This window comes from Acetobacter sp. UBA5411 (assembly GCF_002409645.1).
Lineage (GTDB): Bacteria > Pseudomonadota > Alphaproteobacteria > Acetobacterales > Acetobacteraceae > Acetobacter.
The window spans coordinates 1-46689 of the sequence record NZ_DHNR01000004.1 but is presented as its reverse complement, the minus strand read 5'-3'; the positions used below and the strand labels follow the sequence as shown (position 1 = coordinate 46689).

Annotated in this window: 46 protein-coding genes and 1 pseudogene; 34 read left to right on the top strand and 13 right to left on the bottom strand. The window is 58.8% G+C overall.

Annotated elements, in window-relative coordinates:
* The 3 genes from B3759_RS00875 to B3759_RS00865 form a co-directional block, all read right to left on the bottom strand.
* Positions 1-732 (bottom strand): hypothetical protein (locus B3759_RS00875; protein ID WP_291362755.1); only part of this gene is annotated, 732 nt, incomplete at its 3' end.
* A gap of 280 nt (positions 733-1012) precedes the next feature.
* Positions 1013-1324 (bottom strand): CcdB family protein, encoded by a 312-nt coding sequence (locus B3759_RS00870; protein WP_291362753.1) that lies wholly within the window; start codon positions 1322-1324, stop codon positions 1013-1015.
* 4 nt (positions 1325-1328) lie between these two features.
* Complete coding sequence (locus B3759_RS00865; protein ID WP_291362751.1) at positions 1329-1598, bottom strand: type II toxin-antitoxin system CcdA family antitoxin; 270 nt, start codon at positions 1596-1598, stop codon at positions 1329-1331.
* A 173-nt stretch (positions 1599-1771) separates the two neighbouring features.
* Here B3759_RS00865 and B3759_RS00860 point away from each other — a divergent pair, with 173 nt between their 5' ends.
* The 12 genes from B3759_RS00860 to B3759_RS00805 all read left to right on the top strand — a co-directional run bounded on the left by B3759_RS00860 (position 1772) and on the right by B3759_RS00805 (position 13674).
* Complete coding sequence (locus B3759_RS00860) at positions 1772-3772, top strand: conjugal transfer protein TraG (RefSeq protein ID WP_291362749.1); 2001 nt, start codon at positions 1772-1774, stop codon at positions 3770-3772.
* 7 nt (positions 3773-3779) lie between these two features.
* A complete protein-coding gene (locus B3759_RS00855; protein WP_291362747.1) occupies positions 3780-4211 on the top strand; it encodes a CopG family transcriptional regulator in 432 nt (143 codons plus the stop codon).
* A gap of 147 nt (positions 4212-4358) precedes the next feature.
* Positions 4359-5336: a P-type conjugative transfer ATPase TrbB gene (trbB, locus tag B3759_RS00850; protein ID WP_291362745.1), complete on the top strand. Its 978-nt coding sequence runs from the start codon at positions 4359-4361 to the stop codon at positions 5334-5336.
* The gene (locus B3759_RS00845) at positions 5333-5665 is read left to right on the top strand and encodes a TrbC/VirB2 family protein (RefSeq protein ID WP_217420338.1); all 333 of its coding nucleotides are present in this window, start codon (positions 5333-5335) and stop codon (positions 5663-5665) included. The genes trbB and B3759_RS00845 overlap by 4 nt, the downstream gene beginning before the upstream one ends.
* A complete protein-coding gene (locus B3759_RS00840; protein WP_110912912.1) occupies positions 5665-5940 on the top strand; it encodes a VirB3 family type IV secretion system protein in 276 nt (91 codons plus the stop codon). The genes B3759_RS00845 and B3759_RS00840 overlap by 1 nt, the downstream gene beginning before the upstream one ends.
* Before the next feature lie 12 nt (positions 5941-5952).
* Complete coding sequence (gene trbE / locus B3759_RS00835) at positions 5953-8385, top strand: conjugal transfer protein TrbE (RefSeq protein WP_291362739.1); 2433 nt, start codon at positions 5953-5955, stop codon at positions 8383-8385.
* Positions 8382-9164 (top strand): P-type conjugative transfer protein TrbJ, encoded by a 783-nt coding sequence (trbJ, locus tag B3759_RS00830; RefSeq protein WP_291362737.1) that lies wholly within the window; start codon positions 8382-8384, stop codon positions 9162-9164. Before trbE ends, trbJ begins: the two co-directional genes overlap by 4 nt.
* A gap of 5 nt (positions 9165-9169) precedes the next feature.
* On the top strand, positions 9170-10573 hold the full coding sequence (gene trbL / locus B3759_RS00825; RefSeq protein WP_291362735.1) for a P-type conjugative transfer protein TrbL: 1404 nt from the start codon (positions 9170-9172) through the stop codon (positions 10571-10573).
* Complete coding sequence (trbF, locus tag B3759_RS00820; protein WP_217420343.1) at positions 10573-11256, top strand: conjugal transfer protein TrbF; 684 nt, start codon at positions 10573-10575, stop codon at positions 11254-11256. The genes trbL and trbF overlap by 1 nt, the downstream gene beginning before the upstream one ends.
* Positions 11253-12254: a P-type conjugative transfer protein TrbG gene (gene trbG / locus B3759_RS00815; RefSeq protein WP_291362733.1), complete on the top strand. Its 1002-nt coding sequence runs from the start codon at positions 11253-11255 to the stop codon at positions 12252-12254. Before trbF ends, trbG begins: the two co-directional genes overlap by 4 nt.
* Positions 12251-13444 (top strand): TrbI/VirB10 family protein, encoded by a 1194-nt coding sequence (locus B3759_RS00810; protein ID WP_408736428.1) that lies wholly within the window; start codon positions 12251-12253, stop codon positions 13442-13444. Before trbG ends, B3759_RS00810 begins: the two co-directional genes overlap by 4 nt.
* Positions 13441-13674, top strand: coding sequence for a DUF2274 domain-containing protein (locus tag B3759_RS00805; RefSeq protein ID WP_114726217.1), 234 nt, complete (start codon positions 13441-13443; stop codon positions 13672-13674). The genes B3759_RS00810 and B3759_RS00805 overlap by 4 nt, the downstream gene beginning before the upstream one ends.
* A 2-nt stretch (positions 13675-13676) precedes the next feature.
* On the opposite strand, the gene B3759_RS00800 is transcribed toward B3759_RS00805, so the two are convergent.
* The 5 genes from B3759_RS00800 to B3759_RS00780 form a co-directional block, all read right to left on the bottom strand.
* Positions 13677-14591, bottom strand: coding sequence for a LysR family transcriptional regulator (locus B3759_RS00800; RefSeq protein ID WP_291362729.1), 915 nt, complete (start codon positions 14589-14591; stop codon positions 13677-13679).
* A 6-nt stretch (positions 14592-14597) separates the two neighbouring features.
* Complete coding sequence (locus B3759_RS16860) at positions 14598-15062, bottom strand: alcohol dehydrogenase catalytic domain-containing protein (protein ID WP_408736427.1); 465 nt, start codon at positions 15060-15062, stop codon at positions 14598-14600.
* 59 nt (positions 15063-15121) lie between these two features.
* Positions 15122-16336 carry a multidrug effflux MFS transporter gene (locus tag B3759_RS00790; RefSeq protein WP_291362727.1) on the bottom strand — a complete coding sequence of 405 codons (1215 nt, stop codon included), beginning with the start codon at positions 16334-16336 and terminating at the stop codon, positions 15122-15124.
* Between the two features lie 34 nt (positions 16337-16370).
* Positions 16371-17138 carry an SDR family NAD(P)-dependent oxidoreductase gene (locus tag B3759_RS00785; RefSeq protein WP_217420331.1) on the bottom strand — a complete coding sequence of 256 codons (768 nt, stop codon included), beginning with the start codon at positions 17136-17138 and terminating at the stop codon, positions 16371-16373.
* A gap of 148 nt (positions 17139-17286) precedes the next feature.
* Positions 17287-18204, bottom strand: coding sequence for a LysR family transcriptional regulator (locus B3759_RS00780; RefSeq protein WP_291362723.1), 918 nt, complete (start codon positions 18202-18204; stop codon positions 17287-17289).
* Positions 18205-18696: 492 nt separating this feature from the next.
* On the opposite strand from B3759_RS00780, the gene B3759_RS00775 reads away from it, so the two are divergent.
* The 7 genes and pseudogenes from B3759_RS00775 to B3759_RS16935 all read left to right on the top strand — a co-directional run.
* Positions 18697-19041, top strand: a complete 345-nt coding sequence (locus B3759_RS00775) for a carboxymuconolactone decarboxylase family protein (protein WP_233066143.1) — start codon at positions 18697-18699, stop codon at positions 19039-19041.
* A gap of 20 nt (positions 19042-19061) precedes the next feature.
* Complete coding sequence (locus B3759_RS00770) at positions 19062-20069, top strand: aldo/keto reductase (protein WP_291362720.1); 1008 nt, start codon at positions 19062-19064, stop codon at positions 20067-20069.
* A 16-nt stretch (positions 20070-20085) separates the two neighbouring features.
* Positions 20086-21138, top strand: coding sequence for an NAD(P)-dependent alcohol dehydrogenase (locus tag B3759_RS00765; RefSeq protein ID WP_233066147.1), 1053 nt, complete (start codon positions 20086-20088; stop codon positions 21136-21138).
* Positions 21139-21217: 79 nt separating this feature from the next.
* Entirely contained in the window at positions 21218-22222 is a 1005-nt protein-coding gene (locus B3759_RS00760) for a carboxymuconolactone decarboxylase family protein (protein ID WP_291362716.1), read from the top strand.
* The gene (locus tag B3759_RS00755) at positions 22182-22412 is read left to right on the top strand and encodes a cupin domain-containing protein (protein WP_291362714.1); all 231 of its coding nucleotides are present in this window, start codon (positions 22182-22184) and stop codon (positions 22410-22412) included. The genes B3759_RS00760 and B3759_RS00755 overlap by 41 nt, the downstream gene beginning before the upstream one ends.
* A 604-nt stretch (positions 22413-23016) precedes the next feature.
* A complete protein-coding gene (locus B3759_RS16855; protein WP_408736429.1) occupies positions 23017-23280 on the top strand; it encodes a transposase in 264 nt (87 codons plus the stop codon).
* A gap of 13 nt (positions 23281-23293) precedes the next feature.
* Positions 23294-23470 (top strand): annotated as a pseudogene (locus B3759_RS16935) (IS481 family transposase); the annotation flags it as partial.
* A 149-nt stretch (positions 23471-23619) separates the two neighbouring features.
* On the opposite strand, the gene B3759_RS00745 reads toward B3759_RS16935, so the two are convergent.
* Positions 23620-25062 carry a nucleobase:cation symporter-2 family protein gene (locus tag B3759_RS00745; protein ID WP_291362712.1) on the bottom strand — a complete coding sequence of 481 codons (1443 nt, stop codon included), beginning with the start codon at positions 25060-25062 and terminating at the stop codon, positions 23620-23622.
* Between the two features lie 60 nt (positions 25063-25122).
* Entirely contained in the window at positions 25123-26538 is a 1416-nt protein-coding gene (locus B3759_RS00740; RefSeq protein WP_291362710.1) for a flavin-containing monooxygenase, read from the bottom strand.
* 155 nt (positions 26539-26693) lie between these two features.
* Here B3759_RS00740 and B3759_RS00735 point away from each other — a divergent pair, with 155 nt between their 5' ends.
* Positions 26694-27596 carry a LysR family transcriptional regulator gene (locus B3759_RS00735; protein ID WP_291362708.1) on the top strand — a complete coding sequence of 301 codons (903 nt, stop codon included), beginning with the start codon at positions 26694-26696 and terminating at the stop codon, positions 27594-27596.
* Here B3759_RS00735 and hpxZ read toward each other — a convergent pair.
* The 3 genes from hpxZ to B3759_RS00720 all read right to left on the bottom strand — a co-directional run bounded on the left by hpxZ (position 27591) and on the right by B3759_RS00720 (position 30018).
* Positions 27591-27998 (bottom strand): oxalurate catabolism protein HpxZ, encoded by a 408-nt coding sequence (hpxZ, locus tag B3759_RS00730; RefSeq protein ID WP_291362707.1) that lies wholly within the window; start codon positions 27996-27998, stop codon positions 27591-27593. The two genes, B3759_RS00735 and hpxZ, sit on opposite strands and share 6 nt — an antisense overlap.
* 11 nt (positions 27999-28009) lie before the next feature.
* Positions 28010-29485: an OprD family outer membrane porin gene (locus tag B3759_RS00725; RefSeq protein ID WP_291362705.1), complete on the bottom strand. Its 1476-nt coding sequence runs from the start codon at positions 29483-29485 to the stop codon at positions 28010-28012.
* 326 nt (positions 29486-29811) lie between these two features.
* The gene (locus B3759_RS00720; protein WP_291362703.1) at positions 29812-30018 is read right to left on the bottom strand and encodes a hypothetical protein; all 207 of its coding nucleotides are present in this window, start codon (positions 30016-30018) and stop codon (positions 29812-29814) included.
* A 154-nt stretch (positions 30019-30172) separates the two neighbouring features.
* Here B3759_RS00720 and B3759_RS00715 point away from each other — a divergent pair, with 154 nt between their 5' ends.
* The 14 genes from B3759_RS00715 to B3759_RS00650 all read left to right on the top strand — a co-directional run.
* Positions 30173-31351: a pyridoxal-phosphate-dependent aminotransferase family protein gene (locus tag B3759_RS00715; RefSeq protein WP_291362757.1), complete on the top strand. Its 1179-nt coding sequence runs from the start codon at positions 30173-30175 to the stop codon at positions 31349-31351.
* 47 nt (positions 31352-31398) lie between these two features.
* The gene (locus B3759_RS00710; RefSeq protein WP_018307827.1) at positions 31399-31587 is read left to right on the top strand and encodes a DUF4089 domain-containing protein; all 189 of its coding nucleotides are present in this window, start codon (positions 31399-31401) and stop codon (positions 31585-31587) included.
* Positions 31584-32960: an AtzE family amidohydrolase gene (locus tag B3759_RS00705; RefSeq protein WP_291362699.1), complete on the top strand. Its 1377-nt coding sequence runs from the start codon at positions 31584-31586 to the stop codon at positions 32958-32960. Before B3759_RS00710 ends, B3759_RS00705 begins: the two co-directional genes overlap by 4 nt.
* Positions 32961-33434: 474 nt before the next feature.
* Positions 33435-34418, top strand: a complete 984-nt coding sequence (locus B3759_RS00700; RefSeq protein ID WP_291362698.1) for an ABC transporter substrate-binding protein — start codon at positions 33435-33437, stop codon at positions 34416-34418.
* Positions 34419-34439: 21 nt separating this feature from the next.
* The gene (locus B3759_RS00695; protein WP_291362696.1) at positions 34440-35405 is read left to right on the top strand and encodes an ABC transporter permease; all 966 of its coding nucleotides are present in this window, start codon (positions 34440-34442) and stop codon (positions 35403-35405) included.
* Complete coding sequence (locus B3759_RS00690; RefSeq protein ID WP_291362694.1) at positions 35402-36316, top strand: ABC transporter ATP-binding protein; 915 nt, start codon at positions 35402-35404, stop codon at positions 36314-36316. The genes B3759_RS00695 and B3759_RS00690 overlap by 4 nt, the downstream gene beginning before the upstream one ends.
* 11 nt (positions 36317-36327) lie before the next feature.
* On the top strand, positions 36328-36807 hold the full coding sequence (gene nikR, locus B3759_RS00685; RefSeq protein ID WP_291362692.1) for a nickel-responsive transcriptional regulator NikR: 480 nt from the start codon (positions 36328-36330) through the stop codon (positions 36805-36807).
* Positions 36808-36846: 39 nt separating this feature from the next.
* Positions 36847-37650 (top strand): urea amidolyase associated protein UAAP1, encoded by an 804-nt coding sequence (locus B3759_RS00680; protein ID WP_291362690.1) that lies wholly within the window; start codon positions 36847-36849, stop codon positions 37648-37650.
* 16 nt (positions 37651-37666) lie between these two features.
* Positions 37667-38311 carry an urea amidolyase associated protein UAAP2 gene (locus B3759_RS00675; protein WP_173574673.1) on the top strand — a complete coding sequence of 215 codons (645 nt, stop codon included), beginning with the start codon at positions 37667-37669 and terminating at the stop codon, positions 38309-38311.
* An 18-nt stretch (positions 38312-38329) separates the two neighbouring features.
* Positions 38330-41869, top strand: a complete 3540-nt coding sequence (gene uca, locus B3759_RS00670; protein ID WP_291362687.1) for an urea carboxylase — start codon at positions 38330-38332, stop codon at positions 41867-41869.
* Positions 41870-41910: 41 nt separating this feature from the next.
* Entirely contained in the window at positions 41911-43713 is a 1803-nt protein-coding gene (gene atzF, locus B3759_RS00665; RefSeq protein ID WP_291362685.1) for an allophanate hydrolase, read from the top strand.
* A 256-nt stretch (positions 43714-43969) separates the two neighbouring features.
* Positions 43970-44344, top strand: a complete 375-nt coding sequence (locus B3759_RS00660) for a hypothetical protein (RefSeq protein ID WP_291362683.1) — start codon at positions 43970-43972, stop codon at positions 44342-44344.
* Between the two features lie 301 nt (positions 44345-44645).
* Positions 44646-46049 (top strand): PLP-dependent aminotransferase family protein, encoded by a 1404-nt coding sequence (locus B3759_RS00655; RefSeq protein WP_291362681.1) that lies wholly within the window; start codon positions 44646-44648, stop codon positions 46047-46049.
* Between the two features lie 339 nt (positions 46050-46388).
* A partial coding sequence (locus B3759_RS00650; protein ID WP_291362679.1) for an MSMEG_0572/Sll0783 family nitrogen starvation response protein occupies positions 46389-46689 on the top strand: 301 nt, incomplete at its 3' end.

Below are 46689 nucleotides of genomic sequence, written 5' to 3'. Positions count from 1 at the left end.
TAGAAATTCCGCCCGCATCCTGTCAATGTCGACATAGAGATCGTCGACCTTATTCCATTCGTTTAGGCCGTCCATCAGTTCCTGATCGGCGTAGACAGCGTCCCTAACGGCTTCGGATCCGATGCTAGCCAGTTGCCCGTTGACCACTGGATCAGCCTTGATCCGGATTCGCCCTCCGCCTGAAATCCAGAGGCTCCTATCCGCGAATACTACGAAGGCTTTATAATCCCCTGAAGCCTCCTCGTTTCCAAATAGGATGAATTGACTGTCTGGCATCGTTCCCCGGTTCTCCGCATACTCGCTTCCCCGAATCTCGAAGGCCTCAATCAGTTCCTGAAGAACGTCGCGAGCATGGATCTTGAGATACTCGTTCGTTTCGAAGTTATAGTCGTCATCGAATCTGCCCGAAGTACGAGTACTGTGTGCTAGTGTCGCATGCCAGCCTTTTTCACTACGAGTAAGGTACAGGCCGTTGATTTGCTGCCGAAAGAGGTCTATAATTTCGGTTGTAACCGTGTGAGTGCCTGCGTAAGCTAGGTACCAAGGCGTGCTTCGATATTCCGTAAAGAAGTCGAACCTTCCCCTAGAGAACACCGGAATCTGGTAGCTGATCGGGAACTTGATTAGCTTCCTAGTCGAGTTGAAGCTCTGAGTGTTGTCATCCCGAGATAGCCTGCCATCGGATACGGCTACGAGCCGCTTATCAGCCTTGACGAGGAGGCAACTGGTCATATGACTCCTGTTTGCTAGCAAAGCTGCACACTGCAGCAACACTGTACCGCTGTTGCCAGCGGCTATGGAGCAGTTGGCTGAGCTTACACTGAGCGCATCGCGATGCAAGCTTTAGTCGCCGTTTAATCTCAGCCGCCATGCTTGATGCGCTAGAAAACTGACCGTCCACTGGCGGCAAAACGCGACCGGGAACGTAACCTTGAGCTACGCTTGCTTTGGGGACATCATCAATCCTGTATAGACGGTCGAAGTAAGGGCGACAGCGGAAGTTGCGTGCCCCTCACGCTCTGCTGACCAACTCGTCCAGCGCCCTGATGATCGCATCCTGATCGCGTTCGGGCAGGACGCCGACGATGGCTTCCAGCCGGGAGGTGGGGACCGTCGCCAGGTCGAATGGGTTGGCGAAGACGTCCTCTCCCTCGACATGCAGATACGGCGTCAGTGGGTAATCCGGCGGCGCGGTGCCGGAGCGTCTGACGAGCGGCATGACGACCCGGCCCACGCTGCGCTCCAGGCGGCTGCTCTGGATCTGCACGACGAACGGGATGTCCCGGTTTCGGCCGGGGTTCCGGTAGATTGCGAATTGCGGCATCGGATCAGAGCGTCGAGAATTCGTCGCTCAGGAAACCGTGCCGCGCGTGCAGATCGTTCACTGCGTCGATCACGCCGTCGAGCTTGCGCTGTTCGTCCTCGCGTTGCTGGCGTGCGGATTGCAGGTAGTCGCCCAGCAGGGTCTCGACCGTCGCCGAAAGATTGGGCGTCACTTCCCGGACCTGCGCCAGCAGATCGGTGTTGAGCGACAGATTGACCGGGCGGCGGGGCGCGCTCCGGTCATAGGAAATTCCGAGGCTGGTGCGGCTGGGCATGATCCGACTCCTTATGCGCATGTCCTGCGCATAAGATGAGGATGCCGACGCCAGACCGCAACGCGCAAGTATTTTTTCGCTCCTGCCCGCTCTGGTACGATGGGTGCCGGATCATGCTTGCACCTTGGAAAATCCCGGTTCTTCGCTGTCTCCCATAACGAGGGGAGGGACCGATGGACCAGCCGGGAACACGTATCCAGTGGGGACAGGCGCTGCTGGTCCTGTTCATGATCGTGCTGTCCTGGTGGACGGCCACTCAATGGACGGCCTGGGAACTCGCGTTCCAACCGGAACTCGGTCAACCGTGGTTCACGGTTCTGCATCGTTGGCCGGTCTACGCGCCGCCGCTTTTTTTCTGGTGGTGGTACGAGTTCGACGCCTACGCGCCGGCGGTGTTCGCGCGCGGCGCTTGGATCGCGGGTTCGGGCGGGGTGCTGGCCTTCGCAGCCGCCGTGGCGCTGTCCGTCCGCCGCGCCCGCGAGGCGAAGCGCGCCGCGACCTATGGGTCCGCTCGCTGGGCCGAGGACGCGGAAATCCGCGCGGCGGGGCTGCTGGGCGAGGATGGGGTGGTGCTGGGAAAATACCGCCGGGCCTATCTCCGGCACGATGGTCCCGAGCACGTCCTGACCTTCGCGCCCACCCGCACCGGCAAGGGGGTGGGGATGGTGATCCCTACGCTCCTGACCTGGCCGGGTTCAGCCATCATCCATGACATCAAGGGCGAGAATTGGCAGATTACCGCCGGTTTCCGTAATCGCTTCGGGCGGGTGCTGCTGTTCGATCCGACCCATCCGTCCTCGTCGGCCTACAATCCGCTGCTGGAGGTCCGGCGCGGGGCGTCGGAAGTTCGTGACGTGCAGAACATCGCCGACATCCTGGTCGATCCTGAGGGTTCGCTGGAACGGCGCAACCACTGGGAGAAGACCTCCCATGCCCTGCTGGTCGGGGCGATCCTGCATGTGCTCTACGCCGAGGACGACAAGACCCTCGCCGGGGTGGCGAAATTCCTCTCCGACCCGAAGCGGTCGATCGAGGCAACCCTGTCCGCCATGATGCGGACATCGCATCTCGGGAAGGCAGGGCCTCACCCCGTCGTGGCGTCTGCTGCGCGGGAACTGCTGAACAAGTCGGACAACGAGCGCTCCGGCGTGCTGTCCACTGCCATGTCGTTTCTCGGTCTCTACCGTGATCCCGTGGTAGCCACCGTGACCAGTCGCTGCGAATGGCGGATCGGCGATCTGCTGGAGGGCGACCAGCCTGTTTCGCTGTATTTCGTCATCCCGCCTTCGGATATCAGCCGCACCAAGCCGCTGATCCGCCTGATCCTCAACCAGATCGGGCGGCGGCTGACGGAAGATCTGTCTGGCCGGGAGGGACGGCGTCGCCTGCTGCTGATGCTCGATGAGTTTCCAGCCCTGGGCAGGCTCGACTTCTTCGAGAGCGCGCTGGCGTTTATGGCGGGCTACGGGATCAAGGCGTTCCTGATCGCGCAGTCCCTCAACCAGATCGACAAGGCGTACGGTCAGAACAACAGTATTCTCGACAACTGCCATGTCCGAGTATCCTTCGCTACGAACGATGAACGCACCGCGAAGCGGGTGTCCGATGGTTTGGGCGTGGCGACCGAGATCCGATCGCAGAAGAACTACGCCGGGCACCGGCTGTCGCCTTGGCTCGGGCATCTCATGGTTTCACGGCAGGAAAGCGCGCGGCCCCTGATGACGGTGGGCGAGGTCCAGCAACTCCCGGCACGGGAGGAAGTGGTCATGGTGGCGGGCTGTCCGCCCATCCGGGCGCTCAAGGCGCGGTATTTCCGGGACCGCCGATTTGTCGAACGTGTCCTCCCACCGCCTGATCCGGCGCAGTTGCCACGGCCCATCAGGCCCGATGACTGGAGTGACCGCCCATCTCCTGCCCCGCCTTCGCCGGAGCAGACGACGTCATCGGTAGCGCCCGACAAACCCGATGATGCCGATAGTGATGAATCCCTCGGCACGGGGCGGAAATGGTCGCGCGAGCATGACCCGGCGGATGCCGACAAGTGCAGGGCGCGCACCGCACCTGACCTGTTTGGTGAGAACCTGCCACCGGATCCGGAAGCACGGGACCGTGCTGACCTGACGCGGATCGCCCGGCAGGCCGGGCTCGACCGTGGCAACGATCTCGGGCTGTGAGGGCGTGATGAGGACATCCCCGAAGAAGGCGCGGCTGTCGGTCTATCTGGAACCGAAGCTGCTGGATGCCCTGACCGCGCACGCCGCGCGACGCGATTTGTCCCTCTCCCTGATGGCGGAGGCCGCCATTGCATCCTTCCTGTCGCCCGATGCTGATGAGCGGCGGGAAGCGGCGATGAGTCGCAGGCTGGACCGTCTCGACCGGCAGGTCGCCCGCATGGAGCGCGATCTCGGGATCAGCCTTGAGACGCTGGCTCTTTTCATCCGCTACTGGATGACGGTCAGTCCGCCCTTGCCGGAACCGGCCGCATCGGCAGCGCGGGCGCAGGGGGCGGAGCGCTACGAGGCGTTCGTGGCCGCCCTTGGGCGGCGACGCAGTCGGGGGCCATTTTTCCGGCATGAGATCCCGGAGGATGTGCCTCCCACATCGGAATCCTGATCCCGCGATCCGCAAGTAAAAACCGCATCCGTTACGATCCTGTACGATCGCAGGAAAATGCTGTTGAAAACGGCAGAAAACAGCACTCTCTAATGATCCCCGTCGTCGTCCGGAAAAGCCGGATGACCCAAACGGACGGGGATTCCCATGGCGGTTACACCGATTGAAAATGGTGCCCGACAGCGCGGCATGTCCATGCTGCGCACGGCGATGGGACCGGCGATCGCGGGGCACCTTGCCGACCCCGCCGTGGTCGAGGTCATGCTCAACCCCGACGGGCGGCTGTGGGTCGACCGTCTGTCCGAGGGCCTGTCCGACACGGGCGACGTCATCATACCCGCCGATGCCAAGCGCATCGTGCGCCTGGTCGCGCACCATGTCGGGGCGGAGGTGCATGAAACAGCACCGCGCGTATCCGCAGAACTGCCGACCGGTGAGCGGTTCGAGGGATTGCTGCCGCCTGTGGTGACGGCTCCGAGCTTCGCCATCCGCAAGCCCGCCGTTGCCGTGTTCACTCTCGATGACTATGTCGCCGCCGGGATCATGAAAGAGGGGCAGGCGGTATATCTCCTTCTCGCTGTTGCGGAACGGAAAAACATCCTGGTCGCCGGCGGCACGTCGACGGGCAAGACCACGCTGGTCAATGCCCTGCTGGCGGAGGTGGCAAAAACCGACGACCGGGTCGTGCTGATCGAGGATACGCGCGAACTGCAATGTCGCGCGCTGAACCTCGTGTCTCTGCGCACAAGGGACGGCATCGTCACGCTGTCCGAACTGGTGCGCTCGGCTCTGCGCCTGCGACCTGATCGCATCCCTATCGGCGAGGTGCGCGGTCCCGAGGCACTCGACCTGCTCAAGGCGTGGGGCACGGGCCATCCTGGCGGCATCGGCACGCTGCATGCCGGCACCGCCATCGGCGCCCTGCATCGCATGGAACAACTGATTCAGGAAATCGTCGTCACCGTACCCCGCGCGCTGATCGCCGAGACGATCGACGTGATCGCTGTCCTCTCCGGGCGGGGCACGCAGCGCCGGTTGTCCGAACTCGCCACCGTGGACGGGATTGATCCCGGCACTGGTGCCTATCGCATTCATTCAATCGATACCGATGGAGATTACAAATGAACCTCACGCTGTTCCGTGTGCGTCGGCACGCGCCTGCCATCTCCACCATGCTGCTGCTTTCCATCGCATGGTGCTCATCGGCCCTGGCGTCGGGCTCCGACATGCCGTGGGAGGAGCCGCTCAACCAGATTCTGGAATCCGTGCAGGGACCGGTCGCCAAGATCATCTCGGTGATCATCATCACGGTCACGGGTCTGACCCTGGCTTTCGGGGAAACATCCGGCGGGTTCCGCCGCCTGATCCAGATCGTCTTCGGCCTGTCCATCGCTTTTGCGGCGTCCAGCTTCTTCCTGTCGTTCTTCTCCTTCTCCGGCGGGGCGCTGATCTGATGGCGGGATACGACGATGACGCGGTGCCGGGCTTTCATGTCCCGGTGCATCGCTCCCTAACCGATCCGATCCTGTTGGGTGGCGCACCCCGTGCCGTGGCCATCGCCAATGGCACGCTGGCGGCGGCCATAACACTCGGCCTGCGTCTCTGGCTGATCGGGGCCGCCTTCTGGATCGTCGGCCACGGGCTGGCGCTCTGGGGCGCGAAACGCGATCCGCTGTTCATCGAGGTCGGGCGGCGGCATCTCCGCTATCCTGCCTGGCTGCGGGCATAGGGGAGATCGGCCATGATGTCCCTTGGCGAGTACCGTAATCGCAGTGCCCTTCTATCTGATTTCCTGCCCTGGGCCGCGCTGGTCGAAAAGGATGTGGTCCTGAACAAGGACGGCAGTTTCCAGCGCACGGCGCGCATCCGTGGCCCTGATCTGGACAGTGCGACCCCTGCCGAACTGGTCGGCGTAACCGGGCGGTTGAACAATGCGCTCCGTCGCCTTGGCTCAGGTTGGGCGGTGTTCGTGGAAGCGCAGCGCGTCCCGGCGACGCTTTATCCCGACAGCGACTTCCCGGATGCCGCTTCGCACATGGTCGATCTCGAACGCCGGGAGCAGTTCGAGGATGAGGGGGCGCATTTCGAGAGCCGGTATTTCCTCACCCTAGTCTGGCTGCCACCGGCGGAATCTTCCGACCGGGCAGCGCGGTTCCTGTTCGAGGGCAGGGAGCGTCAGGGGCCGGACCCGCATGGTTTGCTCCATGCGTTCGTCGACCGCACGGATCGGATGCTGGCCTTGCTGGATGGTTTCATGCCCGAGGCCGCATGGCTCGATGACGGCGAGACGCTGACCTACCTGCACAGTACCATTTCGGCGCGGAACCAGCGCGTTAGGGTGCCGGAAATCCCGATGCACCTCGATGCGCTGCTGGTGGACCAGCCCCTCTCGGGCGGGCTGGAACCCAAACTCGGCGATGCGTATCTGAAAACTCTGACCATTACTGGTTTTCCGAGCCAGACCTTTCCCGGAATCCTCGACGATCTGAACCGGCTGGCGATGCCCTATCGCTGGTCTACCCGCGCGATCCTGCTCGACAAGACCGATGCCACGAAGGTTTTGACCAAGATCCGCCGCCAGTGGTTTGCAAAACGCAAGAGTATTGCGGCCATTGTCCGGGAGGTGATGACCAACGAGGCGTCCGTTCTGGTCGATAACGACGCCGCCAACAAGGCGGCGGATGCGGACCTTGCCTTGCAGTCCCTCGGTGCTGATGACGTCGGACAGGCCTACATCACCGCCACGGTAACGGTCTGGGATGGTTCCGCCTCCATCGCGGCCGAGAAGCTCCGGCTAGTCGAAAAGATCATCCAGGGCCGCGACTTCACTTGCATGGCGGAGAGCCTCAACGCGGTGGAGGCGTGGCTCGGCTCCTTGCCCGGTCATGTCTACGCCAATGTCCGCCAGCCACCGGTTTCAACCCTGAATCTGGCGCATATGATTCCTCTGTCCGCCGTGTGGGCTGGGCCGGAACAGGATGGCCATTTCCGTGCTTCCCCCCTTTTCTACGGCAAGACGGCGGGCGCCACGCCATTCCGGTTCAGCCTTCACGTCGGGGATGTCGGTCACACGCTGATCGCAGGACCGACCGGGGCAGGTAAATCCGTGCTGCTGGCACTGATGGCGCTCCAGTTCCGCCGCTATCCGGGATCTCAGGTCTTCGCCTTCGATTTCGGCGGCTCGATGCGGGCGGCGACGCTCGGCATGGGCGGAGACTGGCACGATCTCGGGGGCGGACTGACCGACGAGGATGATGGGCAGCCCGCCGTGTCACTCCAGCCGCTGGCAAAGATCGACGATGCCGACGAGCGCAAATGGGCCTCAGAATGGCTGGGGCAGATTCTCGTGGGTGAGGGCGTGACACTGACGCCGGACGTGAAATCCCATCTCTGGTCTTCTCTCAACTCCCTCGCGTCATCGCCCGCCCATGAGCGGACCCTGTCCGGACTGGTAGCGCTTCTCCAGTCCAACGCCCTGAAGCAGGCGCTGGTGACCTATTGTCTGGGCGGTCCCTATGGCCGCCTGCTCGATGCTGACGCCGAACGTCTTGGCGACGCGGACGTCGTCGTGTTCGAGACTGAGGGGCTGATCGGCTCCGGCGCGGCGTCTTCCGTGCTGTCCTATCTCTTCCACCGCATCGAGGGCCGTCTGGACGGCCGCCCGACCCAGCTGGTGATCGACGAGGGCTGGCTGGTCCTGGATGACGGGGATTTCGCCGGCCAGTTGCGCGAGTGGCTGAAAACCCTGCGCAAGAAGAATGCGTCGGTGATTTTCGCCACGCAATCCCTGTCCGATATCGCCAATTCCCGTATCGCGCCGGCCGTGGTGGAAAGTTGCCCGACGCGGATCTTCCTGCCGAACGAGCGGGCGATCGAACCACAGATAGCCACGATTTATCGGGATTTCGGGCTGAATGACCGGCAGACCGCCATCATCGCCCGTGCCGCGTCGAAGCGGGAGTATTATTGCCAGACCCAGCGCGGCAACCGTCTGTTCGAACTGGGGCTGGGACCGGTGGCGCTCGCCCTGTGCGCGGCATCCGGGAAGGACGATCACAAGCTGATCGATGCAGTGCTGGCGGAACACGGACGTGCCGGATTCCTCACGGCATGGTTCGACGCACGCAGCGTGGCATGGGCTGCGGACCTTCTGCGGGAAGGAGACGTGCCATGACGGAAAAACTCTTCCGGATTCATGCAATACTTTTCCGTCGTATGGGACTGTTCGCATCCGTCACGGCGCTGGCCGTCGGTGCTTGCATCAGTTCGGTGCAATCCGCCCATGCGCAATGGGCGGTCTATGACGGGGCTGCGCATGTCCAGACCGTGCTGATCGCGGCGCGGGAATTGCAGCAGATCGACAACCAGATCACGTCGCTCGCCAATCAGGCCCAGATGCTGGTCAATCAGGCGAAGAACCTTGCCCTGTTGCCCCTGTCGACATTGTCGACGCTGCAATCAACAATGTCCCAGACCACGGCACTCCTCGCGCAGGCGCAGAACATCGCCTACAGCGTCACCTCGGTCGAGCAGCAGTACCAGCAGTCCTATACGTCGGTCTCATCGGGCATGTCCGACAGCGCCCTGTTCAGCCAGGCGCAGACAAGGTGGCAGAATTCTGTAGGCGGCTTTGAGGATGCTCTGAAACTGCAGGCGCGTGTTGCGGGGAATATTCCTTCCGACAGCAGTGCCATGACCCAGCTTGTTTCGGCCAGTCAGGATTCCACAGGTGCCCTGCAGGCGGCGCAGGCCGGCAATCAGCTTCTCGCGCTTCAGTCGCGCCAGTTGTCCGACATCCAGGTCGAACTCGCTGCCAATGGCCGGGCCGCCGATCTGGAGCGGGCGCGGCAGGCGGCAACCGAGGCGGAAAGTGCAGCGCAGTACCAGCATTTTTCCCAATATGATGTCTATAGCCCGACTTCGGTTTCCATGTTCGGTAGCAGCGGGAACTGACCGCCATGGCCATGAACGATGTCGGCGTTATCGATACCTTTCTGAACACCTTCACCACCACCATCGATACGGGGTTCGGTCTGGTCAAGGGAAGCGTGATCTCGCTCGCCGGATCGCTCTCGGTGCTGGACATTGCTCTTGCCGGTCTGTTCTGGGCCTGGGCTGCGGATGAGGACATCATCCAGCGTCTGGTGAAGAAGACGCTCTATATCGGCTTCTTCGCCTGGGTTATCAACGATTTCGATGCGCTCTCGAAGATCGTCTTCGACAGCTTTGCGGCCCTCGGACTGAAGGTCGGCGGTGGCAGTCTGGCGCTTGGAAACTTCCTGCGGCCCGGCCGACTGGCCTCGACCGGATTTACGGCAGCGCAGCCGCTTCTGGACTCTGTCCACAATCTCCTTGGTCCGGTCGCCTTCTTTACCAACTTCATCCAGATCTTTGTGCTGTGTCTGTCTTGGCTGATCGTGCTGGCAGCCTTTTTCATTCTCGCCGTGCAGCTTTTCGTGGCGCTGATCGAGTTCAAGCTGACCACGCTTGCAGGCTTTGTGCTGATCCCGTTCGCCCTTTTCAATCGCACGGCTTTCCTCGCGGAGAAGGTGCTGGGCAATGTCGTCTCCTCGGGTGTGAAGATCATGGTGCTGGCGGTCATTTCCGCCATTGCGTCCGTTCTGTTCGCCCAGTTCACGACGTTCTATGGCAGCGATGTGCCGACCATCGGCCAGGCCGTCTCGGTGGTGCTGGCGTCGCTTTCGATAGTCGGGCTCGCCATTTATGGCGGCAGCATCGCCAATGGTCTGATTTCCGGTGCCCCGCAGCTTGGTGCGGGCGCGGCAGTCGGTACTGGCATGGCGGTTGGCGCCATGGGTGCGGCGGCGGCCGGTGTCGGGGCGGCTGCTTCCGGTGGCGCGGCGGCACTGGGCGCCACGGCTGCCGCTGCGCGGGGAGGGGCAGCGATCGCGGGTGCAGCCAATACGGCTTATTCCATGGGAGCCATGAACGCTGCCGGTGACAGTGCCGGTGCCCGTATGGCGGCTGGTCTGGGCGGTGTCGCCCGGGCGCCGGGCAGTGCTGCCGCAAATGCCGTGAAGAGTAAAATGTCTTCCGCAGCGACCGCCATGAAGCAGAGCTACGGCGAAGGCGCGCGAGGCGCTTTCACCGCGACGGGCGGACGTTTCACGGGTGGGTCATCGTCCGATGCGAACGGCGGGCAGTCCGGTGATCCGTCAGGTAACGGCAGCGGCCCAACGGGTGGTGGTGAAGGCGGCAGTCCCGACGGTCATTCGCCCCGCTGGGCGCAGAAGATGAAGCGCCGCAATGCCGCCGCCCACGCCGCTGAGGCCGCCCATATCATCCGCTCCGCCGATGGCGGCGGTGGCTCGGCGTCCATTGATCTCTCGGAGAAAGAATGATGTTCCGTCGCTCGACCACACGCTACGGGACCACGCCCGAACCCGTGACACCGTATCAAAGGGCAGCGCAGGCGTGGGATGAACGGATCGGCTCTGCCCGCATCCAGGCCCGTAACTGGCGGCTCATGGCGTTCGGCTCCCTGTTTCTGTCCGCAGGCCTTGGCGTAGGGCTGGTCTGGCAGTCCGCGCGTGGCACCATCACCCCGTGGGTGGTGCAGGTGGACCGGTTGGGGCAGGCGCAGGTCGTGGCCCCCGCGACAGCGGGCTATATGCCTGCCGATCCGCAGATCGCCTGGTATCTGGCGCAGTTCGTTCATGACGTGCGCGCCCTGTCGTCGGACCCCGTGGTGGTCCGGCAGAACTGGCTGCGGGCCTATGACTTCACCACCACGTCGGGCGCGCAGGCCCTGAACGATTACGCGCGGCTGAACGATCCCTTTTCGCGCATCGGGCACGAGCAGGTCGAGGTGGATATCGCCTCTGTCATCCGGGCCTCGCCCGGCAGCTTTCGCGTCGCCTGGACCGAGCGGCATTACCGCGACGGGGCGTTTACCGGCACCGAACGCTGGACTGCCATCGTGTCGGTTGTTCTGCGCCCGCCCCGCGACGCCGATCATCTGAGGAAAAATCCCCTCGGCATCTACGTTTCCGCCATCAACTGGTCGAAGGAGCTGGGCCAATGATCCGTCGTGCTCTTCGTGTCCTGCCGCTGCTGATCCTGCCCCTAGCCGGTTGCGCGCAGCATTACCATCCGCCTGTCATCCACTACGATGACGCTGTTCAGGCCACGCGCCTGCCGGACCCACCGAAACCGGTGCGGGTGGTGGAAGTCCCCAGACCACTTCCCCTGCCGGGGCAACTCAAGCCGCTGCCCTCACGACGCGCGGTCCATACGGCCCCCGAAGTTGCCGACCCGACCGCGCGTGTGACGCAGGCCAATCTGGCGGCGCGCATCCAGCCGACGCGAGCCGGGTTCATCAATGCGGTGCAGGTCTATCCTTATTCTCCCGGTGCCCTCTATCAGGTTTACACCTCGCCCGGCGAGATCACCGACATTATGCTCCAGCAGGGTGAAAAGCTGGTCGGCACGGGGCCTGTGGCGGCAGGTGACACGGTGCGCTGGATCATCGGTGATACCGAAAGCGGGGCAGGGGCGACAAAACGCATCCATATCCTGGTCAAGCCGACCCGACCCGATCTCACCACCAATCTGATCGTCAATACGGACCGGCGGACCTATCTCGCCGAACTGCGCTCCACCTCGGCCACATACATGGCGTCCGTGTCCTGGGATTATCCCGAGGATGATCTGATCGCCCTGCATCGGCAGGACAGCGCGGCCGATGAGGCAGCGCCAGTGGATGCGGGGTTGAATCTCGACACGCTGAATTTCCGCTATGTCATCCAGCCGGTGAAAGGCGGGACACCGCCCTGGCTGCCGCTGCGGGCGTTTGACGATGGCCACAAGGTCTATATCGCGTTTCCGACCGGGGTCGGGCAGGGCGAACTGCCCCCGCTTTTTGTGCTGGGGGCGGATGGTGGGCCGGAACTGGTCAATTACCGGGTCCGGCAGAACTGGATGATCGTGGATCGCCTATTTGCCGCCGCCGAACTGCGGCTCGGGGATAAACACAGCGAGCAGCGGGTGCGCATCGTCCGCACCGACGGGAGGCGGACATGACCGGGCAGGCGCCCACAATGGGCGAAAATCCAGCGGCTCCGGCCACCGGGGGAAACTCCGTGTCGCCACCGCCCGATCTGCGCTTGCGGGCGGAACGGCCGCGCGTCGTGCGTCTGTCCCGCACCGTGGTCTGGGCGTTCGGCGGGGCCGGTATGCTCGCCATCGGTCTGGCTCTGGGCTACGCGCTGGAGAACAGCAGCCACAAAACGCCACCCGCCGCCAGTCAGGACACGGATGTGCGTCCATCGGCCGATGGGCTGGCGGGGCTGCCCTCAGACTATGTCGGCAATGGCGTGCCCAAGCTCGGTCCCGCTCTGCCCGGTGACTTGGGGCACACCGTCCTGAAGGCACAGGGGCAGGGGAAAGTCGCATCCGGCGGGGATGATCGCCGTGCCGCTCAGGAGGTCGAGGCGGCGATCGCCAGCAGGCTGTTTGTGCAGACGGGGGAGCGTGACCGGGCCAGCGAACAGGCGACCCCGCCCGCGCCGGGCGCTTCTGCCACTCAGGGGCGGGCGTCCGCCACGGCTGGGTCACAGGCCGGAAACCTCGCCTTTCTGGAAGGGCAGCCCGATCGCGCGACGACCAGTCCGGACCGCATCGCGCCGCCTGCCTCGCCCTACGTCCTCCAGGCGGGCACGGTGATCGCTGGCGCGCTGAATACGAAAATCAGCTCCGACCTGCCCGGCCAGATCGTGGGCCATGTCACCCAGAACGTCTATGACAGCCCGACCGGGCGCTATCTTCTGATCCCGCAGGGTAGTACCCTGTTCGGGGCCTATAACAGCGGGATTTCCTTCGGACAGCAGCGTACCCAGATCATCTGGACGCGGCTGATCTTCCCCGATGGCGAGAGTCTGGTGCTGGAGAAGCTCCCCGGTGGCGATGCCATCGGCCAGTCCGGGCTGTCCGACGAGGTGAACAACCACTGGGGGCAATTGTTCAAAGCCGCCCTGGTGACGACTCTGCTCAGCGTCGGTTCGGAAGCGGGCACGTCATGGAACGAGAACAATCTGATGCAGGCCATCCGCAGCGGGGCCAGCAACGGGTTTTCCATGGTCGGCAACCGGCTGATCGACCGCAGTCTGAACGTCCAGCCGACTCTCACCGACCGGCCGGGACTGCCTTTCACCGTCATTCTCGGCCGCGACCTGTTGCTCAAATCCTATCAGAACGGAGGAAATCCTCGATGACAGAGCTGAAGATCAGGGAAATCCCTGACGAGAAACCGGTGAAAATGACTGTGGCCTTACCAGCCGATCTTCATAGTGATCTGCTCGCTTATGCAGCACTTCTTTCCGGTAGCGATGGGGCGGTAGATCCAGCCCGGCTGGTCGCGCCCATGCTCCGGCAGTTCATGATGTCGGACAAGGCGTTCGCCAGGGCACGGAGAAAAGAAAAAGGAGTGTCATCGGGAAAGTAATTTTATGGTCTGCGGGTTTCGATGTATCGGGCGAAGCTCCCGGAACACGGATTTTCATTGTCGGGTCGCCAGACGATCCCGAATTCCAGGTGCGAGGAACCTCCCGCATCCCGGATTTCCGAGATCGCAACGTCATGCCCATGCTGGTCGCGGATCAGTGGCAGCCACGAGGCGGGCAGCAGTGCAACGCCTTCGTGGTTCTGGACGAGTGCGATGATTCTGTTGCTGCCGATATCATGACGCTGGATCTTTGGGCGGGTGCCGGTTTCCCCGAGCTTGCGCTGGATGAGTGCCTCGAAGTCCTGACCCGCGTTGTCGCGTCCCGTGAGGAACGTCTCGTGACGCAGGTCTGTCCAGGATACTTCCGGTCGTGTTGCCAGGGGATGATCAGTGGGGAGTGCGGCCACGATGCGGTCGCTCCATAGAGGCGTGACCCGCAAGGCGGGCGCCAGGTTGCGGCGGGTGACGACCGCGAAATCGATCTGTCCGCGCTGAAGCCGGCGCAGCAGCCTCTTGCCTGTACCCTCGGAATAGCGAAAGACGATATCGGGGTGGGTGGCGCGGAAGTCCGCCGTGAAGGTCGAGAGTCTTCCGGGCAGGACGCAGGTCTGGATACCGATAGAGATCTGGCCATTCTCGCCTTTGCCCGTCCGCCGAGCGCGGGTGTTCATGCCTGCCACATTGTCCAGGATCGTCTGGCTCCAGCGGATGAATTCCTGACCGAACATGGTTGGGGCAGCGCCCGCCGGGGAACGGATGAACAGCCTGACATCAAGCCGCTCCTCAAGGTTATGCAGGGTTCGGCTGACGGCCGATTGTCGGATGTTCAGGAAACGCGCCGCGCCGTGGATACTGCCGTGTTCGGCGATTGCCCGCACGCACAGCAGTTGCCACAGATCGAATGGCGGGCGCCGCATGGCCCGTCACACCGTCTTGCTGCGGCGCGGCCTGATGACCGTGTAGACCGAGGGGAGAACGAACAGCGTCATGGTCGTGCCGACGATCATGCCGACCCCGATGACACGGCCTATAATTTTGTGGCCTGAAATACAGGGGCGCGGCGCTGGCCCCCATTCGCCTCGCGCGGTATGGATATCGGAGTGGCAAACACCACAGTACATAATGTCCGGCAGCACATCATGCGGCCCCATGGCACGCCGGGGGATCTCTATCGCCTGAAAGGGCGCATGATCACCCGCACTTCTATAAGCATGTACCCGCGATGATCCCAGATTGATTGTGCTTTCCTGTGCGCTGGCACTATCGGCAGAGCCGGTTGCAACTCCGAACGAGGCTGCGGCAAGCGTCGCGCCTCCAGGCAGAAACCTTTGCCGCTCCGTGGTCTCACCTTTTTCTGTACGGGATGAATTCCCGCATTTCATACGCATGAAACTTGCCTCCGTTGTGACACCAATGACCTTACGATTATGGAAAACAGCGAGAGGCCTTACCCGGGCGCTCTTTGATGACTATCCTGATGGAGACGGGCACAGAACAGGCTGCCGGTCGCCGCCAGCGCAATCACCCATCCCATGGGCCATGGCGTTCCGTCGGCACATGCGCTGACCAGAGCTGCAGCCAGCATGCCGCAGCCATATTGCAGCGCGCCGACAAGGCCCGCGACCGTCCCGGCGGATCGCGGAAAGTCTTCCATCGTAAGGGTGATGGAATTGGCAAAGATAAATCCGCTGGATGACACGAAGAAAAATACCGGGATAAAGACCCCCCATATCCCCCACCAGCCCGTCCAGGCATTGAAAGCCAGAAGGCCACCGGAGAATGCGGCGAGACAGGAGCCACAGCGCAGCATCTGTCGGGCACCATATTGTGTCACCAGGCGCCCATTGAGCAGGTTGGCGCACATCATGCCGATGATTCCCGCTCCGAACAGGAATCCGTAAAATTGCGGCCCGACATGATAGTACGAAATATAGACAAACGGACTGCCCGCTACATATGCAAAGCTGCCGCCATAGATCAGCGCGCCGGCTCCGGCTGTCCCCATAAGGCGCAGATCGAGAAGCAACGCGCCATACCCGGAAAGGACCCGCAGGAAAGAGCCTCGAACCCGCTGCCCGGGCGGCAGGGTTTCGGGCAGTGTCCAAACGGCAAGCAGAGCCGCAAGGCCGATGACGACGAGCGTCCAGAAGATCCCGCGCCAGTCGGCGAGGCGCAGAATCTGGCCGCCCACAAGCGGCCCCGTCAGGGGCGCTACCGCCATCACGGTCATGAGGGTCGACATCATGCGTGCAGCCCGATCACCGTGGTAGAGGTCCCGGACCATGGCACGCGAGAGCACGACGCTCGCGCAGGCGCCTGCCGCCTGGACGATCCGGCAGCCGAGCATGACACCAATGCTTTCCGCGAGCGCACAACCGGCCGAGCCGAGGATAAAGAGGGTCAGTCCCACGCTGATCGGAAGACGGCGACCGAGCCTGTCGCTGATCGGCCCCCACGCAAGTTGCCCCAGACTGAACCCGACCAGATAGCCGGACACGGTCAGTTCCACCATGCCGCTGGTTGTGCCCAGGGACGTTCTGATGTCCGGCATGGCGGGCAGGTAGAGATCGGTCGAGATCGACGCGAACTCCATCAGAAGACCCAGAATGGCCAGAACATGTCCGGGCTGCCGGACAGCACTGCCCGGGTCCATACCGGTCATGCCCTGATTGCGGTTATCAACGTGTCTGTCCCAATCAGTGAGCCGTAAAGCCCCCGTCGACGGGCAATGCCACGCCCAGGACAAAGCTCGCACCGGGACTGCACAGCCACAGCACGGCGGATGCGATCTCGTCGGAACGACCCAGACGCCCGATGGGCTGTTCCTTTAGGATTTCCTTGATGGCATCGGCCTGCTCGACCAGCATGTCAGACACCATCGGCGTGTCGATCGTTCCAGGACAGATCGCATTGATCCGCACGCCACGCGGCGCGTATTCCATCGCCGCACTCTTGGTCAGCCCGATCACCCCGTGCTTGGACGCATGATACGCAGCACGGCAGGGCAGACCGACAAGACCGCCAAGCGAGGAACAGTTGACGATCGCGCCGCTCCCCTGCTGACGCATCTGAGCCAGTTCATGCTTCATGCAGGCCCAGACACCGCGCAGATTGACCGCGTTGACCAGATCGAAACTCGCCGCCGGCTCATCGGCTGCATCACAGGGAGGCACCTGAATACCGGCATTGTTGAACGCCATGTCGAGACGGCCGAACGCGGCAACGGTCTGCGCGACCATGGAGGCCACCTGATCTTCATCGGCGACGTCGCAGATGATCCCCAGCGCTTTGTGGCCTGCGGCGATCAGGTCATCTGCGGCGCGCTTCACGCCGTCTGCATTGACGTCGGCGAGCACGACGGCGGCGCCGGACTGCGCAAAAGCTTGGGCGGTCGCCAGTCCCATACCGGATGCGGCACCGGTAACGAGGGCAACCCGGCCCTTGAAATCATAGAAAGGATTCATCGTGTTTTCATCCGTTCAGGGGCGGCCTTCTTCTGGCCGACAGGAACCACCTGAAACAACAGGCGGATTTGGCTGCTGCTCTATCCTAAACTAATGATTGCCCGTTTGGTGTTGAGCATCCCCCAGTGCGGCGATGAGTATATTTCATTTAAAAGCCGAGCGGACGCATCTCGCGAATCAGATCGATCAGGAGTTTCAGTCCCGATGGGACCTGCTGGCGGCTGGAATAGTAGACATGATATCCCGGCCCGGTGGTTGACCAGTCCTCCAGAACGATCCTGGCCGCCCCCTCGGAGACAAGCTGTGCCTGAACCGGTTCCGCCGCAAAAAAGAGTCCCGCTCCGTTTCGTGCCAGAGACAGGCCGGTCTGACTTTCATCAATCGTGACCGTCCCGGGGACATGCACCGCGAATTCCTTGCCGTCACGCTGGAATTCCCACTGATAGATGCTTTCATCGCCCAGTCTTATGCGCAGGCAGCGATGATCCTTCAGGTCATATGGTGTTTCTGGTGTTCCGAAACGTTCCAGATAGGCCGGGGCTCCCGTGACAACCCAGCGGATATCCGCCGACAGACGCTGGACAATCATGTCCTGCGGGACGGTCCCGCCATATCGGATACCGGCATCGTAACCGTCCCTGACGACGTCAACCATCCGGTTGCTCGACGTGATCTCCACGTCCACATCCGGGTACCGGTCCATGAAAACAGGCAGGACCGGGCCGAGCAGCAGGGGCGCCGCATCGGCGACGACATTGAGGCGAATACGTCCGGTCGGGCTGTCACGAAACCGGTTCAGGTCTTCGACGGCCTGCCCGATGGCTGCGAACGGCGCCGTGATGGAATTGCAGAGTTCTTCACCCGCCGCCGTCAGGGTGACGCTGCGGTTGGTTCGATGAACGAGACGGATACCCAGTCGGGTTTCAAGTCCCTTCAGAGCATGGCTGAGGGCCGAAGCGCTGATTCCCAGTTCCAGCCCGGCCTTGCGGAAGTTCCGATGCCGGGCAATGGCAAGAAAATAGGTGAAATCGGCAAGATCCGAACGGCCGAACTGCATGATATGCATGAATGTTCCTCGTAACTTACGATCGACTCAGAATGTCTCCCCGCCATCAGAATCAAACCAGATGAAGTGAATCCCGTGCCGATCGCCTGACATCATAGCAACACATGCTCTTGCATGACGCGAATAATTCATTGCAACGATGACTTTCATTCATCAATAGCCCTTGGTTCCGAGGTCAAATAGAACAATTTTCCGCGGAAAACAGCCGGATTTCTGGTTTCGGCAATGTTGTTCCCGACATTGCAAAAGCATCTGCGCAGCGGGACCCGCCTCTCGCGTTCGGTTGCGACCTGTGCCTCTGAAGCGCATGGTGATCTGGCAGGAGAGAGGCTGACCTGATCGTTGTCCGCCGTCGCTGGTTCGATCTTCCGGGCATTCCATTGCGTCTACGTTGCCATCGGTTATCGGGTGCGCTTCGCGGAGCGGGCTGAATCGGCGCCTCTCGATACAGGCGGGATACATGCTCTGCAAAACGACGAAGGAGAGCAATTGATGGCAGACGAACCTACGGCCGCGCGCCAGTCATTCGGGGACATCGCTCCCGAGCTTGCAGAGATCTCTGACAAGGTCCTGTTCGGGCAGGTCTGGGCCGGAGCGGGTCTGTCGTCCCGCGACCGCAGCCTTGTCACGATCACCAGCCTGATCTCCCTCTATCGGGAAAACGAACTGCCTTTCCATATGAAGAAGGCGCTGGAGAACGGGCTGACGAAGGACGAGATCATCGCGGTGATCACGCAGCTCGCCTTCTATTCCGGCTGGCCGACCGCCATGACCGCGCTCAGCATCGCCCGCCAGGTGTTCGCTGACGCCGATGCGGCTCAACAATCCGATCGCTAAAAGACACAGAGAGATTCCCTATGGACTATCGCTATCTCGGACAAAGTGCCCTGAAGGTCTCCCCGCTCTGCCTCGGCGCCATGATGTTTGGTGGTGAGACGGACGAGCAGACAGCACAGCGTATCATTGATCGTGCCTGTGAACAGGGGGTCAATTTCGTCGATACCGCTGACGTGTATCATGGCGGCAAATCGGAAGTTGCTGTTGGCAAGGCCGTTGCCGCCCATCGTGACGACTGGGTGATTGCCACCAAATTCGGATATGGCGGCCCCAGATCCGGCCCCAACCAGCAGGGCCAGTCCCGCAAGTGGATCATGCAGACCGTCGAGGGCAGCCTGAAGCGCCTGAACACCGACTACGTCGACATTCTCTATTTCCACCGCGCCCTGGTCGATGCCCCCCTTGAAGAAGGTCTCCGCGCCATAAGCGACCTCATCCGCCAGGGGAAGGTGCGCTATTATGGACTGTCCAATTTCCGGGGATGGCGGATCGCAGAGATCGTTCGCCTCGCGGACGCGCTCGGCATGGAACGCCCTGTCGTCAGCCAGCCGCTCTACAACATCGTGGATCGTACCTGTGAAGTCGAACAGCTTCCGGCCGCAGCGGCTTATGGGCTGGGGGTTGTGCCCTACAGCCCGCTGGCACGCGGCGTTCTGACGGGCAAATACGCTCCCGGTTCCTCTCCGGCAGCGGATACGCGCGCCGGTCGGGGCGACATGCGGATCATGCAGACGGAATGGCGTCCGGAATCACTGGAGGTCGCCCAGAAGATCGCGTCCCATGCCAAAGACCGAGGGACGACACCCATCGCCTTCGCGTTGGCGTGGGTAATGAAAAACAGGCTGGTCAGCGCCCTGATCGCAGGCCCGCGTACGGAAGCGCACTGGGAGAGCTACTGTGCGGCGCTCGATGTCACCCTGACACCCGAAGACGAGGCCTTTATCGACAGCCTGGTCAGGCCCGGCCATGCGTCCACCCCCGGTTATACGGACCCCGGCTATCCGGTCGAAGGCCGCAAGACGGCCTGAAAGAAGGATGCAGACAATGAAGACACATGGTTTTTTTGCCGAGAGTGCCGAAGCTCCCCTGAAGCCGTTCTCCTTTGATCGCCGCGATGTTCGCAGCAACGATGTCGCCATTGAAATCCTGTATTGTGGCGTCTGCCATAGCGATCTGCATCAGGCCCGCAATGACTGGGGCAACACACTCTACCCCTCCGTGCCGGGACACGAGATCGTTGGCCGCGTCACGGATGTCGGCAGTGACGTGACCCGTTTCAGGGTCGGCGACAAGGTGGCTGTCGGATGCATGGTGGACAGTTGCAGCCACTGCGACCAGTGCCGTCAGGGTGACGAGCAATATTGCCGGGAAGGCGCGACGTGGACCTATAACGGGGTTGACCGGGTCACGAAGGAGGTGACGTTCGGGGGCTACTCCCGGCATATCGTCGTCCGTGACGATTTCGTTCTCTTCGTTCCCGAAACTCTCGATCTTTCGCGGGTTGCTCCCATCCTGTGCGCGGGCATTACGACCTATTCGCCACTGCGCTTCCGCAATGTAGGACCTGGTTCGCGGGTTGGGGTCGCCGGTCTGGGCGGACTGGGCCATATGGCAGTCAAGCTGGCTGCGGGGCTGGGGGCGGATGTTACGGTCATAAGCCGTTCAAAATCGAAAGAGGATTCCGCCCTTGCTCTGGGTGCGGACAGGTTCCTCGTCTCGACCGACGAGCAGGCCATGAAAGAGGCTGCGGGCAGTTTCGACCTCATCATCGACACCATCCCGGTGCAGCATGATGTCTCCGAGTTTTTTCCCCTTGTCGATATTGATGGGGCAATCGTCATGGTCGGTCAGCTCGGTGCGACACCCGCATTCAATACAAGTCCGCTCCTGATCGGCCGCCGCCAGCTTGCCGGGTCCATCATTGGTGGCATCGCCCAGACCCAGGAACTTCTGGATTTCTGTGGTCGGAAAAACATTCTCGCCGACTGCGAGATGATCAGGATGGACGAAATCAACGAGGCTTTCGTCCGGCTCGAAAAAGGTGACGTCCATTACCGGTTCGTTATCGACATGGCCTCGTTCCCGGAAACGGTCTGAGGGTCTGGATGGGGAATCCGCCCCATCTCTTTCTATTGCACTCTTGTTTTTATGATTTTCCGGTCGTGAGGTATCTGCAGTGAAAACAGGCTGGATAGCGGGACTGTTCCTGTTGATCGTACCGCGTGCCGCTATGGCACAGCCAACCGATCAGCACAGCCAGGACCCGCTGCACACGCTGACTCCGGAACTTGCGCGCTATACGGACCATGTCCTTACCGAGGACATCTGGAAGCGGCCAGATCTCTCCCCCCGTGATCGTAGTCTGGTGACGATCGCCATCCTGATTGCCAGCGGCAACGGGCAGCAGCTTGAACGGGAAGTGCAACGGGGACTGGATAACGGCCTTCACCCGACCGACCTGACCGCTACTGTCACGCACCTGGCCTTCTATTGCGGATGGCCGAATGCACTGTCGGCCCTGGATGTCGTGCAGCATGTGTTTGCCGAACGTCATATCCATGTCGAGATCCCGGGCTCAGGGAGCAAGCCGTTACTGCCGGTACCCGCCTCTGACGGGGCAAGGGAAAAACTGGTCAATGACCATGTCGGGCCGACAGATCCCAAGCTTGCAACCCTGACGAATGACGTTCTGTTCGGCGACCTGTGGCGTCACCCGGATATGGCCCCCCGTGACCGGAGTCTGATTACCATCGCGGCCTTGGCTGCGGACGGGGATGACGATCAGCTTGGGTTTCATATCCAGCGTGGGATCGAAAACGGTCTGACCCGCGCCCAGATTGCCGAGACGCTGACCCAGCTTGCCTTCTATCGGGGCTGGCCCAAAGCACTGGCTGCCGTGACGGCTACTCAGAAAGCGCTTGCAGCGCCGTCCCCCGATACGCAGACAGACGCACCACCAATCCGGGTCTACCGGCTCGCATCTAAGGCGACACTGGCCCCTGCGGTCAATTTTACAGGACACGCGGCGCTCAACACACCATTCCAGGGCACGGGAGGCGCCAGTCTTCTCGGTGCCAGGTGCCACGGTGAGCTTCCAGCCCGGCACGCGCACAAGGTGGCATACACACCCCCATGGCCAGATGCTGGTTGTCATGTCCGGTCATGGGTGGGTCCAGGCTGAAGGCGGACCGGTGTACGACATGCTGCCCGGGGACGTCGTCGTCATCGCCCCCAATGTCAGGCACTGGCATGGGGCGACCAGCACAAGCAGCATGTCACACGTTGCCATCGCGGCAGCCGACGATAAGAGGCAGTCGGTCTACTGGCTCGAATACGTGACAGATACCCAATACCATGGTCCTCAAAGATAGTAAGACCATCATGAAGCCCATGATAACGTCTATATTTAGGAGGTCCGCTTCAGAGTGCAGAAAACGCTAATGGTGCGATTGGGATGAGGCGTAAACGGCCATGGCTCCGAATAAATAAATCCTCCGTTTGATGAGGGCAGGGCTCATTAATTTCAGTAAGGGATCAGGCACAGGCAGAAAAAAGTGTATTGAAACAGCGTATTAATGCCGCTTTGTTCTCAGCTTGCGATTGTGGCAATTTGAGAGCCAATCCTGTCCCCGCAACCAAAACTTATACAATACTATCAGCATGTTAAGCCGCCAGGAAGGGCGGCTTTCTGCGTTCTGGGACACCAACTGGAATCATATAGGAATCAGCAGGAAACGAAATCTCGCGTAGTTCCGGGACGTGCGGGGTGTGGCGCGAGACGTCAGTGTCGCTGCTCAAAAAGAGGCTTTTCCCCATCATATCGGACGAACAAAAGGCGGACTGAACTCAAAACTTCACGCAGTGTGTGATGATCAGGGGCATCCCGTCCGACTTTATCTGACCGCAGGGCAGGTCAGTGATTTCACAGGAGCCGATGTTCTGCTGGCGGATCTTCCTGCCAGGACAGAGTAAGTCATCGGTGACCGGGGCTATGACAGCAACAGAAGCCGGCAGTCACTTGCAAAACGAAGTATCACCGTTTGTATTCCACCGAAGAAGAACCGGAAATCAAAGCCGTCTTACAGCTGGCATCTGTATAAGAAGCGCTATCTAACCGAAAACATGTTCGCAAAGCTGAAAGAGTGGAGGCATGTCGCGACCGGATATGACCGCTGCGCTCATACTTTCATGTCAGCAATCCATATCGCAGCAGGCTTCATCTTCTATCTCAAAGAATGAGGCCTGAGCCTAGGAACCGCATTCAACGGTCCTGACCGGAATAGACGAAGCGATAGTCGTGGTTTTCCGGCAATACACTTTCCTGCTGCTGGACGATTGTTCTTATGTGTTGCAGCCTACCATCCCGCATCTGACACGTTCAGTGCTGCATCGCTGTCTTCAGCATCATGGGATTTCACGCCTGCCTGAACGAATGGCTAGGTCGGGCAGATGAACCGCACAATCACGGAAGCAACTGCAAAACGCCTCCATTACGACAGCCAAGACCAGTTGAGGACACTCCTCAATGATTTCATGTCGCCTATAATTTCGGGCGAAGGCTCAAGAACCTCAAAGGCATCACACCCTATGAATACGTCTGCCGGATCTGGACTCCAGATCGAGCATGTCCGGATCTTGTGAAATCTGCACGCCGACATTCCAGACTTCACCCTCTACAGAAATGGGGGGAGGGTCCTGACGGTTGAAAATGAAATTGAGGACAATCGCAGCAGTCGCGCCCAGAGTGATCCCGCTGCCAAAGATGATTTTCATCCAGGCAGGGAAGTGGTCCGTAATATGTGGCTGGGACACAAGCAACATCCCTAGCCCGAGGCTGGTCCCGACAACCACGGTATTGCCCTGATGCTCGAAATTGACCTGTGAGAGCGCCTGAATCCCCACAACCGCAACAGCACCGAACATGGCGAGAGCCGCTCCGCCCATGACCGGCAAAGGAACGCAGGCCATCATGGCGGCCAGTTTTGGCACACAGCCAAGAATCATCATGATCACGGCTGCTGCTGCGACAACCCACCGGCTCCGGATGCCTGTCAGACGAACCAGACCGACATTCTGGGCAAAGCAGGTGTAGGGAAAGGAATTGAAAATCCCGCCGAGAATGGTGGCTGCTCCATCAGCGCGGATGGCCTGCGTAATTTCCTTTGGCCCGATAGGCTTGTCTACAATTTTTCCGGCTGCATACACGTCTCCGACCGTTTCCAGCATGGCGATCATCATGACGACAATCATTGAGAGAACGGGCATCAGACGGAAAGTCGGAATTCCAAAATAAAGGGGTGTTACCACAGTAAGAGCAGGTGCCGCGGCGACTGTGTCAAATTGGGCGTCGCCCAGCAGCCACGCGAGGGCGGTCCCGCTGATCAATCCCAGTAGTACACTGATTGCCCGCCAGAAACCCGTGAAAAAACGCTGCATGAACAGGATGACAAGCAATGTGCCCAGTCCGTAGGCTACATTTCGCATATTCACGGGATCCTGCATGACGGACGTGCCATGGCCATTGACAATGTCATTGGCTGCTACTGGCAGAAGCGCGATCCCGATCACCAGAATGATCGACCCGGTTACAACGGGCGGAAAGAAGCGAACCAGCTTTGCAAAATGTGGTGCTGCTACAAAGGAAAACAGACCGGCGGCAATGACAGCACCGAAGATCTGCTGCAATCCTTCCACGCCGCCGCCCGCCGACAGACCGATTGTAATCATTGGAGCGACGGCAACAAAGGTGACGCCCTGTAGAAGCGGCATCCTTACCCCGATCGGGCCAAGGCCGACGCATTGCAGGAGGGAAGCTATACCGCAGGTGAACAGATCAGCTTCGATCAGATGCTCCAGCATGTCCCGCGACAATCCCAGCGCACTGGCGAGGAGGATCGGCACGATAACGGCTGACGCATAAAATGTCAGGACATGCTGGAGTCCATAAAACCCAAGCTGCCAGAAGGGAAGAACTTCATCAATCGGATGAACTTCCCTGCTGATTTTTTCTGGTGTTTCCACAGTATATTGTCCCTTGAAAATCCAGCCTCAGTCTGGAACGGGCAGTCCTGTGACTGCCACTCACACTGGTGGTGGTTCCAGGCTGACAAGTTCATCCACCTGATAAGCCAGCAGACTTTTCAGATGCTGATCGCCATCTTCAACGAAGAGATCACGACCGATCGCAAAAGACAGTTTCTCGACACCGAACCGCATGGCGCTCACCGATGCGCCAGACAGTCCCATGCTGGGTGTGGCGGAAAAGGTGAAATTGTGGATGGCGGACAGCATCGGCGCGATGGGGTCTTTCTCATCCTTGGGAAGAAACTGAAATTTCTTTCCCAGATAAGGATAATCACCAAGAACTGCGCTCGGCTCGTCTTCCGGTGCGGTAAAGCGTTCTTTCCAGAGCGCAACATGACCGGCGATGCCTGCCAGTTCAGGGCGCAGCGCCATGTCGATGGTAAAGCCGGTTCCGATGATCAGGAAATCAAACCGCATCTCACCCTTGGGTGTCGTGACAACGATGTCATCGCCATCCCGACTGACGGCTGTCCAAGGCGCGCCGGTATGAAATGCGAAATTCTCATGACGACGGCAGCGCCAGAAAGTATCCTGCGGAGGAGGCTGGTTGAGATCATAGATCCGGCGCATGAAACGCCAGCGGGTGAGGTCCGGCAATTCTGAAAAATAGCTCAGGAATCCAGCATTTTCCATCCAGCGATAAGGATTGACCGAGGGAATTTCCTTCCGTCTCAGGCAGAGATCAACACGAGCAGCACCCATTTCCAGAGCTGTCGCGGCGTTGTCGAAAGCCGATGCTCCTGCTCCCAGAACGCCAATTCTCTTGCCACGCAGTTTTTCAAAATCAATCGGCTGCGATGTGTGAGCATAGCAGGAAGGTGGCAGGACATCGGAAATGAAAGGAGGTACATACCACCGCCCGCCACCGTCGATCCCTGTTGCCAGAACCAGCTTGCGGGCCCAGACGGTTTTCCGCTCTCCGCCTGCACATTCAAAGGACAGACGCAGCAGGCCGTCCTGCCATTCCATGTCCATCAGGCGATGTTCGTTCCGGACAGGCAGTTCCAGCACGTCCCGCACCCAATCGAGATAGGCCTGCCAGTCCTGACGGGAGATCTTGTTCAGATCTTTCCATGCCTGAGCGCCATATTTTGCTTCATACCATGATTGCGGCGTCAGGCTGGGAATGCCCAGATCGGGTCCGGTCACATATTTGGGCGTCCGGAGTGTGAGCATCCGCGCAAAGGTGATCCACGGACCTTCTCCACCGCGTGGAGCGGCGTCGAAAATGCAGCAGTTGGAAATGCCGCGGCGCTTGAGAGCAAAGCACGTCGCGATGCCGCCCTGACCGCCCCCAATGATGGCGACATCCAGAACCTTCTGGCCATCCTTCTCTCGCGGAATACTCCAGTTGCCTGTGGCATACTCAATTTTCTGCAGGTCTGCCTTAACCTGTGCGTCCAGCTGTTCCATTAGGGCTTATCAATCCTCATTGCGCCATCAGAGAAGCTCTATAACGGACATTCCCGGTAGCGCCTGCAACTCTAAAGTTAATGTTTCACAGCCGGAGCGTTCTTGTATATATTTTAATTCAGCATGATGCGTTCGCAGAATGAGAGCAGATCCGGATGCCTGTCTTTTCCCGTTTTCTTCGGTATTTCATGAGTGTCGCCCAGCACGGCTCCATACGGAAAGCGTCCGATGAACTGCACATCGCAGCATCTGCAATCGACCGGCAGATTCTTCAGGGTGAAAGGACGCTTGATACGCTGCTCTTTGAGCGGCTTCCCACGGGTCTGCGTCTGACTGCTGCGGGCGAGTTGCTGCTGACAGCCTGCAATCGCTGGTCACGCGACATGAATACCGTCAGGACGCAGATCGATGGTCTCAAGGGATTGAGACAGGGGGCGGTAGACGTGCTGATCCCCGATGCCCTGACAAAAGGTTTTCTCCCGCAGCTTGTTGGTCGTCTAAGGGAGAGTCATCCGGGGATTGTGGTGAGTCTGCATATCCGGAAAAGCCAGAACATGGGTGAACTTCTAGTCAAGGGGCATGCCGACTTCGCCCTGATGTTCAATCCAAATCACATGCGGGAGCTGGCAGTCCGCATTCACAAGGATGTGCCGCTTGGCTTCCTGTGTCTGCCTTCACATCCTATTGCCAGGATGAAGGAAGGCCCGTTCAGTCTGGCGACAGAATACCCGACCATTATCCCTACGCCCCCGCTCGCTCTTTGGCGTCCGATCGGACTGCTGGAGGCCGAAACAGGGATCAAGATCGCTGCCGTCGCCCGCACGGACAATATCCAGATGATCAAGTCTCTGGTGCAGGAGGGGGTAGGGATCGGCATTCTGAGCTATCTGGATGCCTATGACGAAATTTCCCGTGGACAGCTTGCTTTTGTGAAAATCAATCACAAGAAACTTCTACCCCTCAGCCTTGCTCTCTGCGTGGATCGCTCAAGGCAGCTTTCGGTAGCTGCCCGTCTGATCATGGCGGAAATAGAAACATTCTTCATGCAGAGTCTATGATGCGGCAGGTCCAGCGGCTTCTGACTGTTGCGCCATCAGCGACACATGCGCCGCGATGATTTTCCACTGCCCGTCAATACGCACCCATGTCTGCATCTGCCGGCCTATACGCTGGCTTCCTTCACGCCTGAATTCCAGACTGACGACAGCGATGTCATCACCCATACAGGTGATGTGTCGGCGCAGAACCGTCCGTGGCGGCGAACCGCCCTGTCGCGCACGACGAAATGCGGCAATTTCTTCGCCACCGTAGAGATTTTCCCCGACACCGTAACGGACGACTTCCGGTCCGTCCCAGAAGAAATTGTCCAGCGCCACAACATCGTTATCAGCAAGGGCCTTTTCGTAGCGATCGGCACAGTCTGCGATTTCCCGAACTGTCTTGTCGTTATTGAACTGCATATCTTCCTCCCTCAGTTGTCAGGACCCCCAAACTCATATTGCAGGGTCAGCCGGTTCTCGAAATACTTCTTGTCATGAGTCGGTGAAACCTGAAGGGCGGCAAGTTCGGAAAGACTCAGTCCCTTGAGCGCACCGCCAAAACTGTAGGCTGCGAGAAAGAGATATTCCGACTGATCGATCCTCGGTATGCTGCGCTGTGTCCGCAGATCCATATAGGAATACCGTCCTGCGACAAACCAGTGTTTAGCCGGTGCGCCGGTGATGTTGAGCGCATAGGCATTGCCGCCACCCAGATCCTGTGCGCTGGTCAGGAGCGGTTGTGCAAACAGTGGGCCGGAGGCGACGTTATGGGCATAGGGCGTGACCAGAACGCCATTCCGGAAGGAACCGGCGTGCGGGTCCATCCGGTCGAAACCGAGACTGATGGTCAGGGAGCGTCTTTTCAGGCCGATCTGTGCGCCGCCACCCAGTACATCGACATGTCCGAGAAGCCGACGGCCATCGCCCACCTGACGAAATCCCTGCAATGCAAGAAACGGCTTGAGCTCGCCCTGTGAGCGGATCACCTGTCCTTCGACATAACCGAATTTCGCGTAGTCCTGATAGGTCTGATACCAGCCCTGTGCCGAAATGGCGACCGGGTTTATTTCCCAGCGATGCCCTACGCCTGCGCCCCAGAAGCCGCCGCTTGGCGCATTGCCGATGCTGGAATAGGCATCAAAATCGGAATTGTAATTCGTATGATTCTTGAACGAGTTATACGTGTAGGACTTGTATCGGAACATCTTGAAGACGTGGATGAAATTATCCGCATCGCCGTATCGGGCTGAAATGCCCTGATAAAGCTGCGGCGCCATACGCCAGTCATAAGAGGAGGCAAACGGTACATCGAGCGCCTGATTGCCGCCGACAACCTTCAATCCGTATCCCTCGTACTGGAGATAGGCCTCACCGATCGTCGTCAGATCAGGCGCAAGGTAGGAATTCACCTTGTCCGGATTGTGCGAATGCGCAATGCCACGTTGGAAGAAGGCGCTGACACCGGCTGAGAAACCGTGCCAGGGCAGGGTGTTGTAGCCGATCTTGCCGCCATAGCTGACGGTGTCCTGATTGACGCCCGGAGCATAGAACGCATTGCGTGATGAATAATACAGTGTTCGAAAATACCCTGAAAAATAGCCCTGAATAAACATGTCGGTAAAGGAACGGGCATGATTGTGCTGCTCCTTGCGATCTTCATGCTGCTCCCGCACTTCCTTGTTCTCCTCATCGGGAGACGAGGGCTGCTCGACTTCTTCGCTTGTCTGAAGGGAGCCGGGCGCATCTGTATCGTCGAGCATCGGCCGCATAGCCTGCTTTCCGCCAGTTCCTGATTTGACGGTGACCGCTGCATGGGCGTGAGGGATGAGGTGGATGCCGTTTTTGGTATCTGACAGCCCCCACCAGAACAGGGCCACAATGCACGAGCAGGCGATATAGTCGCGCATCAGGGCACTACCTTCATGTATCGCTGCACACCATCTGTGCGCAGCTACTGACAAACCGTGCTGTGACTGCCCTGTGCACCTGCGGCGTCTCCACATCGAAGCTTTTGCGTTATCGATGCATACAGGGCACCTCGTTCTCTAAAAGAAGCAAAAAAGCACTCCCTCATTGCTTTTTTGCGCATGGGGTCCGCTCTATTAAAAGCAACGAATAATTGTCTTTTTTACTTTTGTGAGAACGGAACTGACTGCCTAAAGTGATTCTGAGCCATCCTCATGCTCAGGCAAGGGATTCACCCTGCTCGACGAAAAGGACACAGAGAGAAGCGTCATGTCTTTTTCATCGGTTTTGCTTTCATCGACAGGTTTTCGAATACTTGGAAAGATTGAGATGTCAGCTTCTGCATCCTTTTTCCGTGTACGGGGTAGCCGACGCGCTGCCTGTCTTTTTCGGCGCGGACTGCTGCGCCTGACTGCGCAAACGCGGAGCAGCGGAAATTGGAGGGATATCTCATTTCAACTTCAGGACGGCTCATTGGCTGTTCTGATGGGAATTCAGTCCAATAAAGTCGTTGAAATAGCTTCCTGCTTCATAAACGAGTTTTCCAATCAACTCATCAAGCCTTTCAGGGAGATGTCAGCGTGACTTCCAGTCTTTTTCGACAGATTGATCCGCCACGCCGCCTCCTCATGGGGCCGGGGCCAATCAACGTCCATCCACGCGTGCTGCGCGCCATGTCGGCCGATATGCTTGGGCAGTTCGATCCCGAAATGACCGAGTATATGAATGAAACCATGTCGCTGTACCGGCAGGTTTTCATGACGGAGAACCGCTGGACCTTTCTCGTGGATGGAACGGCGCGGGCCGGTATCGAAGCCGCCATGGTCTCGCTGGTGGAACCGGGAAGCCGGGTGCTTATTGTACGCGCCGGTAGGTTCGGACTGCTACTTTCGGAAATTGCAGAGCGTCTTGGCGCTGATATCCGCACGCTAGATCTCCCTTGGGGTGAAGTCGCTACCCCGGATCAGATTGAAGAAGCTCTGAAGGAACATCGTCCGCAGGTTTTCGCCTGTATTCACGGCGACACCTCCACCACGATGGCGCAACCTCTGGAAGGGATTGGTGCCCTTTGCCGGAAATATGATGTTCTGTCCTATGTCGATGCCACCGCTACGCTGGGCGGTGTGCCGGTCTGTGTGGATCAATGGGAAATAGATGTTGTGTCCGGGGGATTGCAGAAATGCATGGGTGGACCGCCGGGGTCCGCACCCATCACGATTTCCGACCGGGCAGCGGAGTTCATCATGAGCCGCCGTCATGTCGAGGCCGGTATTCGTGGAGCGGATCAGACAGATGGTGGACGTTCAAGGATCCCTTCGAACTATTTTGATCTCGCCATGATCATGGATTACTGGTCGGAGAAACGGCTCAACCATCATACGGAAGCGACCACCATGCTTTACGGTGCCCGCGAAGCAGCGAGGATCGTGCTGGAGGAAGGGCTTGAGGCCCGCTTCGCCCGTCACAGGAACGCCAGCGGGGCGCTGATTGCGGGGCTGCGCGGCATGGGGCTGTCCATCTTTGGGGATGACGCGCACCGCATGGCCAATGTGACGGGTGTATGGATTCCTGAGGGTATAAACGGCGAGGCCATTCGCTCTGTTATGCGGGATGATTTTGGTATCGAGATCGGCACGGCGTTCGGACCTCTGGCCGGTCGTATCTGGCGGATCGGTACCATGGGGTACAACGCCTGCAAGCCAAACGTACTGACCACGCTGGGGGCTCTGGAAGCGGTGCTGGCTTCCGAGGGGTTTGCGTGTTCGCGAGGCATTGCCGTTGACGCCGCACGTGAGGCGTGGCGCTGATCTTTCTACGGAGTATCGCACAGAGCGTTGAACAGGAAGGTTACGCGATGAAAGAGTCCCAGACTGACTTGACACTGCTTGTTCAGGCCCGCGCCGCAGCGATAGGCCTTGATCTTTCCGATCGCTGTCTGCCCGGCGTGCTGACCAACACGGAGCTGCTTGGCCAGTATGCAGATCTGTTGAACCGTCACGTCTTTTCCGACGAGTGTGAACCGGCTTTCGAGTATGTGCCATGAGAGATCTTTCCCCTCCTGGCGCACTGGAACTCGCGACCTCAATCCGTACAGGAGAGAGGACCGCTCGTGATGTGGTTGAAGCCACGCTGGAAACCCTGTCCAGCAAGGATCGGTCTATCCACAGTGTCACGCATCTGTTTTCCGAAGAGGCCTGCCGGCAGGCTGATGCTGTCGACGCTCTCCGGAAGCGGGGAGAGACGCTTCCTCCTCTGGCGGGCGTGCCCTTTGGCGTGAAGGATCTCTTTGACATTGCAGATCATGTCACCACGGCGGGATCGATCGTTCTGCGCAGTAACCCACCTGCAAAACAGGATGCGGCTGTCGTGCAACGCCTGCGGCAGGCCGGAGCCATTCCTGTCGCAACACTGAACATGGATGAGTTTGCCTACGGATTTGCAACGGAGAATGCCCATTACGGCACGACGCTGAACCCGCATGACACATCGCGCATGGCCGGAGGGTCTTCTGGCGGGTCTGCTGCTGCGGTAGCGGCAGGGTTTCTTCCTCTTTCTCTGGGCTCGGACACCAATGGGTCGATCCGTATTCCTGCCTCTTTGTGCGGAGTGTGGGGGCTGAAACCCACGTTTGGACGTCTTCCCAGAGAGGGGGCCTATCCTTTTGCGGCCAGTCTGGATGTTGTTGGTCCTTTTGCCAGAAATATCTCTGATCTGGCGGCAAGTTTTTACATTATGGACGGAGGCGACAGAATCCCGGAGCCCGCCGTCGCAGGATCATGGGAGACGCTGCGCATTGCGCGTCTGGAAGACTGGTTTGCCGACAATCTGTCCGAACCGATGGTCAGGGCTCTTGAAAGCGTCTGTGCTGCGCTGGATGTGACACGCACGGTTTCCCTGCCGGAAGTCGCAATCGCCCGCGCGAGTTCTTTTCTGATTACAGCAGCGGAAGGCGGCAATCTTCATCTGCCCCGCCTGAAAGAGCAGGCCGATTCCTATGATCCGGCGACGCGGGACCGTCTGCTGGCGGGTGCGATGCTTCCCGCAGACACCTATCTCAAGGCGCAACGCTTTCGTCGCTGGTTCCGCGAGCAGATCCATGCCGTGTTCCGAGACGAAGCTGACGTGCTGATTGCGCCAGCCGTGATGGGGGAGGCGCCAAAACTGGATGAGCCTACTGTCACTGTGGGAGGAAAGGTCGTTTCTGCACGCGCCAATCTCGGCCTGTTTACCCAGCCTCTCAGCCTGCCCGGGGTGCCCGTCCTGACGGTGCCTGTGCTGGTGTCGAAAGGGCTGCCTCTCGGTCTCCAGTTTGTTGCGGCACCGGGATGTGAAGATAAACTGTTCAGGGTTGCCTGGCATCTGGAGCGTGCCGGACTGGCAGGATGCCGGCTTCCGAAGTGTGCAGGGACGGTGTGATTTTGTTTCCCGCTCTCCACCAGAATGTGTGGAAAACATAGGCTGAAGTGAGAAGAGACTTCGTTGCGGCTGTGGGTGGACGGGCTGGCTGGTCCACCTAGGTTTCATAATTCTCTCGAAAATAAAAAGATAATTCTGATCTTTCTCCTATGGATGCTTTCAGGGCAGGAAACCTGTCCTGATTTTCGTGCAGAACGGGTCTTTATCGGCTGGAAGCCATGCGAGTAGGTGCTTTACCGGCATCCCGTAAGATCGATTGTTGTAATGTCCGGATGGGTGAGTATCGCTGCCGGATATGCACAATCTTCAATCCGACGAAAAATTTCTTCTGACAGAAAGATTACAAAATCAGACTGTTAGCGTGCACAGAAGCTTTTTGTTGCATGACGGGAACATTTTTATGTTGCAACTAATGGGGTTCCATCAGAGAATGAGTAATACGATTTAGTCGATTCGTATTACTGGAGGCTGACCATGCACCTGCTCTCGCTTCTTCGAAAAACTCTGCTGGCGGGCGTATGCGTCGCAGCGACGCTTTCTTCCGCCTCCGCGGCGACACTGAAGATTGGTTACAGTGACTGGCCCGGCTGGGTTGCCTGGCAGGTGGCGATCGACAAGGGGTGGTTGAAAGAAGCGGGGGTCGATGCGGACTTCCAGTGGTTCGATTACAGCGCCTCATTGGACGCATTTTCGGCTCACAAACTCGATGCAGTCATGGCGACCAACGGTGATGCATTGGTCACGGGAGCCAATGGCCACAAAGGGGAAATGATCCTCGCCACCGATTACTCCGACGGCAATGACATGGTAGTGGCCCAGCCCGGCATCACCGACATGAAAGGCCTCAAGGGCAAATCCGTCGCGGTTGAGGAAGGGCTGGTTGATCATCTCCTTCTGCTCACAGGATTGGAAAAAGCTGGCCTGAGCGAGAAAGATGTGAAACTGGTCAATACCAAGACCAATGAAACACCACAGGTGCTCGCGTCAGGTGAAGTGGCTGCCGTCGCAGCCTGGCAGCCCAATGCTGGTCAGGCTCTGCATATGGTGCCCGGTGCCCGTCCCATATTCACTTCTCACGAAGCGCCCGGCCTGATCTATGACACCATCGTCGTGGATCCGCAGTCCCTTCATGACAACCGTGATCAGTGGCAGAAGCTGGTCGGTGTCTGGGATCACGTCGTCTCCTACATCAAGGATCCGAAAACTCAACCTGACGCATTGCGTATCATGGCGACAAGAACGGGTGTTGCTCCCGAGGCTTACAAGCGTTTTCTCAAGGGGACGCATCTGCTGACGGTCGCTGACGACAAGGTTGTGTTTACGAAGAAAGAAGGCCTGAGCTCGCTCTATGGTTCTTCCTCTGTCTCTGATTCCTTCAATGTTCGTTACAGCGTCTACAAGACTCCGCAAAATGTAGACAGCTACATCGACCCGTCTTTCGTGGCGGCTGTGAAATAACGCTGAGGCAGGAGAACCGCCATGCAGGGTCTTGCCGCTTCATGGAGATTATACGGCCGGACTGACGGTGTATCCCGTGGGGTTTTCGGTGTTCTGGCGGTCCTGCTGCCCTTGCTGGCTTGGAGTGCTGTCAGTTACCTACCGTTTGTATGGCATCCGCAGGTGCTCATCACCGATCCGGGTGGCGAGGACTATCTGGAATCAGGCATGCGGATGAACCGCGCTGATTTCAGTCGTGCCGTGACCGAGATGCAGGCAAAAAATGAGCCTGTTCCGCAAGGGATTGCCGCAAATCCAGTCTATCTTCCGTCTCCGGGCGAGGTGCTGACAGCTTTTGTCCACGCCTTCACGTCTTCGGCTCCCACGGGGGCTGAACACTCCATCACGCAGGCTTTCGGGCACAGTATCCAGATCATTTTTTGGGGTTTCCTCATCTCTTCCCTGATAGGCGTGCCGCTGGGAGTGATGTGTGGCGCCTTGCCGGGACTGGCGCGACTTGTTGAGCCCTCGGTTGATTTCTTCCGTTATCTGCCAGCTCCCGCTTTCGGCGCACTCGCTGTCGCCATTCTGGGCATTTATGACGCGCCAAAAATCGCGATCATCGTTATTGGCACGCTGTTTCAGCAGATTCTTGTGATTGCCAACACCACACGCAAGCTGGATTTCGCGCTGATTGAAGCGTCCCGCACGCTTGGAGCGAAAGGGCTGAAGCTGCTCTTTCGGGTGGTGATACCGGGCATTCTGCCGGATATTTATCGCGACCAGCGTATTCTTCTGGGCTGGGCCTGGACATATCTGATCGTGGCTGAGCTGATCGGCACATCTTCCGGCATCACGTGGTTCATCACGCAGCAGGCGCGCTACCAGCATTTCGATAATGTCTATGCAGCGATGGCCATCATTGGAATCGCAGGGCTTGGCACGGACATGGTTCTCGGTCTGCTGGGACGCCGGTTCTTTGCCTGGAAAAGGGAGATCGACGGATGACTGAACACCAGCTTCCCGACTATCGCACGCTTCCGGCAGATGTTGCTGAACGCATGGACCAGATCAGACAGCGTGAGTATGTGCTGGAAATCGACCATGTCGGAAAGGTCTTCGCGCAGAAGCGCCATCAGACTGTAGCGCTTGAAGATATCGAGTTTGGCGTTCACAGGCGCGAATTTGTCTGCGTCGTAGGTCCGTCTGGCTGCGGTAAATCGACGCTGATCCGTATTCTGGCTGGCCTTGAGGAGACAACCACAGGCCGTATTCTCGTGGATGGAAAGCCTGTGAACGGTCCGGGTCCGGATCGTGGCATGGTGTTCCAGAAATACACGCTGTTTCCGTGGCTGGATGTCTGCCGCAACGTCATGTTCGGCATTGAAATGGGTGGCACAGAACGCGCGGAGGCCCGCCGGCAGGCCATGCAGTGGCTACAGGTTGTAGGGCTGGAGCAGTTCGCCGCGTCCTTCCCGCATCAGCTTTCAGGCGGCATGCAGCAGCGTGTGGCCATTGCCCGTGCGCTGGCCGCGCGCCCACGCGTTTTGCTGATGGATGAATCTTTCAGCGCGCTGGACGCCCAGACCCGCCTGAAGATGCAGAACTATCTGATGGAGATCTGGCGCAAGATCGACATCACTATTGTGTTCATCACGCACGATCTGGACGAGGCCATTTATCTGGCTGATCGGATACTCGTGCTCAAACCCCGCCCCGGCAGGGTGGAGGAGGTCATTGAAGTGCCGCTGTCCCGACCGCGTCGGGCGGCACAGATGATGTCCGACGAATTCCTGGCGACCAAAGCCCATCTGGAGGGGCTGATCCGTTCCTTCGGTGGTAACACCGAAGAAACGGATGAGGGAGCGGATGATTTCACCATGCCGCTCCTTACCCTCGTAACAGACAAGGCTGAGTAGGAAGCGCGGCAATGAGTAGTCGGGAAACAAAGGAACAGGTCAGTCGTGTGAGCATTTCGCTGCCACCCGGTATCCTGCAGGAACTGGATGCCATGGTGGCGGAGAAGGGCTACGCCAGTCGGTCTCAGGCCATTCAGAACATCCTGCATCAGGAGCTTATGGCTTCAAGGAATGACTGCGCGGATGAACTGATGGCTGGTGTTATCATCCTTTTCTATAACAATGCAGCAACCGGACTTTCCCAGAAACTTGCTGAGCTGCAATACGAAAACCTTGCAGAAGTCATCAGCTCCCTGCACGTCAACCTTGTGCGTCGTCAGACGCTCGAGGTTCTTCTCGTACAGGGGAAGGTCAAAAAACTTCAGGAAATCGCGGATCAGTTCATGACGCAGTCAGGTGTTATTTCCGGAAAGCTTCACCTCATTGCGTCACTCATTCCGCCGGTTCACGAGAAGGGGCGTCCCCCCACGCTCGACATAACGCCGTGCTGAACGGCATTTTTCGGATTACTCCATAAAAAGGAGCGTTTCATGCAGATCGATCAACAGACACCAGAGTGGTATCGCGCCCGCTACAACCAGCTCCGCGATCAGGCCCTTCTTACTGAAAATGCCGCACGTCCTGCCTTTACGCCTATCGAGATGACTGAAAGCAGTGTGCTGCACCGTGAAACCATTCCGGGTGGTTGGTACTGGAGCACGCTTCTGCCGCGCGGACAGGCTCTGCGTCTGATCAACACATCAGGCAATAACGGTGTTTCTGTCGGCTTGTGGAATGCGGACGATCTCAGCGAACGCTACAACGCCGGTGACACCATCAAGCTGCAATGGACGACCTGTCTGACGACCGGACGTGTTCTGTTCTCTGACATGGGGCGTGTGCTCGCTTCCATCATCGGTGATTCCTGCGGTTTCAGTGATACGCTGGTGGGGGGCAGCACACCGCAGAGTAACGCCCGGAATTTCGGAAATGAAGGTTTGCGTAACACCCGCAACAACCTGCGTCTGATCGCTGGCAAGAATGGAATGGCGCAGCACGATGTCACTTCCTGCATTACTTTCTTCTCGCACATCAGCACGCAGGCGGATGGCAGCTTCCGCTGGATTGAGGGCGATGTCCGGCCCGGCGATCATGTCGATCTGCGTTCGGAGATGAATCTTCTCGTCGCTGTCTCAAATTGTCCGCATCCACTCGCGCCGGAAAAGACCTTTGCCCCCGGACCGATTGAAGCTGTGCGCTGGCAGGCTCCCGCCATAAAGCCGGATGATCTGTGCCGGACATTCTGTGAAGAAGCCCGCCGTGGCTTCGAAAATACCGACCCTCTCTTTGTCTGATCCGGGAGTTCTATCGATGCCAGAATACGATATCAGCAAGGTCTTCTCGACCATCACCCTCGATCAGGTCGTGGCTGCTCGCGTGCCCTGGTCCGGCGTGGTTCGCAAGGGACAGGTCCTCCGCATCATCGATCTTGAAAGCCAGCAGGCAGTAGATGCGCTTTTCTACAATGCCCATGCCTATCACGAGCGTTATAGTGCGCAGGATACGCTTGTAAATCAGGGAGCAGCCTATATCGGCAAGGGCGGTCGGCTGTTTTCCAATGAGGGCAATGTGCTCATGACCGTTGTGGAAGACACATGCGGGCGTCATGACACGCTGGCCGGTGCATGCAGCTGTGAATCCAACACGGTGCGCTTTGGTCATGAGACGAAATACATGCATGCATGTCGTGAAAACTTCCTTCTGGAAGTGGAAAAATACGGCATGAGCAAGCGCGATATCGTCAACAACGTCAATTTCTTCATGAATGTTCCCATCATGCAGAATGGCGAACTGGTGATTGATGACGGCCTGTCCGCGCCCGGTGGTTTTGTCGATCTGCGCGCCGAGATGGATACGCTCGTCGTGGTGTCGAACTGCCCGCAGGTCAACAATCCCTGCAACGGCTTCACACCTACTCCCATCCGCGTGGTCATCGGCGACCCCGCTTCCATCTGACCCATCGGAAGATCAGTCATGTTCAGCAAGGTCCTCATCGCCAACCGTGGAGAAATTGTCCGGCGTGTCAGCCGGACCCTCCGGCACATGAACATCGCTTCCGTGGCGGTATGCTCGGAAGCCGATCGCTTTACGCCTCCCGTGCTGGAGGCTGATGAGTCGGTGCTGATCGGTCCGGCAGCGGTGACGGACAGTTATCTGAACATGGATGCCATTCTGGACGCCTGCGCCAGAACAGGAGCACAGGCTGTCCACCCCGGTTACGGTTTTCTGAGTGAACGGGCCGAATTTGCCGAAAAACTGGCTGAACGTGGCATCCGTTTCATGGGGCCGCGTCCGGAGCATATGCGGGCGTTCGGTCTCAAGCATACCGCCCGCGATCTGGCCAGGCAGAACAATGTGCCGCTTCTGCCGGGCTCCGATATTCTCAGTACGGCTGATGAGGCCGCAGTTGAAGCTCAGCGCATCGGCTATCCTGTCATGCTCAAGAGCACGGCGGGCGGCGGTGGCATTGGCATGCAGGTCTGTCACAACGAAGCGGAACTGCGTGACTGCTTCGCCGCAGTGTCCCGCATGGGCGGCAACAACTTTGGTGATGCCCGTGTCTTTTTGGAAAAGTTCATTGCTTTCGCACGCCATGTTGAAGTGCAGATCTTCGGTGACGGTAAAGGCAACATTCTCACGCTGGGCGAACGTGACTGTTCTCTCCAGCGGCGCAATCAGAAGGTTATCGAAGAAACACCGGCTCCCGGCCTGTCGGATGCGACACGCAAGGGACTGCGTGAAGCAGCCCGTGCCCTGTGCTCCGCGGTCGCGTATGAATCTGCGGGCACGGTGGAGTTTATTTACGACACCGAAAGCGGCGAATTCTATTTCCTTGAGGTGAATACGCGCCTTCAGGTCGAACACTGCGTCACTGAGGAAGTGTTCGGGATCGACCTTGTCGAATGGATGGTGCGTCAGGCGGATGGCAGTCTGGTCCTGCCATCTCAGGACAGCCTGATCCCGCAGGGCGCAGCCGTGGAAGCCCGCGTGTATGCCGAGAACCCTGCGGAAAATTTCCGTCCTTCGACGGGACGCCTGACCGAAGTGCAGTTCCCGGCGAATGTGCGTGTGGATGGTTGGATCGAGACCGGCACGGAAGTAACGCCCTATTATGATCCGATGCTGGCCAAGGTCATCGCACGGGGAGCCACGCGTGAAGAAGCCTTTCGTAACCTCAATGAAGCGCTGACGGCGACGCGCATCGGGGGGCTGGAAAGCAATCTCGATTACCTGCGCGCCATCACCGCCGCACCTGCCGTTCTGGCGGGAGAAGTATTTACTGGCCTGCTCAACAGCTTTGCCTATACGCCCACCACAATCGAGGTCATCGCGCCGGGGCTTCAGTCTACGGTGCAGGATTGGCCGGGACGGATCGGCTACTGGGACGTGGGCGTGCCTCCCAATGGTCCGATGGACGATCGCAGTTTCCGTCTGGCCAATCGCATTGTCGGCAATGCCGAGGGTGTGGCCGCTCTGGAGTTCACTGTTTCCGGCCCGGTTCTCCGTTTCAACGCGCCTGCCACCATCGGTCTTGCCGGGGCGTTCATGCCCGCGACAATGGATGGCAAGGAAATCCCTTACTGGGAGCCGATCGAGGTAAAGGCCGGACAGGTTCTGTCACTGGGGCAGATCAAGGGGGCGGGACATCGCACCTATCTCGCCATTCGTGGTGGCATTGATGCGCCGCTTTATCTCGGATCGCGTTCTACATTCATGCTCGGTCAGTTCGGTGGTCATGCAACCGGACAGCTGCGCACCGGCGATGTTCTGAGACTTGCCGCGCCTCTGGCAGATGCGCCAGAGACCACCACCATCCCGTTGGAAGACCGTCCGGCGCTGACGCAGACATGGGAACTGGGTGTGCTGTACGGCCCGCATGGTGCACCGGATTTCTTCCGTGACGAGGATATCGCTGAGCTGTTTTCCAGTGAATACGAGGTTCACTTCAACAGCGCTCGCACGGGTGTGCGTTTGATCGGACCAAAACCACGCTGGGCGCGCACGGACGGAGGCGAGGCCGGGCTCCATCCTTCCAACATTCACGACAATGCCTACGCCATCGGCGCTATCGACTTTACCGGCGACATGCCGATCCTGCTGGGTCCTGATGGCCCAAGCCTCGGTGGTTTTGTCTGTCCCGCCGTGCTCACACGCGACGAGTTGTGGAAAATGGGGCAGCTCCATCCCGGCGACAAGGTGCGTTTCCGTCGCGTGCAGCCTGAACCGTTGAAGCTGCCATTCCTGAGCGCTCCTGTGACAGGCGACAGCCCCATCCTGTTCCGTTCGGAAGGTGAAATTCCGGTCGTGTATCGTCGTGCGGGCGACAGCTATCTGCTGCTCGAATTCGGTCCCCCGGAACTGGACGTGACGTTGCGTCTGCGTGCCCAGCTTGTACTGGAGCGTCTGAAAACCGAAGCTGTGGATGGCATCATTGACCTGACGCCGGGCATCCGGTCTTTGCAGGTCCATTACAATCCCGACGTCATCAGCCTGTCAGCCCTTCTGGAAATCCTGCACGGTATCGAGCAGGCGCTTCCATCAGGCGACGATGATATCGTGGTGCCAAGCCGTATCGTATATCTGCCGGTCTCTTGGGATGACGAGCAGGCGCGATTGGCCATGCAGCGTTATCAGGAGCTCGTGCGTCCCAACGCGCCATGGTGCCCCTCCAACATCGAGTTCATCCGCCGCATCAATGGTCTGCCGTCGATTGATGCCGTCAAGGACATCATCTTTAACGCCTCCTATCTCGTAATGGGACTGGGTGATGTCTATCTCGGCGCACCTGTCGCCACTCCGATCGACCCGCGTCACAGGCTTGTGACGACCAAATACAATCCAGCCCGTACATGGACGCCTGACAACGTGGTGGGCATTGGCGGCAGCTATATGTGCATCTACGGGATGGAAGGACCGGGTGGCTACCAGCTTTTTGGTCGCACCACACAGGTCTGGAACACATGGCGCACAACGGATGTGTTTCATGAAGGCACGCCTTGGCTTCTCAGGTTTTTCGATCAGATCCGTTTCTATCCCGTTTCACATGACGAACTGATGGAGGCCCGCGCCGCTTTTCCGTATGGCCGTTTCTCCGTGAAGATCGAGGAAACGCGGTTCAGTCTACGGGAGTATCGCGCCTTTCTTGAAGCCAACAAAGACGAGATCGAAGCGGCCCGCAATCGTCAGCAGGCGGCCTTTGAGGCCGAACGACAGGACTGGATCGCCAAAGGTCTCGACACATTCGAGGAAGAAACGAATGACAGTCAGGCTGACGAATCCCTGCTCCCCGAAGGTCACATGGGCGTGGACAGTCCGGTGCCCGGCAGTGTGTGGCAGCTTCCCGTCAATGTGGGCGACCATGTGAAAGTTGGGGACACCGTCGCCATCATTGAATCCATGAAGACCGAGATGAAGATCGTTTCGCCTGCAAACGGCGTCATTACGGATATTCTCTGCCGCAAGGGGCGGGAAGTGCGTGGTGGCGAGCGCATCATGGTTGTGCGCACAGACTGATACTTCCGAATAATCCGCCGCTGACAGAACAGGAAAAAATCATGACCTTGCCAAACATGTTGCAGATAACACCCCTGCTTTCCGCCTGTCGCGCCGGAACGCTGACGCCCACAGACATTGTGCGTGAAGTTGCCGCACGTGCTGACGCTTATGCCGCCAAGGATCCAGCGGTCTGGATCAGTCGCGTGCCAATGGAGAAGCTACTAGCGCGCGCTGCTGAACTGGAAAAACTGCCTGCTGCTGACCTGCCACTTTACGGTATTCCTTTTGCGGTAAAGGATAATATTGACGTCGCAGGTCTACCGACGACGGCAGCCTGTCCGACCTTTGCCTATGAACCGAGCGAAAGTGCCGAAGTGATCAAGCGGCTGGAAGCAGCCGGAGCCATTGTCATAGGCAAGACCAATCTCGATCAGTTTGCGACTGGTCTTGTTGGAATGCGATCGCCCTATGGCCAACCGCATTGCGTGTTCAATGCGGACTATGTTTCGGGCGGTTCAAGCTCCGGCTCTGCTGTGGCTGTGGCAGCGGGACTGGTGTCGTTTTCGCTCGGAACGGATACGGCGGGATCAGGCCGCGTTCCTGCAGCGTTCAACAATATCGTTGGTCTCAAACCATCGAGAGGTGTTATCAGCACCTATGGTCTTGTTCCAGCATGTGAATCCCTCGACTGTATCTCGGTTTTTGCAGGATTAACGTCTGACGCATGGGAAGTCGAACGAGTAGCTGGTGCTGCGGATGCGCGGGCTCCTTTTTCGCGGACTCTCTTGCCACGTTCGCTGCCGTTCACGACGTTCCGTTTCGGAGTTCTGCCGGAGAGCGAGCGCTTTTTTGATGGCAACGAAGCGAATGCCGCTCTCTATGCTCAGGCCATAAAGCGTCTTGAACAGCTTGGAGGCACGCCTGTCGAACTGGATTTCGCGCCGCTCAAGGAAACGGCAGCATTACTCTACAGCGGACCGTTCGTTGTGGAACGTCTTGCTGCGATAAAGGATTTCTATCACTCCCATCGCAAGGATATGGATCCGACCGTGGGAACTATTCTTGATGGTGCGGCAAACTATACGGCCACAGATGTTTTCGACGGGATCTATCGTCAGCATGCGTTGCAGCAGATTGCACAACGGATGTGGGATAAGTTCGATGTCATGCTGTTGCCAACCGCACCACGCATCGTCACGAAACAGGAAGTCATCGAGCAGCCTATTGCCGCCAACAGTCTGCTTGGTGCCTATACCAATTTCGTAAATCTACTTGATATGGCTGCCTGTGCTGTACCTGCGGGTTTTGCACCCGATGGTCTGCCCTTTGGTGTGACATTCGTCTCACCAGCCTTCACCGATGAAGATCTGGCTGCTCTTGCTGGACGTTTTCATGAAGCGCTGGGAGAAGGTATCGGCGTTGCACGCACTGAAAAGCCTGCCGTCTCTGAAAAACAGGACGGTCCATCCTCTGAAAGAGTGCTTCTGGCGGTGGTTGGAGCTCATCTGAAAGGTTTCCCGCTACACTGGCAGCTTGAAAAGGAGCATGCCGTTCTGCGGGAAACGACGCTAACGGCATTCGATTACAGGCTGTTTGCCCTGCCTGATGCGACACCACCGAAGCCGGGTCTTGTGCGGGAACGAGGCTTTGCTGGCGCGGGCCTGGAAGTCGAAGTTTATGAACTGGATGCCGCCGGTTTTGGACGGTTCGTCGCGTCCGTTCCGCAGCCCATGTCCATCGGGCGCATTACACTATCGGATGGCAAGGAAGTCTGTGGTTTTCTCTGCAGTGAAGCCGTCGCCCGAAGTGGCACGGACATTACCGCGACCGGTGGCTGGCGTTCCTACATGCAGGAGAAGTGAAGCATGCGGTCGTTCCGGCAGGACAGGGACATCGCGGACTTTACCTGCCAGCAGATCAGGTCATGGAGTATTCAGTGCTGGAGTGATTACGAAAATCCATGTGATTGTCGATGCTGAGGAAAGGAGGTCGCCCTGTCCCTGACGCCCGGACAGAGAGCGGAAATCTCCCGTTTCCGCTGGGGGTTTTCAAAAATATGCTTCTCAGGCGATGTCTTGTCTTGGGCAACGCTCTGCCTAGTGAAGCTTATCTTCGTGCATGTCTGAACAGGACAAGTTTGTTCGTCAGTATCTGAATGCGCTCGCCGGGGATTACCGGGCACAGCAGAACGTCGCATTCAGCTTTTCTCTCACCGATGGATATGGCGGTCCTGTCGTTACAAACTTGGTTCATGTCTGTGCATGGGCAAAAGTAATTTCTGCCAGCGGTTGTCCATATATGACAGTAAATGACCAGTCTTCCATGGTCATAAAATGCTCAGATTTGCGTCCTATGGATCAACAGTCAGAAACTGCCCGCGCTATCGCTATTCAGACGCAAATAAAGAACGCACACGTAAAACGTGTCGCAGTTCCTGAAATAGAATACAGCCCTGAATCTGGAAAAGACGAAACAGAGGTCGACCAGGAGTAAGGAGGTTCCTCTTTGTATTCTTACCAGGCGAGACTAATAGATACCCAAGTGGCTTCTGGACCTCGTCCGATACACTCCCTGCACCTCAGCTAAAAGTCCAAAACCTGCCCCGTCGCGCCAACCGCCTTGTTGATAATTTTTTCTCGGCTACATTGGCCCGGCCTCCCGCCAGAATATATTTCCGGTCAATATGGGTCTGACCTTCATCGGTGAATATTCAACCTCATTGATATCATGATTGCGCTGATTGTATGGCGTATGGTGAAATGGAATTTCATCAAATGTATGGAAATCCCATCCCATGTCCGCATACCCCTATCTCGCCCACTGGAAAGAAGAGATCAGCCGAAGCCCGAATGCGATCTACCTGACGATCGCGGACGCGCTGGCTCTTTCCATCCGCAAGGGGGATCTGCGGGAAGGGGACAGGTTGCCGCCACAGCGAACGATTGCGGAATATCTCGGTACCAATCTGACGACTGTGACCCGGGCGTTCACCGAAGCTCGTCGGCGCAGTCTGATTGACGCAACGGTCGGCCGGGGCACCTTCGTTCGTGTTGGTGCCGGGGAGAGCCATTGGCGCCATACGGGACCGGCTGTGGTCGATCTGACCATGAATTTGCCGCCGATCCCGCAGGATCCGCCTCTGCAACGGATCATCCAGAGTGACATTACCGCTATCCTGAAGCAGCAGGATCTGAACAGCCTGATGTCCTACCGGGTGACGGGCGGCACTCTGGAGGAGCGTCAACTCGGCGCGAAATGGATCGCGCCCGTCATCGGGCAGAGGCGTACGGATGAAATCCTTGTCTCACCGGGTGCCCAGAGTGCGCTTGCGGCGATTGTCAGCACACATACCCAGCCCGGCGATGTGATTGTCACTGACCGCATTGCCTATCCCGGTATCCGGACCATCGCGGCGCAGTTCGATCTTATTCTGGTCGGTGTGGACAGTGATATGGAAGGCATGATGCCGGACCAGCTTGATCGGGTCTGCGCCGAGCATCATCCCCGACTGCTCTACTGCATCCCGACCATTCACAATCCCACCACGGCCACGATGTCCCTGCAACGGCGCAAGGACATCCTGAAGGTCACCCAGCACCATCATCTGCATATTGCTGAAGACGATCCATACAGTCTTCTGATGGACAATCCGCTGCCTGCGCTGGCGGCTCTCGACCATAGTCGCGTCAGCTATGTGGCTACTCTTGCCAAGACGCTCAGTCCGGGCCTGCGCACAGCATATGTCGCCCTGCCCAACGCGGACATGACCCGGCGCGTTACGGCGGCGATCCGGGCGATTGCGCTCACCAATGCCGGTCTGCTCAGTGCGCTCACGGCACGGTGGATGCAGACAGGGCAGGCGCATACAATTCTGCACGCCATTCAGAAGGAACTGCGTCTGCGCCAGTCGATTGCCCGGAAGGTGCTGGGGGCAGGGCACTGCATGAACCCCGACGGACCGCATGTCTGGCTAAAACTGCCGGACTGGTGGGGTAGCGCGGATTTCGTCGCCTATGCTCGCAGGCGCGGTCTGGCGCTGGTGCCCAGCACCGTTTTTGCCATCAGCGGTGAGCCCCCGCAGCGGGCACGGATCGCCTTGGGCAGTGCACCTGACGCCGGAAGCCTTGAGGAATCCCTGCATGGGGTCCTGTCAGTCCTGCAGCACAAGCGTTCTCCCGGTTTTGCCGATATTGTGTGACCTGACAGCACGATCAGGAATGGTCGGAATCGCCTGATTCCCAGAGGCTGTTCGCGACCGCGCGAAAAACAAAATCGCTTTCGGTTCACGAATGCGTGAAATGAATATCCTTACAAAACAAATAGGTATTCAATTTTCTCCCGATTGTCATGCTCGTTAATACTTTTTGTATGGATCTGTCTTGGGTGGAAACAGGTTTATCACATGCTTTGCGTCGTTTGTCATGCATAGATCAGGCATACAATATTTTGTCTCCCCGTCATCCCATGTCACGTTCGCTTCGGCAAAGCGGTCAGCTCCGGCTTCTCGCTGGAGACCGCAGCACACGGGAGACATACCATGCCGAAAGTCGAACACGCTCCGCATAAAGATGGCGATTGCTTCGTCAATTATGAAAACAAGGTTTTCGAGGACGTCAAAGCCAAACCCGGCGAAAAAGCCCTTATCACCTTCCACACCGTCGCCAATGAAGGCTCGGTCGGGTTCGTAAATCTTCTGCAAGCCACTCGTCTGATCCGAAAAGGGTTTGAAACGTCAGTGCTGCTGTATGGACCGGGTGTCACCCTTGGTGTGCAGCGCGGCTTTCCCCGTCTGGGCGACGAAGCCTTTCCGGGGCACATGAACTGCAACAAGCAGATCG

Bases quoted from the DNA above. Each gene is read 5' to 3' on its own strand.
- B3759_RS00870 (WP_291362753.1), bottom strand. From the start codon at position 1,324: ATGCCGCAATTCGCAATCTACCGGAACCCCGGCCGAAACCGGGACATC.
- B3759_RS00865 (WP_291362751.1), bottom strand. From the start codon at position 1,598: ATGCCCAGCCGCACCAGCCTCGGAATTTCCTATGACCGGAGCGCGCCC.
- B3759_RS00860 (WP_291362749.1), top strand. From the start codon at position 1,772: ATGGACCAGCCGGGAACACGTATCCAGTGGGGACAGGCGCTGCTGGTC.
- B3759_RS00855 (WP_291362747.1), top strand. From the start codon at position 3,780: ATGAGGACATCCCCGAAGAAGGCGCGGCTGTCGGTCTATCTGGAACCG.
- trbB (WP_291362745.1), top strand. From the start codon at position 4,359: ATGGCGGTTACACCGATTGAAAATGGTGCCCGACAGCGCGGCATGTCC.
- B3759_RS00845 (WP_217420338.1), top strand. From the start codon at position 5,333: ATGAACCTCACGCTGTTCCGTGTGCGTCGGCACGCGCCTGCCATCTCC.
- B3759_RS00840 (WP_110912912.1), top strand. From the start codon at position 5,665: ATGGCGGGATACGACGATGACGCGGTGCCGGGCTTTCATGTCCCGGTG.
- trbE (WP_291362739.1), top strand. From the start codon at position 5,953: ATGATGTCCCTTGGCGAGTACCGTAATCGCAGTGCCCTTCTATCTGAT.
- trbJ (WP_291362737.1), top strand. From the start codon at position 8,382: ATGACGGAAAAACTCTTCCGGATTCATGCAATACTTTTCCGTCGTATG.
- trbL (WP_291362735.1), top strand. From the start codon at position 9,170: ATGGCCATGAACGATGTCGGCGTTATCGATACCTTTCTGAACACCTTC.
- trbF (WP_217420343.1), top strand. From the start codon at position 10,573: ATGTTCCGTCGCTCGACCACACGCTACGGGACCACGCCCGAACCCGTG.
- trbG (WP_291362733.1), top strand. From the start codon at position 11,253: ATGATCCGTCGTGCTCTTCGTGTCCTGCCGCTGCTGATCCTGCCCCTA.
- B3759_RS00810 (WP_408736428.1), top strand. From the start codon at position 12,251: ATGACCGGGCAGGCGCCCACAATGGGCGAAAATCCAGCGGCTCCGGCC.
- B3759_RS00805 (WP_114726217.1), top strand. From the start codon at position 13,441: ATGACAGAGCTGAAGATCAGGGAAATCCCTGACGAGAAACCGGTGAAA.
- B3759_RS00800 (WP_291362729.1), bottom strand. From the start codon at position 14,591: ATGCGGCGCCCGCCATTCGATCTGTGGCAACTGCTGTGCGTGCGGGCA.
- B3759_RS16860 (WP_408736427.1), bottom strand. From the start codon at position 15,062: ATGCGTATGAAATGCGGGAATTCATCCCGTACAGAAAAAGGTGAGACC.
- B3759_RS00790 (WP_291362727.1), bottom strand. From the start codon at position 16,336: ATGACCGGTATGGACCCGGGCAGTGCTGTCCGGCAGCCCGGACATGTT.
- B3759_RS00785 (WP_217420331.1), bottom strand. From the start codon at position 17,138: ATGAATCCTTTCTATGATTTCAAGGGCCGGGTTGCCCTCGTTACCGGT.
- B3759_RS00780 (WP_291362723.1), bottom strand. From the start codon at position 18,204: ATGCATATCATGCAGTTCGGCCGTTCGGATCTTGCCGATTTCACCTAT.
- B3759_RS00775 (WP_233066143.1), top strand. From the start codon at position 18,697: ATGGCAGACGAACCTACGGCCGCGCGCCAGTCATTCGGGGACATCGCT.
- B3759_RS00770 (WP_291362720.1), top strand. From the start codon at position 19,062: ATGGACTATCGCTATCTCGGACAAAGTGCCCTGAAGGTCTCCCCGCTC.
- B3759_RS00765 (WP_233066147.1), top strand. From the start codon at position 20,086: ATGAAGACACATGGTTTTTTTGCCGAGAGTGCCGAAGCTCCCCTGAAG.
- B3759_RS00755 (WP_291362714.1), top strand. From the start codon at position 22,182: ATGCTGGTTGTCATGTCCGGTCATGGGTGGGTCCAGGCTGAAGGCGGA.
- B3759_RS00740 (WP_291362710.1), bottom strand. From the start codon at position 26,538: ATGGAACAGCTGGACGCACAGGTTAAGGCAGACCTGCAGAAAATTGAG.
- B3759_RS00735 (WP_291362708.1), top strand. From the start codon at position 26,694: ATGCCTGTCTTTTCCCGTTTTCTTCGGTATTTCATGAGTGTCGCCCAG.
- hpxZ (WP_291362707.1), bottom strand. From the start codon at position 27,998: ATGCAGTTCAATAACGACAAGACAGTTCGGGAAATCGCAGACTGTGCC.
- B3759_RS00725 (WP_291362705.1), bottom strand. From the start codon at position 29,485: ATGCGCGACTATATCGCCTGCTCGTGCATTGTGGCCCTGTTCTGGTGG.
- B3759_RS00720 (WP_291362703.1), bottom strand. From the start codon at position 30,018: ATGAGCCGTCCTGAAGTTGAAATGAGATATCCCTCCAATTTCCGCTGC.
- B3759_RS00715 (WP_291362757.1), top strand. From the start codon at position 30,173: ATGGGGCCGGGGCCAATCAACGTCCATCCACGCGTGCTGCGCGCCATG.
- B3759_RS00710 (WP_018307827.1), top strand. From the start codon at position 31,399: ATGAAAGAGTCCCAGACTGACTTGACACTGCTTGTTCAGGCCCGCGCC.
- B3759_RS00705 (WP_291362699.1), top strand. From the start codon at position 31,584: ATGAGAGATCTTTCCCCTCCTGGCGCACTGGAACTCGCGACCTCAATC.
- B3759_RS00700 (WP_291362698.1), top strand. From the start codon at position 33,435: ATGCACCTGCTCTCGCTTCTTCGAAAAACTCTGCTGGCGGGCGTATGC.
- B3759_RS00695 (WP_291362696.1), top strand. From the start codon at position 34,440: ATGCAGGGTCTTGCCGCTTCATGGAGATTATACGGCCGGACTGACGGT.
- B3759_RS00690 (WP_291362694.1), top strand. From the start codon at position 35,402: ATGACTGAACACCAGCTTCCCGACTATCGCACGCTTCCGGCAGATGTT.
- nikR (WP_291362692.1), top strand. From the start codon at position 36,328: ATGAGTAGTCGGGAAACAAAGGAACAGGTCAGTCGTGTGAGCATTTCG.
- B3759_RS00680 (WP_291362690.1), top strand. From the start codon at position 36,847: ATGCAGATCGATCAACAGACACCAGAGTGGTATCGCGCCCGCTACAAC.
- B3759_RS00675 (WP_173574673.1), top strand. From the start codon at position 37,667: ATGCCAGAATACGATATCAGCAAGGTCTTCTCGACCATCACCCTCGAT.
- uca (WP_291362687.1), top strand. From the start codon at position 38,330: ATGTTCAGCAAGGTCCTCATCGCCAACCGTGGAGAAATTGTCCGGCGT.
- atzF (WP_291362685.1), top strand. From the start codon at position 41,911: ATGACCTTGCCAAACATGTTGCAGATAACACCCCTGCTTTCCGCCTGT.
- B3759_RS00660 (WP_291362683.1), top strand. From the start codon at position 43,970: ATGTCTGAACAGGACAAGTTTGTTCGTCAGTATCTGAATGCGCTCGCC.
- B3759_RS00655 (WP_291362681.1), top strand. From the start codon at position 44,646: ATGTCCGCATACCCCTATCTCGCCCACTGGAAAGAAGAGATCAGCCGA.